This window comes from Thermomonas sp., assembly GCF_020850895.1.
Taxonomy (GTDB): Bacteria; Pseudomonadota; Gammaproteobacteria; order Xanthomonadales; family Xanthomonadaceae; genus Thermomonas.
Genome location: NZ_JADZDS010000041.1, coordinates 1 through 41,521, shown reverse-complemented (window position 1 = coordinate 41,521; position 41,521 = coordinate 1). Strand labels below are relative to the sequence as shown.

Here is a 41,521-nt window from a genome sequence, read left to right as displayed (position 1 = left end):
GCGGAGTTCGGCGTGGGCGTGGAGCGCGGCGGGTTCGGGTTCACGATCGGAGGCAACTGGACCGATGGTGGCAAGTACGACAGCGTGCTGGGCGGACAGGCCACCTTCCGCTATTCCTGGTAAGGCAAGGCAATTGGATCAAGGAAGGGCCCGGCATTGCCGGGCCCTTCTGTTTGTGTCGGAAATGTGGAAAGCGGACAGGAAAGCGAAGACACGCATCGCCAGAAATGCGGGGACGCGCATCGTACGCATCAACACGGAAAATGACGACAGCCGCTGATGCGGTTGTTGCCGTGCCTATCCCTGCGAAGCCAGAAATGCCAGCAACCGCTTCAGTCGTGGCTTGGGGTTGGCGAACCTGACCTGCTGTTCGTCGAAGGCCTCCGGATCGAACCTGCCTCGCTGCCCCTTCTGGCCACTTGCCCAGACGTGGGAGGATGCGTATTCCGGGTCGCTGGGATTGGCCAGGGTCGCCAGCAGGTCTTCATAACCGGGCGGGCCACCGCAGTCATCCGGCGGGGCGGAACGTGCGCCATCCGTACAGCGCGGATAGCGTTTGCCGGGGGCCGAGGTCTGGATGTCTTCGAGGGTGATTCGGTGCAGCCAGCCATCGCCGAAGTCGTACTCGTACTCCAGCAGTGGATTGGCAAGGGTGAGGTGGTCGGCCACGCGATGCTCCCAGTCCGGAAGCGGGGGCGCATCGTCGAACTCGTCCAGCGGCATGCCGAAACGCGGATTGTCTTCCCGACCGTCACCGGCGCGGAATTCGTGCAGGTGGCTGTCGTTCCAGCCGAAGGCGCTCTGGATGGCGACGTGCAGGTCCCAGAACGTGAAATCGCTTGGAATCTGCAGACGACGCCAGATCGACGGCTGGATGTGTTCGAGTTCGACGTGGAGTTGCAGGACGGTCTGTGTCACAGCGGGCCTTTGCTCAAACTGACCACGCCTGCGTAAGGGTATGGGCACAGGATTGGCACAACTCTGACACAGGGGAGATGGCGCGCCTGGAGGGATTCGAACCCCCGACCAATGGCTTCGGAAGCCACTACTCTATCCGGCTGAGCTACAGGCGCGTTGCTCGCGATGACGGTGCATCGCGGGCGGCTATTCTCGCATGATTGCAGTGCGAGTTGCGGCTGCTAGGCTAGCGGGATGACGCGACACGATCTGACGGCAACCGATGGCGATGCCTCGCATTGGAGCGAGCGGTTGCGGGGCTATCGCGCCGCGGTGGGTGGCGATCGGCCACTTGGCTGGGTGATGGTGCTGGGCCCGGTCGGATGGGCATTGTGGGTGGCTTCTGCAGGACATCCACCCGTGGGTTTGGCCGTGGCCTTCGTTGCGGGCGGGATTCTGTTGCGTGCGGCTTGCTGCATGATCGACGGGTATTTCGGGGCCCTGCAGGACGCGCGAGCCGGGCGGATTGCCCGGTTTCCCCCGGATGCCGATCGCGTTGATCCGCGCTTGGCGGCGCTTCTGTGCGTGGTGCTGCTGGTGGTTGTGGCATCGCTCATCCTTGCCCTCAATCCGCTGACGGCTTGGCTGGGGGCGTCGTGGTTGCTGTTGGCGCTGGGCTATCTGCTGGTCAAGCGTCACCTGTATCTCGTGCAGGCGTATGTTGGGGTGTTGGCGAGTTGGGGTGTGCCACTGGCGTTTGCGGCGGTGACGGGCGAGGTTTCGCATGCCGGGTGGACGTTGTTCATCGCCAGCGTGCTCTTGGTCACCGCCAGTGCCACCTGGCGAGCGATGGCCGAACGGGACGAGGATCTGCTCACAGGCGTCAAGTCGATTGCGCTCTTGCTGGGCGGGGTCGAGAGGGTCGCCCAAGGCGTGCTGTATGGCTGCGCCATGGTTGCACTGGTGCTGTTTGGTCGAACCGTCGGTCTTGGATCGTGGTACTGGCTGGGCTTGCTGGTTGCGACGCTCTTGGCAGGCTTGGGCGTGCGTGCGGCTCGGCGGTGCGACCCTGCCGGCTGCCTGCATGCACTGGACTTCAGTGGGTGGATGGTGGCGGCGGTGTATTTCGGTATTGTCCTCGACTACGCATTGCGCGCCCGGGTGATTGAGGCGTGAATGCTCGGAATGCCGTGCAGTTGGCTTGGTCGGTGCGGCTGGCGTTGCGCTGCTCCGCATTCGCGGAGCGTTGGTTTCCCGATGCCTATGTGTTCGCCGCGCTGGGCGTGGTTCTGATCGCTGCCTGTGCGGTGGGATTTGGAGCCAGCCCCAGTGAGACCGCGACCCGCTTCGGAGAAGGGTATTGGAGCCTTGTGCCGTTCACCCTGCAGATGATTTTCGTGGTCGTTGGTGGCTACGTGGTGGCGACCGCACCGGTGGTGGCGCACGGGATCGAGCGCTTGGCACGGGTGCCACGCAGCGGTCGCGGTGCGGTGTGTTTCGTGGCGCTGGCGTCGATGCTCAGCTCGCTGCTGAGTTGGGGATTTTCGCTGGTGTTCGCGGGCTTGCTTGTTCGGGCCTTGGCGCGTCGTCGCGAGTTGGACATGGATTACCGCGCTGCAGGTGCGGCGGCGTATCTCGGTCTCGGCGCGGTGTGGGCGATGGGGCTGTCGTCCTCGGCAGCACAATTGCAGGCCAATCCCGCCAGCATGCCGCCGGGGCTGCTTCAGGTCACCGGGGTGTTGCCGTTCACCCAGACGATTTTCCTCTGGCAATCGATCGTGTTGACGGCAGCGTTGATCGGCGTGTCGTTGCTGGTGTGCTGGCTGACTGCACCGACCGGCGATGCGGCGCGACGGGCGTACGAGTTCGACGCATCGTTGGCCGAAGCTGCCGATGCGCAGGCTGCAGTGCCCGCCGCGGCCAAACGACCCGGCGACTGGCTGGAACACAGCCCGCTGCTGGTGATCTTGCTCTCGCTGCTGGGCTTTGGCTGGCTGTTCCTCGAATTTTCCGCCAAGCCCGTGGTGTCGGCGATCGCCAACCTCAATACCTACAACTTCCTGTTCCTGTCTCTAGGCCTGCTGCTGCATTGGCGGCTGCGCAGTTTCCTTGATGCGGTGGCGCGGGCAGTGCCGTCTACCGCCGGCGTGCTGATCCAGTTTCCGCTCTACGGCGGGATGGCGCTGATCCTGACCAAGGCCGCGGGTGCCGATGGCATCACCCTGTCGCACCGGCTGTCGCAGCTGTTCGTGCAGATCGCCAGTCACGACAGCTTTGCCGTGGTCATGGGCGTGTATTCGGCGGTGCTTGGCTTCTTCGTTCCTTCCGGCGGCGGCAAGTGGATCATCGAGGCACCCTATGTGATGCAAGCGGCGAATGAACTGCACTTCCACCTCGGCTGGACGGTGCAGGTCTACAACGCTGCTGAGGCCCTGCCGAACCTGATCAACCCGTTCTGGATGCTGCCGTTACTGGGCATCCTCGGGCTGCGCGCGCGTGATCTGGTCGGCTTCACCTTCGTGCAACTGCTGGTGCATGTGCCGCTGGTGCTGGGTCTGCTGTGGCTGCTTGGTGAAACCTTGGCCTACCTGCCACCGGTGATGCCGTAGGCATACGGATTTGCGCTTCTTGAACCACCGTCGCACCTTGAAAGCCGCGCGTTCGCAGCTTGCTCACGCCACCCGCGCACAGACCCACGCATCGACCCGTCGTGCCCCGGCCTTGCGCAATGCCGCCGCCGCCGCGTGCAGGGTGGCGCCGGTGGTCATCACGTCGTCGAACAGGGTGACGTGTTCGGGCAGGGCCACCCCTTCGGCCACGCGAAAGGCACCGCGCAGGTTGCGTTTTCGCGCCGCCGCATCGAGTGTCGATTGCGCCGCGGTGGCGCGGGTGCGCAACAACAGGTCATCCCGCAATGGCACCCGCAATGCACGGGCGAGTGGTTTCGCCAGTTCCAGCGCCTGATCGTAGCCGCGGCGTCGCAATCGGCCCGGATGCAATGGCAAGGGCACGATCGCGCTAGGGCGCGGACAGTCGAAAAATCGCTGAACCAAGCATTGGCTGATCACCCGCCCAGCCGCGAAATCGGAGTGGAATTTCAATCGCGGCAGCAGGCCATCGACCGGGAAGGCGTAGACGAATGCAGCGACGACGCCATCCAGCGGCGGCGGATGTTGATGGCAATGGCCGCAGGTGCCGGCGTTGGACAGCGGCAGTGCGCAGCGGGCGCAGGCGGAGCCTTGCCAGGGCAGCGCATCACGGCAGGCGGAGCAAAGATCGCGCTCGGGCAGGCCGGGATCGCCGCAGGCCACGCAGCGCGGCGCAAACAACCAGCGCAAGGGCGCGCGCAGCGTTGCGTCAACTTCCGATGGTGTTGATTGGTTGACGTGACTGTCCATGCATCCCAGACTGCGCGCATTCGCGTTCCGCGTCTTCGGAAAAACCCCGTGTCCGCCGTCAGATCGTTGCCCGTTGTCGACTTCCCGATTCGCCATGACTGGACCCGCGCCGAGGTCGAGGCCCTGTTCGATCTGCCGTTCACGGAATTGCTCTATCAGGCCGCCCGCGCGCATCGTCAGCAGTTCGATCCCTGCGAGGTCCAGGTCTCGACCCTGTTGTCGGTCAAGACCGGTGGTTGCCCCGAGGATTGCGCCTACTGCCCGCAGTCGGCATCGCACGGCACCGGGCTTGTGGCCAGCAAATTGATGGACGTCGATGCGGTGGTCGAACAGGCGCGGCAGGCCAAGGCCGCCGGCGCTTCGCGCTTCTGCATGGGCGCGGCCTGGCGCTCACCGAAGCCGCGCGACATGCCCAAGGTGACCGCCATGGTGCGTGCGGTGAAGGCGCTGGGGCTGGAAACCTGCGCGACGCTGGGCATGCTGGACGCGGGGCAGGCGCGGGCGCTGAAGGACGCCGGGCTGGATTACTACAACCACAACCTCGACACCGATCCCGAGTTTTACGGCGAGATCATCGGCACTCGCACCGTGCAGGACCGCTTCGACACCCTTGGGCACGTCCGCGATGTCGGCATGAAAACCTGCTGCGGCGGCATCGTCGGCATGGGTGAGACCCGCCGTCAGCGTGCCGGCTTGCTGGTGACGCTGGCGAACCTGCCGGCGCACCCGGATTCGGTGCCGATCAACCAATTGGTGCCGGTGCCGGGGACGCCGCTGGCCAACGCTGAGCCGCTGGATCCGTTCGAATTCGTGCGCACGATTGCGGTGGCGCGCATCGTGATGCCGGCGTCGATGGTGCGGCTGTCCGCCGGCCGCGCCGAGATGAGCGACGAACTGCAGGCCTTGTGCTTTGCCGCTGGCGCCAACTCGATTTTCCACGGCGACAAGCTGTTAACCACCGGTAACCCGGATACGGAGTACGATAACGCCCTGTTCCAGCGTCTCGGTTTGCGTCCCATGGCCATCGATCAAGTGAAATCCAGCAGCAGCGACATTCCCGGCCTGACCATCGTCGGCAGCAGTGGCGGGTGCTGCGGTGGCGGCTGCTGCACCGAAGGCAACAACTGCTCGTGCAGTGCGGGTGGTGGTGGTTGCGGCACCGGCGGCAGCAAGTGCGGCTGCAAGGACAGCAAGGCCGAGGCGGCACCGGCGGGCCTTGCCATGCCGGTGCTCGAGGCCGCCCCGGCTGCATGCGCGCCGGAGGACGGCTGCGGCTGCGGCTGCGGATGCGAAGCCGCCTGAGCGAGCGCATCGCCGCGCTGCATGCGCAGCGCGAATCGGCTCATCGACAACGATTCCGGCGCACGGTTCTGCGCCGCGAAGGTGTGCGTTGCGAAGTCCTCGATGGCAGCCAATCCCGCTGGCTGCTGAATTTCTGCAGTAACGATTATCTGGGCCTGTCGCAGCATCCGCGGGTGCTGGCCGCGCTGCGCAAGGCGGACAGCGCGGGCAGCACGGCCTCCCATCTGGTCTGTGGTCATGACGCGCAGCATGCGGCGCTGGAAGAGGCGCTGGCCGATTGGCTGCAGCTGCCGCGCGCGCTGCTGTTCGGTAGCGGCTACATGGCGAACCTCGCGGTCTTGCAGGCGCTGCTCGGCACGGGCGATCTGTGCGTACAGGACAAACTCAACCACGCCAGCCTGATCGACGGCGCGCGGCTGGCGGGATGCACCTTCAAGCGTTATCCACACGCCGACGCAGCCGCGGCGGGCCGGCAGCTGGTGGCGCATCCGGAAGGTGTGGCGGTGTTGGCCAGCGATGGCGTGTTTTCGATGGATGGCGATGTTGCGCCGCTGCCTGCATTGGCGGCGGAGGCGAAGCGTCACGAGGCGTTGCTGTACGTCGACGATGCCCATGGCATCGGTGTGATGGGCGCGTTTGGGCGTGGCAGCGTTGACGCCGCCGGACTGACCGTGGACGACGTGCCGCTGCGCTTGGTGACCTTCGGCAAGGCACTGGGCGGTGCGGGAGCCGCGTTGGTGGGCGATGCGGACTTGATCGAACACCTGCTGCAAACCGCGCGGCCCGGCATTTACACCACCGCATTGCCACCCGCGCAAGCGGCGGCGACGCTGGCGGCACTGATGATTGTACGTAGCGAGGAAGGCGATGCATTGCGCCACCGCTTGCGGGACAACATCACCCGCTTCCGCGTTGGCGCGGAGGCGCGTGGCCTGTCGTTGCGGTCATCGCAGACCGCGATCCAGCCACTTCTGGTGGGCGCAGATGCCGAGGCCATCGCGCTGTCCGCTGCGCTGGAGCAACGCGGTTACTGGGTGGCTGCGATCCGCCCGCCGACGGTGCCGGAACACAGCGCGCGGTTGCGCATCACCGTGTCGGCGGCGCATGCATCGGAACAGATCGATGGCGTGTTGGATGCGCTGACGGAGGCCAATGCGGTTCGCTGACGGAAGTCGGTATTGACTCAGACGCTGATGCAGACGTATTTCAGTTCGGTGTAATCGTGGATACCGTACCTCGAGCCTTCACGGCCCACGCCGGATTGCTTGACGCCACCGAACGGCGCGACTTCGGTCGAGATCAATCCCGTGTTGATGCCGACGATGCCGGCCTCCAGCGCTTCCGACACGCGGATACTGCGGGCGAGATCGCGGGTATAGAAATACGCCGCGAGACCGAATTCGGTGGCATTGGCCTGTGCAATCACCTCGGCTTCGGTCGTGAAGCGGAACAGCGGCGCGACCGGGCCGAAGGTTTCCTCGTGGGCGATGCGCATATCGGCATCGACATCGAGCAGGACGGTGGGTTCGAAAAAGGTGCCGCCGAGCGCGTGCGGCTTACCGCCGATGGCGAGCCGCGCACCCTTGGCTAGCGCATCAGCGACGTGTTCTTCGACCTTGGCCAACGCCTTCACGTCGATCAGCGGGCCTTGGTCGGTGGCGCCCAGCAGGCCATCGCCGACCCGCAGCGCCGCCACCGCCGCGACGAGTTTCTCGGAGAATGCGTCGTACACACTGTCATGCACGAACAGGCGGTTGGCGCAGACGCAGGTCTGGCCGGTGTTGCGGTATTTGCTGGCGATGGCGCCGGTGACCGCAGCATCCAGATCGGCATCCTCGAACACGATGAAGGGCGCATTGCCGCCCAGCTCCAGCGATAGCCGTTTCATGCCGTCGGCGCATTGCGCCATCAAGCGCTTGCCGACTGCGGTGGAACCGGTGAAGCTGAGCTTGCGGACCTTCGGATTCGACGTCATCTCCATGCCGATGGCAGGTGCATCCTGCCCGGTGACGATGTTGAGCACGCCCGCCGGCACGCCGGCCTGCTCGGCCAGCACGCCCAGCGCCAACGCCGAGAACGGCGTCTGGATCGCCGGCTTGCAGACCACCGTGCATCCCGCCGCCAGCGCCGGCCCGAGCTTGCGTGTGAGCATGGCCGAGGGGAAATTCCACGGCGTGATCGCGGCGACCACGCCAACCGGCTGGCGCAGGGTGTGGATGCGCCTGTCGACGGCATGGCCGGGAATGGTGTCGCCATCCATGCGCTTGGCTTCCTCGCCGAACCATTCGAGGAAACTCGCGGCATAGGCAATCTCGCCGCTGGATTCGGCCAGCGGCTTGCCCTGCTCGGCGGTCATCAGTGTCGCCAGATCCTGCTGATGTTCCAGCATCAGGTCGGCCATCCGGCGCAGCACGCGAGCGCGTTCCTTGGCGGTCGTCGCGGCCCACGCCGGGAATGCCGCATGCGCGGCGTCGATCGCGCACCGGGTTTCCCCTGCACCCATGTCCGGCACGCGGCCCAGGAGGTCGCCGCTGGCGGGGTTGCGTACCTCGCAGTGACCGCCCGCATCGGCATCACGCCAGTGGCCGTCGAGATAAGCCTGAGTACGCAGCAAGGCGGGGCGGGACAACGAAAGACTCATGGCGAAAGGTCCTTGCGGTCGATGCGGAAGGCGGACAAGGCCAGTATGACCACCGTGGCGTGATGGCCCTTGTCTCGACAGCTCAGCCAAGGCGTTCCAGACTATTGAGTCGGCAAGACATCTCTCGGGAAGACCCCAACAGCCGTCATCCCCACGAAAGCGCGGATCCATGGACGTTGATTGCTTGAATTGCAAAAGCCATGGAGTCCCGCTTTCGCGGGAATGACGAGCAGAAGGAGCGCTGCAACCTCCCCTGGACGCGTGCCGGATGCCCTCATCGTGCAAGGTTCAGGTTTTGAGCAGCAGCAGCGACGCCCCATTGACGGGTTTGAAGGTCATCGAGCTGGCGCGGATCCTGGCCGGACCGTGGATCGGCCAGACCTTGGCCGACCTCGGTGCCGACGTGATCAAGATCGAGGCGCCGGACGGTGATGACACCCGTCGCTGGGGGCCGCCATTCGTGCGCCATGCCGATGGCAGCATTGGCGATGCCGCGTACTACCACGCTTGCAATCGCGGCAAGCGTTCGGTGGTGGTGGACCTGCGCGTTGCCGCGGAGGTGGATCGCCTGCGCGCCCTGATCGCGCAGGCCGATGTGTTCATCGAAAATTTCAAGGTCGGTGGTCTGGCGAAATACGGCTTGGACTATCCCAGCCTGCATGCGCTCAATCCTCGATTGGTCTACTGCTCGGTCACGGGCTTTGGCCAGGACGGCCCGTATGCACAGCGCGCCGGGTACGACGCGATGATCCAGGCCATGGGCGGGATCATGAGCCTGACCGGCGAGGCCGATGGGCCGCCGCAGAAGATCGGTGTCGCCTTTGCCGACCTGTTCGCCGCCCAGCACGGCACCATCGCGATTCAGGCGGCGTTGCTGCAACGGCAGCGCAGTGGTTGCGGTCAGCACATCGATATCGCCTTGCTGGACTCGATGGTCGGGATGCTGGCCAATCAGGCGATGAATTATCTCGTCTCCGGCAGCGTGCCGATGCGCATGGGCAGCGCGCATCCGAACATCGTGCCCTACCAGCCGTTCGCCACCTGCGATGGCGAGTTGATGCTGGCGGTGGGCAACGATACGCAGTTCGCGCGGCTGTGCGTGGTGCTGGACCTGCCGCAATTGGCGGAAGATCCACGCTTCGCCACCAATGCACAGCGCGTGCAGCATCGCGAGGATCTGGTGCCGCTGCTTGCGGATGCCTTCGCGCGGCGGCCGCGTGCCGAGCTGCTTGCGGCGCTGGAACGGCAAGGCATTCCGGCCGGGCCGATCAATCGCGTCGATGAAGTGTTCGATGATCCGCAGGTGATCCATCGCGGGCTGCGGCTGTCTCTGCCTGATGCCGATGCGGACGGCGGTACGCTGCCGGGCGTGCGCACGCCGATGTTGTTCTCCGACAGCCCGATGGCATTGGCGCGACGATCACCACGGCTGGGTGAACACACGGCAGCGGTCAACGCTGCGCTGGCTGCAGCTTCAGCGTGGCCCGCGCGCGGGGATGCCGCATGAGCCTGCATGTCGAGGTCATCGGCAACGGGCCACCCTTGGTCATGCTGCACGGCTGGGCGATGCACGGTGGCGTGTTCAAGCTGCTTGCGGATGCGATGGGCGGGCAGCGCACACTGTATTTGGTCGATTTGCCTGGCCATGGCCACAGCCGTGACAGCGCGGTGCTGTTGGAACTGGATGCCTGCGCACGCGCCGTACTCGATGCGGTGCCCGCGGCGCCGTGGTGTGGTTGGTCGATGGGCGGTGCGATTGCGCTGCATGCTGCCCATCTCGCACCGCAGCGGATTCCCGCATTGGCCATGATCGCGGCAACCCCGCGCTTCGTGGCGACAGAAGACTGGTCCGACGGTATGCCGGTGGACGCGTTCGCGAAGTTCGAAACCGGGCTGGCATCGGATTGGCGCGGTACCGTGGATCGCTTCCTTGCACTGGAGGCCTTCGGTCTTGAAGACGCGCGCGAGCGGATGCGGCAGTTGCGCACGTTGGCGATGGAACGGGGCGCGCCCTCACCGCGCGTGCTGGCGGAAGGTTTGCGCTTGCTGGAGACCACCGATCTGAGGCCCGCGCTGTCGGCCATGCCGATGTCGAGCCTGTGGATGGCCGGGCGTCGTGATCGTGTGGTGTCGCCACAGGCGATGCAGGCGGCTGCAGCATTGGCGCCCGCTGCACAGTTCGTGCAGATTGCCGGTGCCGGCCACGCGCCGTTCTTGACCCATGTCGATGCCGTGGCATCGGTACTGTCGGATTTTCTCGAGAATACGCAGGCATGACCAAGCCGATGTTCGATACCCGCCAAGTCCGTCGCGCATTTTCGCGCTCGGCGGCAGGCTACGACGTGGTGGCGGGCTTGCAGCGGCTGGTCGAATCGCGCCTGCTTGAATCACTGGAGTATCTCGACGACCCGGCCTTGGCACGCAAGCCGCCGCAGCGGGTACTCGACCTTGGTTGCGGCACCGGCCACGCCAGCATGCTGCTGCAACAGCGCTGGCCGAAGGCGGAGATCCTGTCATTCGATCTTGCCCTGCCGATGCTGCGGCAGGCGCGCCACGCGGCGAAGCCAGCAGGCCGTTGGCTCAGCAACCCGTTTGCACGGACGCCGCTGCAAGTGTGCGCGGATGCGCGGCAGCTACCGCTGGCCAATGCCAGCATCGACGTGATCTTCTCCAACCTGTGCCTGCAATGGGTGGAAGACCTCGGGGCGGTGCTCAACGGCTTCCGTCGCGTGCTGAGGCCGCAAGGCCTGCTGCTGTTTTCCACCTTCGGCCCGGAAACCCTGTGGGAATTGCGCGATGCCTTCGCGCAGGCCGACCGCGTACCGCATGTCAGTCCATTCGTCGATACCGCAGGCATCGGTGATGCGCTCATCAATGCCGGTTTCTTCCAGCCGGTGGTGGATCGCGACGAAGAGGTGACGCGTTATCCCGACCTGTCGGCCCTGATGCACGAACTGCGTGCGCTCGGTGCGACCAATGCACTGACCCGTCGCCGCCACACGCTCACCGGCCGCGGTCGTTTCGCCGCCGCCGCCGATGCCTACGACATGCATCGCACCGACGCCGGCTTGCCGGCAACCTGGGAAATCATCAGCGCAATGGCCTGGGCACCTGAATACGGTGCACCGATCCGTGAAGGTGGTGTCGATCTGGTCTCGATCCCGGCAGACAGCATCCCGATCCGGCGGCGGCGCTGAAGCTGTCGGCCGCCGATGCGCGGCCCCGCGATTCAGCGCTCCAGGATTGCGGTCACGCCCATTCCGCCTGCGGTGCAGATGCTGATCAGGCAACGACGGCCGGCACGCTGGCGCAGCTCCTTGGCGGCGGTGGCGACGATGCGCGCGCCGGTGGCGGCGAACGGATGGCCGGTGGCCAGTGAGGAGCCGTTGACATTGATCCGCTCCGGATCGATCGCGCCCAGCGGCGCGGACAGCCCGAGCCGATCATGGCAATAGTCGGCGCTCTCCCACGCCTTCAGCGTGCACAGCACCTGCGCGGCGAAGGCTTCGTGGATCTCGTACAGGTCGAAATCCTGCAGGCGCAGGTTGTTGCGCGCCAGCAGTTCGGCCACGGCCACCGTCGGCGCCATCAGCAGGCCTTCGCCGTGGACGAAATCGACCGCCGCCACCTGCGCGTCGCGCACATGGCAGAGCACGTCGTACCCATGCTGGGCGGCCCACGCGTCGCTGGCCAACAGGCAGGCAGCGGCACCGTCGGTGAGCGGGGTGGAATTTCCGGCGGTCAGGGTGCCCTTGCCGGAAGTCTTGTCGAACGCCGGCTTCAGCGAGGCGAGTTTTTCGAGGCTGGAATCGGGCCGCAGGATGTTGTCGCGGGTTTCACCACGGAAACCGACCACGAGATCGTCGAAGAACCCGCGCCCGTAGGCGGCAGCGAGTTTCTGATGCGAAGTCACCGCAAGCGCATCCTGCGCTTCGCGGCTGATGCCCCATTCCTTGGCCATGTCTTCGCAGTGATCGCCCATCGACTTGCCGGTGCGCGGCTCGGCCACGCCGGGGAAATCGGGCTTGAGTTCGCCGAGGCTGAACCCCTTGAGCGCCGACAGCTTCTGCCCGGTGGAACGCGCTGACTCGACATTGAGCAGGCGGCGGCGCAATTGCTGGCCGTAGACGATCGGCACGTCCGATGTGGTGTCCGAGCCGCCGCCGATGCCGGCCTCGATCTGGCCGGTCGCGATCTTGCCGGCGATGCCGAGGATCGTGTCCAGCGAGGTGCCGCAGGCGCGTTGCATGGTGATGCCGGGGGTCAACGGAGACAGCCCGGACGAGAGCGTGGCCTCGCGGCCGAGGTTCCAGTCGGAGGAGTGCTTGATCACCGCACCCATCGCGACTTCACCGAGTTGCTTGCCACTGAGTCCGAATTTTTCCACCAGCGCGCCGAGCGTGCGCACCGACAAGCCGATGTTGCCGACATCGGCATAGGCTGTGTTGCGACGGCAGAACGGGATGCGGACGCCGCCGAGCACGGCGACTGGACGACCGAATTGCATGGCAGGCCCTCGGCGGCAGGAGGCCGCGCGCATAATGTAGTCAGTGTAGTGTGACGATATCGAGTCGAAGCTCCAGATGAACTCCCGCAGAAACGTGATGCCCGTGTTCCGGGGGCTGGTGGCGATCGAGCTGCGCGAGGCCGGGCAGGCGGCGAACCCGGCACTGTCCAGCGTATCCGCAGGCGATGTCGCCGCGATGCTGGGTCGCGATTTGGCCAAATTGGCACCGCAGGTCGCCAACTGCGATCTTGGCTTGCTGGCGGTCCATTACGACCCGGCCGAAGTGCTGCGTCCGGGGTGGCCGGTCCACGCGGTGCTGGAGGACCTGCTGCAGCGACTCCCGAACGATGGCTTGGGCGCGCGCATGATCGGCTTTGGTGCCGATGCCGAGGGCAACGTGCCGGAACCACTGCGTGCCGATCCGGACTGCGCAGGCGGCGTGCTGCGGGTCATCCCCTTCATCCTGCGCGGCGCGGCGGTGGCGGAGGTGACCGAGGCGCTGGAAGCGGACTTGTTTGATCGTGGCATGGCCGAGGCGGATTTTGCACTCGCGCTGCAGGCGGGCATCGGCGTGCGGGTCGAACACATGCGCTACCAGAGCCTGCATGACCTGCTGGCGATGACCGCAATGCAATACCAGCACGCGGGTCTTGAACCGCTGTGGACGCTGCTGGATGCAGCGCTGCTGGCACCGCAGTCCGACTGCGTGATCGATCAACCACCGGAGCCCTTGGCCTGTTATGCCGAGGGCGAAGTACGGATCGGCCTGCTCGACGCCGCAGCGTGGCAACAGCGCAATGCTGCGGGTGTCAGTGATCGCGCGCAGCTGGCGCAGGGGTTCGCCATGTTCGAGATGCGCCAGCGGCAGTTCGCTGCGGTGCTGCGTGCGCACGGCGTGCCGGTGCAATTCGTGCATTGCCCGGAGGCCGATCCGCGCCACTTGCGCTGAGGCGCTGCGACAAGGCTTGGTCGATCAGGAACAACAACGGGGCGGCTCGCGCCACCCCGTTGCGAACAGCCGCGGCTGTCGGATTACAGGTCGATGCCGAAACCTGCGCCCACCGACGATTCACCGCTGGCGAAGCTGGCGCCGATCGAGAACGAACCGGTGCTGCCCACGCGGCGGCCGTAACCAATCGAAATCGCACCCTGGCCACCCTGCGTGCCCAAGCCCACTGCAAGCCGGCCATTCGGGCTGGTACTGATCGCCGCGTTGACCGCCATCTGGGTCATCGCCGTGCCCATCGCACCGATCCGGTTGATGCGGGTGTCGGTCTGGGCAAAGCGGGCATCGACCTGATGCTGGTACTGGGTGAAAGTGTCGTTCCAGGCCGCAAAGCGCTGGTCGGTGTAGGCCTTGGAAGACGCCAGCGTGGCGGCGTCACCGGCGCTCATGTCGGCGCGGATCGCGGTTTCTCGGGTGTCGGTGTACGCATTGGCGATCCCGACCGCATTGTTGGCCGTGGTCAACGCGGTATCCGCGGTCGCTTGTGCGGCATCGGCACTCTGCTGGGCGTGGTCGGCGGTGTCCTGCGCATGATCGGCACTGGCCTGTGCATTGTTGGCAGCAGTCAGCGCGGTATCCGCGGTGGCCTGGGCGTTGTTGGCGGCGGTCATCGCCGAGTCGGCGGTGGCCTGGGCGTTGTTGGCGGCGGTCATCGCCGAATCAGCCGTGTTCTGTGCGTTGTCAGCCGAGGTCTGGGCGTTGCTGGCGGCGGTCGCCACCGTGTTCAACTGGCCGACATTCACCGCGTCGGTTGCGGCTACGCCGTTGGCAACACCACCGACCACGTTGTTGCCCATATTGATCGTGGTGTTGTTGATGATGGTGAAGCTGCCGCCGCCACCGCCGAACACCGCATTGAGGCTGTTGAAGCCATAAGTCATCGTGTTGCCGCTGCGGGACACGGTCAGGTTGCCGTTTGGATCGTCGGTCTCGAAGTCCACCGTGTCGCCATCGCCGATCAGCTGCGCCGCGCCACCCGCGGCGCTCAGGTTCCAGCCGCTGAAGCTGGTGATCCCGCTGATGGCGGCATTCATCTGGCCCAGGTTCACCGCATCGGTGGCGTCGATGCCGGCGGCCACGTGGATCAGGCGCGCGTTGAGCTCGCTGCCGTAGGCCACGCCGCCGAGATTCAGGTCCGTTGCGGAATGCCCGAACGACACCACCCCGGCGACATTGGCCACGGCTTGATAGCCCAGCGCGGTGCTGTTGGCTTGCAAGGCTTGCGACTGATAGCCGAACGCGCTGCTGGCACTGCCATTGGCCCGGTTGTCTTGGCCGAACGCGCTGCTGCCATTGCCATTGGCCCAATTGTTTTCGCCGAAGGCGCTGCTGTTGTCGCCAATGGCGTAGTTCCAGTGGCCGAAGGCGCTGCTGTACCTTCCAGCAGACGTATTGACGACGCCGAACGCACTGCTGTTGTAGCCAGAGGCGGTGTTCCCGCTGCCGAATGCGCTGCTGCCGATGGCCCAGGCCTTGTTCCAGTAGCCGAAGGCGCTGCTGCCATCGGCATAGGCGAAGTTCTGGTTACCGAACGCGGAACTCACCTCCGCGCTGGCGTTGTTGCCGATGCCGACTGCGCTCGCGCTGGCCCTGCAGGTGGTGTTGTCGGAACCTGCCTCGCTGCCTTGGTCGGTGGATGGGGCCGGCGAGACATCGGTGCCGTCAGGATTCTTGCACGGAGAGTCTGCCGCAAACGCCGGCATCGACAGCGCGCCCAACAGGGCAAGGCTCAGGGCGGAGAGCGCCAAGCGGCGCGGAAGATGGGTACGGGCTTGCATGGTCGCGTGTCCTCAGGTCAGTCCGGCGGGACTGCCGGCGTGTTTGAGGTATGCGAAACTCCAGCGTCACACCGGACACGGTTGCAGCGTCCATGGAATCCAACCCCGGCATCGAAGTCACCGTGCTGCTCGCCCGCGCCCGCGCGGGCGATAACGCAGCGCTGGGTGCGGCGTATTCGGCCATCTACGACGAGCTCAAGCGCGCTGCGCGGCAGCAATTGCGCCGCATGCGCGACGACTTCCAGACCACGGCGTTGGTCCACGAGGCCTACATGAAACTGGCAGGCGGTGCGCAACTGGCGGCGGTGGATCGCAACCATCTGCTGGCGCTGTCGGCGCGGGCCATGCGTCAGGTGCTGGTCGACGATGCGCGTGCGCGCAAGGCCGACAAGCGAGGCGGTGGGCAAGAAGCGCTGACCCTGACCGCACGGCTGGATGCGGGCGAGCGGGCGGCGGTGGAAGTGCTGGAGCTTGACGATCTGCTGCAACGCCTGCACGCGCTGGATGAACGCGCTGCCCAGGTGGTCGAGTTGCGTTATTTCGGCGGTTATGAAGAGATCGAGATCGCGCAGATGCTGGGCGTCACCGATCGCACGGTGCGCCGCGACTGGCGCAAGGCGCGCGCTTTCCTGCTGGCCGAACTCGGATGAGCGGGATGGACGAGGCGAGCCAGGCACTGCGGCGGCGTGCCCTCGCGATTTTCGATGCTGTCGCCGAACTGGATTCGGCGGCGCGGGCGACGCGGCTGCAGGAACTGTGCGTGGGTGATGCCGCCTTGTTGGCGCAGGTCGAGGCCTTGCTGGCCGCGGATGCCGATGCCGATGCCGCCACCGAACCGTTTGCCGGCGTGCGCAGCTGGGGCAATGCGCTGGGTGCGGAGGAGGCCGGGTCGGATCCGATGATCGGCCGCAGCATCGGCGCCTGGCAGGTGGTGGAGGTGATCGGCCGTGGCGGCATGGGCGCGGTGTATGCGGTGCAGCGCAGCGATGGCGCCTACGCGCAACAGGCCGCGCTCAAGCTGATTCGCGCCAGCGCCGACTCGCAGGCAGCGCGTGAACGTTTCCTGCGCGAGCGGCAAATCCTGGCCGGCCTGCAGCATCCCAATATCGCCACCTTGCTGGACGGCGGCATCAGCGCCGAGGGTGAACCGTACTTCGTGATGGAGTACATCCACGGGGAACCCATCGACCGCTGGTGTGATGCCCGCAATCTCGGCCTGCATGAACGCGTCACCCTGTTCCTGCACGTCCTCGACGCAGTGCGCTACGCGCATCGCAACCTGGTGGTGCACCGCGACCTCAAGCCGTCGAACCTGCTGGTCGATGCCGAAGGGCGGGTGAAGCTGCTGGATTTTGGCATCGCCAAACAGCTGGCCGCTGCCGACGCCACCGCCACCCTCGACCGCGCCCTGACCTTCGAATACGCCAGCCCCGAACAACTGCACGACGCCCCGATCACCACCGCCACCGACCTCTGGCAGCTGGGCGTCATCCTGCATCGGTTGCTGTCGGGTGCGCACCCGTTCGGGCTGACCCGCGATACCCCGGTGGCCAGCCAGCTGCAGCAGCTCGAACGCGAGCCGGAGCCGCTGACTCGCGCTGCCGCCAGTATTTCGGCAGAGCAGGCGGCCAAGCGCGGCGGCCTCAGTCCGACGGCGCTGGCACGCGCACTGCGCGGCAATCTGGCCGCCATCGTGCAGACCTGCCTGCGCCGCGACCCCGAACAGCGCTATGCCTCGGCCGATGCGCTGGCCAATGACCTGCGCGCCTGGCTGGACAATCGCCCGATCGCCGCCGTGCCGCTGTCGCGCGGCCAACGTGCGCGGCTGTGGCTGCGCCGCAATCGTGGACTGGCGGCAGCCATCGGTGCGGTGGCATTGGCTCTGCTGGCAGGTACCGGCGTGGCGCTGTGGCAGGCGCGTGAGGCGCGGATGCAGGCGCAGCTTGCCGAGCAGCAACGCAGCGAAGCGCAGCGACAAGGGGCCACCGCGCAGGCGGCGTTGGACTTTCTTGGCAACACGATGTTGGCGGCTTTGCCGGATCAGGCGCTGGACACCAAGATCACTGCGCGACAATTGCTTGAGGCGGCAACCCGCAAGCTGGGCGAAGATAAACAGATGCCTGCAGCGGTGCGCCAGACCGTGCAGCGCAAGCTGGGACACATGTATCTCAACCTTGGTGAGCCGAGAATTGCAGCCGGTCTACTGGAAGCCGGGCTCAAGGGCGTGCAACCCCGCGGGCGCAGCGAGGCACTGCAGTTGGCCGACGACATTTCTTACTATTCGAACGCACTCGGCTCGCTGGAACGCGGCAAGGAAGCACTCCAGCAAGCGCAGCGTTCGATGCGCTTGCGCGAGGACTACGCCCCCGACGATCAGCAGGCGCGCCTCAATTCCCTGTTTGATCTTGGCTACGCCCAGTTCCGCAATGGGGATGCCGCCGCTGCGGAGTCCTCCTGGAAACAGGCGATTGCGGTGGTCAATGCCATGCCTGAGCCACCGCCGGCAGCGATCACCGTCTATTCCTACCTCGCCTCGCTCTACAGCTGGACCGGCGACGCAAAAAAAGCCATGGATACGGCGCAACAAGGCCTGTCGTTTGCAGACAGGGCAAGGATCCCGCAGGAATCGCCAGAACGCCCCGGCTTGCTGCGCGCGCTCTCGGATGCGCAAGCCGTCTCCGGCGACCAACGCGGCGCGGAACGCAGCATTCGCCAGGCCATCGCCCTGAGCGAAAAGTATTTCGAAGGGGGAGCCGACATCAGCAAGCTGTACGGCAGTCTTGGACTGGTGCTGAAGGATCAAGGACGTTTTCCTGAAGCGTTGACCGCGATGCGCCATGCTGACAGCCTGGGCGCGACATCCGACGCCGTGCCGCTGGAAATCGCCATCCGTCGTGAGCATCTTGGCAGCGTGTACGACAGCCTAGGCGACTATCCGCAAGCGCTGCGGATGTACGCAGAGGCGATTGCCGGATTGGCCGGCATTCAGGATGGCAATGCCCCTGGCGTGGTGCGCAAGCTGCGGGTTCGGCAGGCACGCATTGCTGCCAAAGCCGGCAGGGCCAGCTGGGCCTATGCAGAGCTGAGTGCCTTGCGCGAACCCATGCGCAAGGAAGATGGCGAAGCCTCGCAGGATTACGCCTATGTCGTCCTGCAACAGTCGGTGGCAGCGAAACTGATGGGTGACTTTACGCAAGCGGCGGCGCTGCTTACGGAGGCGGAAGCGCTCTGGGCCAAGGCCGCACCGCCCACGCACCCGATCTTCGCCAGCATTCAACGCATGCATGCGGCACTGTCGCGGCAGCAAGGCGACCTTGCCGCGGCCGAGCAGGCGCAGCGCAAGGCCATCGCACAGCTGACCGCCGGCACCCAGCCCGTTGATTTGGCCATCGCGCGCGCAGAGCTTGCGGCGATCCGTTCGGAACGCGGCGACGCAGCCGAAGCGCGGCGCTTGCTTGCGCAGGCCTTGCCGGTGCTGCGCGCGGCGGTGCTGCCGCAGGAAGTCAATCGCGCCGCCGCCGAGGTGCTGGCGCACAAGCTCGGCGTGAGCTGAGGCGGCGACATCGCTGTGGCGGAATCACGGAGTGCAGGTGCCTGCCGATGCCGGCGTCAGGGTGAAACGCTCGCCGCCGCTGGTGGTGCGCGCCTGCGCGCCGGCATGAATCGTGCCACCGCCCTCGGTGGTCATCGTGCCGGGCTTGTCCGCGCCGTCCGGGAATTCGATGTGATAGCGGCCGCCGGCATTCCAGCTCAGGCCCGGAATGTTCGGCGTGCGCACGAACTTGTAGGTGCCGTCCATGCCGCCGCTGAATTCGACGCCGAACATTTTTCCGTTCAAGACGAATTTTTCGTCGATATTGCAGACGACTTGATCCACCGGATCGCCGCTGCCGCCAACGATGTGGAACGCACGCGAAGCAGGGATAGCCGCAGCCATGCCGCCACAGCGCGGTCGCTTGTCGTTTTCATCCCTGCGCGGTTCGTTGGTGCATTTATCTTCGGGCGTTGCGCTGGCGATCGCCGCAGGTGCGGTTGCCGGCGCGGCGGCGTGTGGCGCTTTGGTTGAAGGCGCGGATTTCGGGCTGCAGGCGGCCAGCAAGATGCCAATGCAGCAGAGTGGAACTAGAACGCGCCGGTTCATTTCGGGCTGTCCGTACAGGCGGGAATGCGGGTCCAGGTGGAAGTGAACGATTGCTGCTTTGCCGCCGCGCAGGCAGTCAGGCCCGAGGCCTTGCCGCAGACTGCGGAGCTGGCCTGGAAGGTGCCGGTCATGCGTTCTTCCGGGCCGCTCAGGCGGTAGTCGTAGGCCATGTCCACCGTGCCGCCGGCACCGGCGAAATGCCACTTCACCGTGCCGCCGCTGGCGCTGCTGGGCGTGAAGTCCATGCTGATCATGTCGCGACCGATCTTGCCGTTGAACGGCTGGGTGATATCGCAGGCGGTGAAGGACTCACCGTTATCGAGGGTGATCCGATACGCATGCGATGCCACCTGGGGCGCGCCCATGCCGCCACAGCGCGGGCGCTGGTCGTTTTCATCCGTGCGCGGTTCGTTGGTGCATTTTTCTTCCGGCTGGGTGCCGGCCGCGGTCGCAGGCGGCGTCGTTGTTGATGCCTGGGGTGTGGCAGATGGTGCCGGCTGCTCCTGCTTGGGTGCGCAGGCGACCAGCAGCAGGGCGAAAGCCCCGATGGACAGAGGTGCGAACACGGATGTGTGAAAGAGACTCATTGTTTGCAGCTCGCGATTTTTGTCCAGGTGGAGGTGCTCGGGCGCGGTGTGGTGCAGATGGTTCGACCGCCTGCGTGGACGCAGATCTTGTTGCCGACGACGTGTTCGGTCAGCGATGCTTCCGATCCACTGAGGGTGTAGGTGCCATTGCTGTCGGCAGTGCCGCCCGCGCCTCGAAACACAAATGACCACGTGCCGCCACGATCACTGGTGGGCGTGTGGGTAATGTCTGCCATGCCGCCGCAGACGGTGTTGGTGAACGGCTTGGTGATGTCACAGACTTGGATGCTCTCGTGGCCGCCACCCGGACAGGTCACGCTGTCGATCCGGTACGCGTGTGCAGCCGCACTTGCAGGAGGCGCACCCATCCCACCGCAGCGCGGGCGCTTGTCGTTGGGATCGGTCTTGGGCTCGTTGGTGCAGTGCTCGTCCGGTTTCGGTGCGGCCGCAGGAGTGACCGGCGTCGATGCAGCGGGCGCGGGCGTCGCAGTCGACGGCGGGCTCCTGGATTGCGGCGAACAGGCGGCCAGCGTCAGCAACGCCAGCGTGGTGAAACCGAAGGCAGGGAGGTGGCGCTGGTTCATGGCGCCGCCTTGCAATCGCTGATCCTGGTCCAGGTGGTGGTGCGGGCCGGCTGCGGCACGCAGAGCGCCTGGCCTCCCGTATGCGCGCACATCTCGGCGGTGGCATAGGTCGCCGTCAGCCTGTTCTCGGGACCGCTCAGCGTGTAGGTGCCTGATTGTTTGTAGTCAACGCCGGCGGCCGTGAGCTGCACCTCGAACGTGCCGCCGGTGCGGCTGGCGGGCGTATGGGTGAGCGTGAGGCCGCAGAATTCGGTGCTGAAGGGTTTGTCGATGTCGCAGACGTCGTATGGCTTGGCCACGCAATCGTCGCCCGAGGTGGTCGTGCCCATCCCGGCAACGCCGATGCTGTAGGCGCGCGTTGCAGGCACCGTGGCACCACCCATGCCGCCGCAGCGCGGGCGCTTGTCGTTGGGGTCGGTGCGCGGCTCGGTGGTGCATTTCTTGTCGTCCGCGGACGCAATGGCCATGGATGCAGACGGCGCGGCGGGCGTCATGGCCGGAGAGGGCGCGGCTGCGGCATCCGGCTGCTTCGGCGAACACGCGACCAAGGCCAACAGGGCGAAAGGCAGGCAGGCGCGGATCGGGATGGGCATGGCAGCGGTCCGTTTCGGGTTTGGAACGAGTAGCGGAAATTCCCGCCGGAACCGGACATCCAGCCGATGGCCCATCACGGCACCAGTCGGATCACCCCGCAGGCCACCCGCGCTCCGGCGTTGCCGGAGGGCTGGCTGCTGTAGTCGTCAGGCGCGGCGTGGACGATGATTGCGCGGCCGAGGATGTCGTGGCTGCCAGCGCCCAGATCGACACCGCGGAGAAAAGCATCGACATGGGCCACGCCATGGGCATCGGCCACGAGGTTGTCGGCATCGCCACTGTGGTGCGTGCCCATCCCGGCGCGGCCGTGCGGTTTGCTGTCCGGGTTGAAGTGGCCGCCAGCCGTGCTGGCATCCACCGCGCTGCAGTCGCCTTTTTCGTGGATGTGGAAGCCGTGGCTGCTGCCAGGCTGCAGGCCACCGATGTCGCCACGGATGCGCACGCCACCCGATTCCGTGGCCAGCAGGAGGCGTCCACTGACCAGGGTGCCGGAGGCCGCGGCGAGGTTGGCCACGGCATGGCGAACCGGCCCGGTCGGGGTTGGGGTTGCCGATGTGTGCGGACGGGGTGTGGGTGCGCTGGCGCAGGCGGAAAGGCCCGCAGTCAGCAGAACGGGGAGAGCGATGCGGAAGGCAGGCTGCATGCAAGGACTCCTTTCGTGCGCAGATGGACACACTATGCCTGTGCCGGAGTTTTGCCGACAAGCCGGCGTTGATGGTGCGAGGTGCAACCTCAGCGGCGCTTGCGTGAGGAGCCGAGCTTGCGGGTCACGGTGTTGCGGCTGAGGCCGAGGGCGGCGGCGGCCTCGCTGCGGTGGCCCTCGTGCAGCGCCATCGCGACCTCGAGCAGGGTCAGGTCGAGGCGTTCGCGTGCTTGCGCATGCACACTGGCATTGCCGATTTCGAGTTGTTCCCGGGCCCAGGCCGCGAGTGCCGTTGTCCATGCGCTGGCTTGCGTGGTGGTGCCCGGCGGGTGTGCGACAGCGGCGTGGGTCAGCATCAGGTCATTGGCGGCGATGGTCTCGCCCGGCGTCAGCGCCGCCAACCGCCAGCACAGGTTCTCCAGCTCGCGCACGTTGCCGGGCCAGGTGTGCTCGCGCAGACGCTCCAGAGCGGCGGCGGAGAGCTTGCGTGGCGACAACTGCAAGCGGGCGGCGGCATGGGCGAGGAAGCGCGCCGCCAGCAGGGCGATGTCCTCGCGGCGTTGCCGCAGCGGCGGCAGGTGCAAGCGCACCACGTCGAGTCGGTGCAGCAGGTCGGCGCGGAAGCGACCCTGTTCAACCAAGACTTCCAGCGGCTGGTGGGTAGCGGCAATCACCCGCACATCGACGCGGATCAATTCACGCCCGCCGACCCGAAAGAATTCGCCTTCAGCCAATACCCGCAACAGGCGCGTCTGCAATGCGGCCGGCATGTCGCCGATTTCATCGAGGAACAGGCTGCCGCCATTGGCCTGTTCGAAGCGACCGATATGGCGTTTTTGTGCTCCGGTGAACGCGCCGGCTTCGTGGCCGAACAGTTCGGACTCCAGCAGCTCGGCGGGAATCGCGGCGGTATTCAGCGCCACGAAGGGCTTGCCTGCACGTGGCGACTCGCGGTGCAGGGCGCGCGCGACCAGCTCCTTGCCGGTGCCGGTCTCGCCGGTGATCAGCACCGACAGCGGGACCTGGGCGAAGCGGCCGATGGCACGGAACAGCGCCCGCATCGCCGGTGCCTGGCCGATCAAGTCCGTGGAGGGTGCCGAGCGCACATCGAAAGCAGGTGGCGTCTCCGGCGTGGCTTCGAGCTCGGGCAGACAACGACGCACCAGTTCGACCGCTGCATCCAGATCGAACGGCTTGGACAGGAATTCCTGCGCGCCCCCGCGAAACGCGCTGGCGGTGCTGGCGATGTCGGTGTGCGCCGACATCACGATCACCGGCAGCTTCGGCAACTGCGCCTTGAGTCGGTCGAGCAGGGCCAGTCCGTCGGTGCCGGGCATGCGCACATCGGCCAACACCAGCGCCGGCCGTTGCCCCGCGTCCAGCGCGAGCAGTGCCTCATCGGCGCTGGCGAACGCCGTGACCGGATAGCCCGCCTCGCGCAATGCCGCGGACAGAACGAAGCGAATCGAGCGATCGTCGTCGACCACCCACAGCAGGGCAGGCTCAGCCATCGGCGTCCTCCGCGGTCAGTGGCAGCAGCAGGGTGAACACGGTGTGGCCCGGGCGCGAGCGCCACACCAGCACGCCACGATGCGCACGCGCCACTTGCTGCGCCTGTGCCAGCCCGAGCCCGGTGCCGTCGGCGCGACCACTGACCAAGGGCAGCAGCAGGTGCTCGGCCAGCTCCGGCGGCACGCCGCGACCGTCATCGATGATGTCCAGTCGCAATGCAAGCGGCTGCAACACCTCGCCGATGCGCACGCCGTGTTCGGCGCGGGTGCGCAGGGTGACACTGCCGGCGCCGGCCTCGATCGCGTTGCGGACCAGGTTCCAGACCGACTGGGTGAGTGCGTCGGGATCGCCCGGCAGCTCGGGCAGCGACGGGTCGTAATCGCGCTGCAGGCGCACCGCCCAGCCGGCATCGCTTTCGGCGAGGCGCACCACCCGTTCCAGCACGGCGTGTACGTTGACGGCCGACAGCGCACGCGCTGGCGCCGGGTTGAGCAGGCGTTCGACCAGCGATGCCAAGCGTTGCGCCTCGCCCTCGATGATGGTGGTGAGCTCGCGTGCCTCGGGGTCGACCCGTCGTGCCAGCAGCTGCGCCGCACCCTTGATGCCGGCCAAGGGGTTGCGCAGTTCATGCGCCAGGCCCTGCAGCGAGGCGGTCAACGCCGCCGGCAGCAACTGCGCCGGATCGGCGCCGGGGAATTCATCGACCGGATGCAGTTCCAGCCAGTAGCCGGCATCGGTCGGGGTGAGCCAAAGATCGGCGAAGCGGGTGGCCTCACTGCCGGGAACTGCAAGTCCGATGCCGCGCAGGCGAACCGGAGATTGCGGGGCGCTGGCCAGTTGTCCGGCCAATTGTTGGCCCTCAGGTTCCAGCGCGCCCGCCTGCAGGCCAGGCAAGCGCCGGCGGCTGACCCCAAGCCAGCGCGCACAGGCAGCGTTGGCGAGGACGATCCGTCCGGCCGCATCCAGCCGCAGCAGGGGTGTGCTCAGCGCATCCCAGGTGGCTTCGTCGACAGCGGGTGCTTTCATTTGCACTAATTTAGTGCAAACAGCCAGCGACGCAACAGCCCCGTGCCGCATGTCGTCATGCTCACGGGTGGTCGTGAGAGCAGACAATGAATGGTAGTCTCCCCGTGCACGGCAGACGTGCACACCCATGCGGAAACCATGGCACGACCGGATCCAATGCCGGTGGACGGGGGCGTTTCGTGGCGGCCTTTGGCCCTCGACGCATTGCGCGTGCGCCAGATCGCCTGGGTGGTGCTGAGCGTGTTCGGCGCGCTGGCCTTGGTGAATGTGTTCCGCGAGCGCTGGATGTCGGCGGTGTTCGACGCCGGCGTCGTCGCCCTGTTGCTGCTGACCCTGTGGCGCAACGCGCGGGGCCAGTCGACCCAGGCGATCCAGCTGATGGTGCTGTCGCTGGCGCTCGGCTTGGCTGCCTTGATGTTTGCCGGCCAGGGACTCTATGACGAAGCGCCGATGGCCTACCCCACCCTCGTGGTCTTGGCCGCGATGCTGGGGGCGCGTAGGCTGACCCGGGCGCTGGTGCTGTTCCTGCTGGCCTCGCTGGTGCTGGTGTTCGTGCTGGACCAGAACGGCATCCTGCCCAGCATCCAGGATTCGCCGCCGTGGATTCGGCTGGCCGAGTTGGCCTTGATCCTGCTCGTGACCTGGATGTTGGTGCAGATGATTTCCAACGATCTGACCCAGGCCATCGCCCAGTTGGAGAGCGAGAAGCGGGCGTTGCTGGTGTCTCGGCAGGAAATCGAACGGCTGGTGCACAGCGATGCCTTGACCGGGCTGCCCAACCGATTGCTGGGACGCGACCGGCTGGAACAGTTGCTGGTCCAGCGTGTCGAGGATGGCCGCATCGTCGCCGTGGTGTTCCTCGATCTCGACAATTTCAAGACCATCAACGATTCGCTGGGGCATGCTGCCGGCGATGCGCTGTTGCTGCAGGTCGCGGTCAAGCTGCGCAGCGTCCTGCGTGACACCGATACCGTCGCCCGCATCTCCGGCGATGAATTCGTGATCCTGCTGGGCAACCTGAAGAGCGAACACGGAATCGCGACCGTGATCACCAAGCTCACCCGGGTGTTCCGCGAGGCGTTCAACGTCAATGGCATGGACGTGCTGGTGACTGCCTCGATGGGCATCACCGTATCCCCGCGCGATGGCGAAGACGTCGACCGCTTGCTCAAGAATGCCGACCTTGCGATGTACGACGCCAAGGAATCCGGTCGCAACACCTTCCGCTTCTTCAACACCGGCATGAACGACAGCGTGGCCGAGCAGTTGCACCTCGCCGCCGGCCTGCGCACTGCGTTGGGCAATGGTGAACTGTGCCTGCACTATCAGCCGCAGATCGATTTCGAGGCTGGCCGGATCGTTGGTGCCGAGGCACTGCTGCGCTGGCAGCATCCGGAACGTGGCTTCATTCCGCCCGCGACCTTCATCCCGGTGGCCGAGCGTTGTGGCCTGATCCACGAGATCGGCGATTGGGTGTTGCGGCAAGCCTGCCTGGACGCGCAGTCGTGGCGCGAACAGGGCCTGGGCGATTTGACCGTGGCGGTCAACGTGTCGCCGCTGCAACTGCGACGCGAGGATTTCGATGTCGTGGTGGCGACCGCGCTGGCCGCCTCCGGCTTGCCGGGCGATGCGCTGGAGCTGGAGTTGACGGAATCCTCGCTGGTCCTCGATACCCGCGACCTCGTCGATATGTTGCAGCGCGTGCGGCGCCATGGCGTGCGCATCGCCATCGATGATTTCGGCACCGGCTATTCCAACCTGGGCTATCTGCGCCGGCTCTCCGTTCACCGGCTGAAGATCGACCGCTCGTTCGTGGACCGGATCTGCGCCGATGCCAACGACGAAGCACTGGTGCGCGCGATCGTGGAAATGGCGCATTGCCTGAATCTGAGCGTGGTTGCTGAAGGCGTCGAAGACGCCGCGGCACTGCAGCGATTGCGGGAGCTGGGCTGCGAATTCGGGCAGGGCTACTACTGGTCGCCGGCCGTCCCCGAGGTCGATTTCGTGACACTGGTCAGGACCAAGGTACTCTGACGGGACCGCAGGCTCCCACGTCAATCGGACTTTTCAAGCGCAAGACATCGTGCGGATTGGTTTCGGCGCTCACGGGGTGTCATGCCGCCAAACGCACAAGGCCCGCATCGCTGCGGGCCTTGGCGTCTTGCCTGGTTGAGAGGGATAGGTTCCCTGCGCCAGCAGCGGTCAGATCGTGTAATACAGCTGGTATTCCAGCGGATGCGTGGCGGCGCGGAATGCGGTGACTTCCTTCATCTTCAGGCCGATGTAGGCATCGATGAAATCGTCGGTGAACACGCCGCCGGCCTTGAGGAAGTCGCGGTCGGCATCCAACGCTTCCAGCGCCTGATCCAGCGAATGGCAGACGGTCGGGATGTTCTTCTCTTCCTCCGGCGGCAGGTCGTACAGATCCTTGTCGCTGGGTGCGCCCGGATCGATCTGGTTTTTGATGCCGTCGAGGCCGGCCATCAGCAGGGCGGCGAAGGTCAGGTAGCCGCTGTTCATCGGATCCGGGAAGCGGATTTCGATGCGTCGTGCCTTCGGGTTCGACACATACGGGATGCGGCAGGAGGCCGAACGATTGGAGGCCGAATAGGCCAGCATCACCGGCGCTTCGAAGCCCGGCACCAAGCGCTTGTAGCTGTTGGTGGTGGAGTTGGCGAAGGCGTTGATCGCGCGGGCGTGCTTGAAGATGCCGCCGATGTACCACAGCGCGATCTGCGAAAGGCCGCCGTAGCCGTCGCCGGAGAACAGGTTCACGCCGCCCTTGGCCAGCGACATGTGGACATGCATGCCGCTGCCGTTGTCACCCACGATCGGTTTGGGCATGAAGGTGGCGGTCTTGCCGCTGCGGTGGGCGACGTTCTTGATGATGTACTTCATCGCCAGCAGGTCGTCACCCTTCTTCACCAGGGTGTTGAAGCGGGTGCCGATCTCGCACTGGCCGGCGTTGGCCACTTCGTGGTGGTGCACTTCGGTTTCGATGCCGACGGCTTCCAAGGTCTTGCACATTTCCGCACGCAGGTCGTGCAGCGAATCCAGCGGCGCGACCGGGAAATAGCCGCCCTTCACCATCGGCCGGTAACCGCTGTTGCCGCCGGCGTAGTCGCGCGCGGAGTTCCAGTGCGCTTCTTCGGAATCGACCTGGTAGAAGGTGTGGCCCATCTCATTGGCGAAGCGCACCGAGTCGAAGATGAAGAACTCGGGCTCGGGACCGAAGAAGGCCTGGTCGGCGATCCCGCTGGCCTTGAGGAAGGCTTCGGCGCGACGGGCCACGCCACGTGGATCACGGGTGTAGGCCTGCATGGTGGTGGGATCGAGGATGTCGCAGCTCAGCACCAGGGTCGGATCGGCGGTGAACGGATCGATGAAGGCGGTGGCGGCATCGGGCAGCAGCACCATGTCCGAGTTCTGGATGCCGCGCCAGCCATTGATCGAACTGCCGTCGAACATGCGCCCGTCCTCGAACAGACCGGCATCGACGATCGAAGCCGGGAAGGTCACGTGGTGCTGGACGCCGCGCATGTCAGCAAAGCGCAGGTCAACGAATTCGATCTTGTGGGTCTTGATGAGGGCTTCTACGTGTTCGATGGACATGCGGGGCACCTGGGTTTGGAGGGACGGAAACGGAATTGGCCGTTCGGCACGATGCGGCCGACGCACCTGCTAACGCAGGGATCGTGCCAACGGCACATGTTTCACAAGGTATTGATTTCTATGGACTTGTTTATTGGAAAGAATCAGGAATGCACCAAAATAGTGCGGCACGCGCGACAAATGCATAAAAACAGCGCATATCTGCTTCCGTTATCCTGCACGCCATCCTGCGGCATCCCACTTCTCTGAATCCCGAATCCCCACATGAATGACCTGCTCGCCGCGCTCTTGCTCGGCATCATCGAAGGCATCACCGAATTCCTGCCCATTTCCAGCACCGGCCACCTGTTGATCGCCGAACGTTGGCTGGGGCATCGCAGTGAGTTGTTCAACATTGCGATCCAGGCCGGCGCCATCCTCGCGGTGACCCTGATCTACCGTCAGCGCCTGTGGGAAATGCTGCTGGCCTTCCTCGGTCGTGGGGCATCACCCGCGCTGGCCGCAGGCACGCCCGCCGGACTGGCCTCACCCACGCAGGCGCGCAATTACGCGCTCAAGCTGCTGGTCGCGTTCGGGGTCACCGCCGTGGGCGGGTTGCTGGTCAAGAAGTTGGGCTGGGAACTGCCCGACGCGGTGCGCCCGATTGCCTGGGCCTTGGTGATTGGCGCGGTCTGGATGGTGGTGGCCGAGCACCTTGCGGCCGCCCGCGCCGCCAAACTGGGGGAGCGCCGGGACATCGCGTGGGGCACGGCGGTGCTGGTGGGCGTCGCGCAGATCGTGGCCGGCGTGTTCCCGGGCACATCGCGCAGCGCCACCACCATCTTCATCGCCTTGCTGGCCGGCACCACCAGCCGGGTGGCAGCAACCGAGTTCGCCTTCCTGGTCGGCATCCCGACCATGTTCGCCGCCACCGGTTACGCGTTGTTGTCGTTGGTGCGGCATGGCCAGATCGGCAATGAAGACTGGACCGCCCTCGGCGTCGCTTTCGTGGCCGCGCTGGTGACGGCCTTTGTGGCGGTGAAATGGCTGCTGCGCTACATCCAGAGTCATCGCTTCACGCCGTTTGCGATCTACCGCGTCGCGCTGGGCGTGGCGCTGTTGCTGTGGTTGCCGACGGGCAGCTGATCGCTTCGCGTGGACTCGCTTTGGCAAAAAAAACCCGCCGGTTGGCGGGTTTTTTGCGCGGCAGGATCCACGCTTGCTGATGGATATTGACGCGGATGAACGCGGATTGATCTGATGTGGTTCTCCGTCCTGATCCGCATCAAAAGCTTTCGGCGGCCTCGAAAAACCGGGGTATTGCTCGTCATTCCCGCGAAAGCGGGAATCCATTTTGGGGCTTTCTTTCGTTCGATCCAGCCCGACAGAAACGCAGAAGCCCGCATTGCTGCGGGCTCCTGCTGGAGGCTGGATCCCGGATCGCCGCAGTGCGGCGTCCGGGATGATGTACTGACAAAGGTGGATCCCCGCTTTCGCGGGGATGACGTGAATCCGGATATGGCATGGATCCCCGCATTCGCGGGGATGACGTCGTGGCAAAGGCGTTTTCGCGTAGCGAAAACGCGCCACGACGTCACTTGATCTTGCCTTCCTTGTACATCACGTGCTTGCGAACGACGGGGTCGTACTTGCTGACCTCCATCTTGTTCGGGGTGTTCTTCTTGTTCTTGTCGGTCGTGTAGAAATGACCGGTGCCGGCCGAAGAGATCAGGCGGATCTTGTCGCGCTTGGAAGCCATGATTCAGTTCTCCTCAGACCTTCTCGCCCTGCTTGCGCAGGTCGGCGAGGACGGCGTCGATGCCGTTCTTGTCGATGGTGCGCAGCGCGGCATTGGAAACACGGAGCTTGACCCAACGGTTCTCCGAGGCGACCCAGAAACGGCGCTCGTGGAGGTTGGGCTGGAAGCGACGACGCGTCTTGCGATTGGAGTGCGAGACGTTGTTGCCGGTCGTCGTGCGCTTGCCGGTGAGTTGGCAGACTTTGGACACTGGGCACCTCGATTGGTGTGTGGATGTCGCCCGTAGCCCGGGTGACGGCGGCCCCGACGCGATCGCCGGGAGTCGCTGCAACAGGCAGCGAGCCGCGCATTATGCAGGAGTTTTCCTTTCCGCGCAAGCACTTACCGCCAAGTACGCCGGTAGGAGTGCATCGCAGGGCCGCGATGTTGCTTGCGGTATTCCTGCGAAAGCCATCGCGCACCTGCGGTGCGCACTTACGGGGCTGCTGGCGGCGCTGCTTGAACGGATGCCACCCACGCCTGCACCTGCGACTCCAGCACCGGCAATGGCACGGATCCTTGCGAGAGGATCACGTCGTGGAAGGCGCGTTCGTCGAACTTCGCGCCGAGTGCGGCCTCCGCTTCGCGGCGCAGGCGCAGGATCGTCAGCTCGCCGAGCTTGTAGGACAGCGCCTGGCCCGGCCAGCTGATGTAGCGGTCCACTTCGGTCTCGACTTCGTGCTCAGACAGGGCAGTGTTGTCCTTCAGGTAGGCGATGGCCTGGGCGCGGGTCCAGCCCATGTGGTGGATGCCGGTGTCGATCACCAGCCGGCAGGCGCGCCACATTGCATAGGTCAGGCGACCAAAGTTTTCGTAGGGCGTCTGGTAGATGCCCATTTCCTTGCCCAGCCATTCGCTGTACAGGCCCCAGCCCTCGCCGTAGGCGCTGATGTATTCCTTGCGGAAGCCCGGCAGCGCGCCCTGTTCGCGCACCAGTTGCTGCTGCAGCGAATGTCCCGGCACTGATTCGTGCAGGGTCAGCGCGGGCAGATTGTAGAGGGGGCGTGAGGGCAGGTCGTAGGTGTTGACGAAATAGGTATCGGCGCCGCCGCGGCCCGCGGTCCAGAAGGGTGCGATCGATGCCGGCACCGGCACGATGGTGAAGCGGCCGCGCGGCAAGGTGCCGATGATCCGGCCGACCTGTCCGTCGACGCGCTTGCTGATCCACGCCGCCTCATTGAGCAATTCCTGCGGGGTCTTGGCGTAGAACTGCGGATCGGTGCGCAGGAACTGCAGGAAATCGGCGAAGCGGGTTTGCGGCGATTGGCCGGTGAAGCCGACCTGGTCGATGATCGCGTCCATCTCGGCGTGGATCGAGGCCACTTCCTTCAGGCCGATGGCGTGGATCTCGTCCGGTGAAAGATCCAGCGTGGTGTAGGCGCGGATCTGTTCGCGATACCACTGCACACCGTCCGGCATTGCTTCTGCGGCCAGCGTCTGGCGCGCCTTGGGCATGTATTCGTTGCGGAAGAAGGGGAGCAACTTGCCGAAGGCGGGAATCACCGCCTCGCGGATCGCGGCGCGGCCTTCGGCCCGAAGCGCGTCCTGCTCGGCCGCGGGAATGGTCGAAGGCATCTGCTTGTAGGGTGCCCACAGCGAGGACTGCTCCGGGTCCTTGAGCTCGGCGGTCATTGCGATCGAGCCGTCGCGCCCGGCCAGCACCGCCTGTGGCACCGAGAATCCGCGCGCAAGGCCGGCGCGCATGTTCATGATCTGCTGGTCGAAGTAGCGCGGCACATCGCGCAGGCGCGCGGCGTAGGCACGGTAGGCGGCGGCATCGCGCAATTCGGCACCGGCCATGAAATCGAGGTTCGACCAGAACGAGCTGTCGGAATTGAACGGCATCTCGTAGTCACGGAAACGGATCGACGCGGCCTTGTGCTCGATCTGCGGACGATAGACCGCGAAGTTCACCGCTTCCGCCGGCGACAGCGCCGCCACGTCCACCCGGTCGAGCCGCTTGAGCACGTCATCGAGGTAGGCCAGCCGGCGCGCCTGCGCCTGCGGGCTGACGTCGGGCAAGCGGGCATTCGCAATCGTGCTGTTGTCGCTGTCCTCGTCACCGCCGCTGCCCTGCGCCATGCGCCACGTCCACTCGGCCTCGTAGATCGAACGGAAGGCGGCATCGGCAGGATTGGACGACGTGGCCTGTGGCGGCGGGCTTGCGACGGGAGCGGTTTGTGCACTCGCAAATGCGGGCAGCAGGCACAGGGCAAGCAGAAGCTTGTTCACGTTGCGAAGATCCAGCGGATGGGAATCCGGATCGTAGCCCGCTGCCAGCGCACGGCGAAAGTGACCGAACGCCCGATGCGTTCAATGATCCGCGCGATCGCGATGCCAGCCGCGGTGGCGGATGTCGAGATACAGGCTGTAGCAGGCGGTGAAGGTGGGGAACAGGTTCTGCAGGATGCCGACCGAATCGTTCTTGCCGAACACGAAGTAGCTCAGTGTCATCAGGCTGCCCAGGATGCTCATGTACCAGAACAGCCGCGGGATGACGGGCTTGCCGTAGCGGCGACTGGCGATGAACTGCACCACCCAGCGACCACCGAACATCAATGCGCCGGTCAAGCCGATCAGTTTCCACGGCGTCATGTGGATGCCGGTCCACGCCAGCGCGGCGATCGGCGTGTCCATCAAGCCGGTCGGCCCGAGGATCAAGGCTGCTGCTCCTCGACGTCGGTGCGGCGGCTGCGTGCGATCAGCCAGCGCACGCCGAACAGGTCGCGGATGCCGACGATTGCCCTGCCGAGATTGTTGTATTTGGACACGCCTGCAGTGCGGTGGCGATGGTTGACCGGCACGCTGACGGTCTGCCAGCCGGCGCGCTGCATCAGCGCCGGCAGGTAGCGGTGCATGTGGTCGAAATAGGGCAGGTCGAGGAAGGCGTCGCGCTCGAACAGCTTGATCCCGCAGCCGGTGTCGGGGGTGGCGTCGCGCAGCAGGCGGGCGCGCAGGCCGTTGGCGAATTTCGAGGCCCAGCGCTTGCTGCCGGAATCCTTGCGCTGCACCCGCCAGCCGGCGAACAGCTTCACGTTTGATGCCGCGGCGTCGCGCTGGTCCAACAGTTTGGGGATGTCGGCCGGGTCGTTCTGGCCGTCGCCGTCGAGGGTGGCGATCCACGGTGCGCGCGCGGCCTTCACGCCATTGCGCACGGCGGTGCTCTGGCCGGCGTTGGCGCGGTGGCGGATCACCCGCAGCTCGGGCGTTGACGCTTGCATTGCGAGCAGTCGTGCGAGGGTGGCATCACGCGAAGCGTCATCGACGTAGACGATCTCGAAGGCGATCCGGTCGCGCAGGGCGGCGACGATTTCCCTCACCAGCGGCCCGATGTTGTCTTCCTCGTTGCAGACGGGGACGACGATGGCCAGTTGCGGATCCGTGCTCACGGCGCGCGCTGGCTCACGGCTTGCGGCGCAGCCGCTCCAGCACGCCGTCGAGGGCGTCGAGACCGGCGTAGTGGATCACCAGTTTGCCCTTGTTGCCGCGGCCGTTGAGCACGTTGACCTTGCTGCCCAGCGTGTCCGACAGTTCGCGTTCCAGCGCGGCGATGTCGGCCTGTGGGGTGCGCGCCTTGGGCGGCTTGCGCTTGCCGTTTGCCGGCAGCTTGCCGGCGCCCAGCTCCTGCACCCGGTATTCCACCTGTCGCACCGACCAACCTTCCGTTGCGGCTTGCCGGGCAAGGGAAATCGCCATCGGCTCGGCCAGCGGCAGCAGCGCGCGGGCATGGCCCATTTCGATGGAACCGTCGCGCACAAGCAGGCGTACCGCCTCCGGGAGCTCCAGTAGGCGCAGTAGATTGCTCACCGCAGCGCGGGAGCGTCCCACCGTTTCGGCGGCTGCGGCGTGGGTGAGGTCGAATTCATCGATCAGCCGTTGCAGCGCCTGTGCTTCTTCCAGCGGGTTGAGATCCTCGCGCTGGATGTTCTCGATCAGCGCGATGGCGACCACGGTGCGGTCATCGACCTCGCGCACCACCGCCGGGATTTCGCGCAGCCCAGCGCGCTGGCTTGCGCGCCAGCGGCGCTCACCGGCGATGATTTCGTAAGTGCGCTTGCCTTTGCCGTCGGCGCCCTTGCGCTCGCGCACCACGATCGGCTGGATCACGCCCTGGACCTTGATCGAAGCGGTCAACTCGTCCAGCTTGGCATCGTCGATGGTGCGACGAGGCTGGTACTTGCCCGGCACCATCGCGTCCACCGGCAGCGTCAGCAGCGCATCGTCGGGTTGCGCTTCCAGCACCCCTGAGGCAGCGGTCTCCATGTTTCCGAGCAGTGCATTGAGCCCCCGGCCAAGCACCGGCTTCTTCGTCGAGCTTTTCTCGGGCTTCCGGCTGGCCATCATTCCGCTCTCTCCTTCGCCTTCTGCATGCGCTCGCGCTGGCGGCGCAGCACTTCCCCCGCCAGCCCAAGATACGCGATTCCGCCGCGGCTGGCCTTGTCGTAACCGACGATGCTGCGGCCGTGGCTGGGCGCTTCCGCCAGTCGCACATTACGCGGGATGATGGTGCGGAACACCAGTTCGCCGAAATGGTTGGTCAGTTCCGTCGAGACCGCATTGGCGAGGTTGTTGCGCACGTCGAACATGGTGCGCAGCACGCCCTCGATTTCGAGGTTGGGGTTGAGCTTCGCTTTCAGCGCGTCGATGGTCTGCAGCAGTGCGGTCAGGCCTTCCAGCGCGTAGTACTCGCACTGCATCGGCACCAGCACCGAATCGGACGCGGTGAGTGCGTTGAGGGTCAGCAGCGAGAGTGCCGGCGGACAATCGATCAGGATGAAGTCGTACTTGCTGCGCGAGATTTCCAGCGCGTGTTTCAGGCGCAATTCGCGCTTGTCGAGATCCATCAGCTGGATCTCGGCGGCGGTCAGGTCGATATTGCCGGGCAGCAGGTCGTAGACTTCCTCAGTCTGCAAGATGGTCTTGCCGATCGCGGCCTCGCCCAGCAGGACATTGGTGACCGAGGTGTCGAGTTCGCGCTTGTCGATCCCGCTGCCCATGGTGGCATTGCCCTGCGGGTCGAGATCGACCAGCAGCACGCGCTGCGGCGTGCGCGCCAGCGCGGCGGCGAGGTTGACGGCGGTGGTGGTCTTGCCGACCCCGCCCTTCTGATTGGCGATGGCGATGATGCGGGCCATGCGGCGTGCGCTTCCTGGGGGATTGCCGCGGCCGGAACGGTGCGGGAACCGCTGATTATGCCGCAACCGGGGCGCGGGCGATGTCCACCAGATGGCGCTGGCCGTCCAGTCCGGGCACCTGCAGTGGATGGATGGCCTGCACGCACCAACCGGCCGGCAGGGTGGCGAGTTCGGCCTCGAAGTCGGCGGCCTTCATCGCCAGCAAATGGCCGTCGACGCCGAGCAGGTGGCCACCCAGTTGCAGGATCAGCGGCAAAGTGGCGAGTGCGCGTGCGGTGATCGCATCGAAGGTCGTGCCGGGCTGGAAGGCTTCGATCCGCGACTCGGCCACGGTCACGTTCGTCAATGCCAGCTTGCGCACTGCCTCGCGCAGGAACCGCGCCTTCTTGCCATTGCTTTCGACCAGGGTGACGGCAAGCGTCGGCGTGGCGATGGCCAGCGGAATCCCGGGTAGGCCGGGGCCGGTACCGAGGTCGGCCAATGTGTTCAGATCGGCCACGAACGGCTGCATCGCCAGCGAATCGAGCAGGTGCTTGGTCAGCATCTGGCGCGGGTTGCGGATCGCGGTCAGGTTGTAGGCGGCGTTCCAGCGCGCCAGCAGCGCCAGGTAATCCAGCAGCGGCGTGGCCAGCGCGGGATCCAGCCCGAAGCGACGCAGGCCGGCTTCCAATTCGGGGCGAAGTGCATCGTGCATGCCGGTATTGTAGAAGTGATGCGGGCAGGGAAGATTTGGCCATCAGGGCCTGTTCTTGCGCAGAACTCTTTGTTCTTCGTCATGCCCGCGAAGGCGGGCATCCATGGACGTACCCGCGATCATCACGGCTCAAAGACAACGTCCATGGGTTCCCGCTTTCGCGGGAACGACAAGAAAGCATGACGCACGCAGATTTGAAGCGGAGGGCCATTCGGTTCCCGCTTTCGCGGGAACGACGAGAAATGATTACCCCAGAGTGAGCTGCACCCACGCTGGGGCATGGTCGCTGGGACGCTCCCAGCTGCGCGGGGTCTTGTCGATGCCCACGGCTTCGATGCGATCTTTCAGCGCATCCGAGACGAGCGTGAGATCGATGCGCAGGCCGAGGTTGCGACGGAACGCGGCCTGCCGGTAGTCCCACCAGCTGAACAGCGCAGCATCGTCATGCAACAGGCGCAGCCCGTCGTGCAGGCCCAGCGCGAGCAGGCGTTGCAGCGCAGCGCGTTCCGCTGTCGAGGTGAGGATGTGCTCGTCGTTCCAAACCTGTGCATCCGGCACGTCGCGATCGTCCGGGGCGATATTGAAATCACCCAGCACCACCAACTGCGGATGCGCGTTCAATTCATCGGCCAACCAGCCGTGCACCGCGTCCAGCCAGCGCAGCTTGTAGTCGTACTTGTCGGTACCGACGTCCTGACCGTTGACCACGTACAGGTTGATGATGCGCACGCCGTTGACCGTCGCTGCGATCGCCCGCGCCTGCACATCGTCGAAACCGGGAATCGCAATCTGCGCGTCTGCCATCGGATACCGCGCCAGGATCGCCACGCCGTTGTAGGTCTTCTGCCCATGGAACACGCTGCGGTAGCCGGCCTCCAACAGTGCATCCTCCGGGAAGCGGTGATCCTCCAGCTTCGTTTCCTGCAGCCCCACCACATCCGGCTGGAACTCACGCAGCCAATCCAGCAATTGCGGGAGCCGCACGTTGAGGGAATTGACGTTCCAGCTGGCGATTTTCATGGGAGGATTCCATTGGCTTTCCGGCGCTTTTCTTCCTGTTGGGCCAGCGCCCACTGCACATGTTCGCGCACCACCTCGGAAGGATGGTCGAGGCGGGTGTTGAGGGCGTCCACGACCGCTTGTGCGTAGGCGGCGTTGCCCAGGGCAATGGCGATGTTGCGCAGCCAGCTTTCATGGCCGGCGCGGCGCAGGGCCATGCCTTCGGTCTTGTCGAGGTAGGTGGCCTCATTCCAGCCGAACAGGTCGATCAGGCGGGCATGGTCGAGGCCGTGGCGGGATGCGAAATCGGGCTCGACGGTGACCTTGGCGTACTTGTTCCACGGGCAAATGAGCTGACAGTCGTCGCAGCCGAAGATGCGGTTGCCCATCAGCGGTCGCAATTCTGGGTCGATCGAACCCTTGTGCTCGATGTTGAGGTAGGTGATGCAGCGGCGGGCATCGAGTTTGTACGGTGCGATGATGGCGGCGGTGGGGCAGATGTCGATGCAGCGGGTGCAGCTGCCGCAGTGGTTGGGCACCGGCGCATCGATGGGCAACGGCAGGTCGGTGAGGATTTCGCCGAGAAAGAAATACGAGCCGCCACTGCGCGACAGGGTGAGCGTGTGCTTGCCGCGCCAGCCGAGGCCGGCTTTCTGCGCCAGCGGTTTTTCCATGATTGGCGCGGAATCGCAGAACACCCGATAGCCGAAGTGCCCGATGCTGGACTGGATGTGGTCTGCGAATCTCTGCAGTCGCCTGCGGATCATTCGGTGGTAGTCACGGCCCAGCGAATAGCGTGAGATGTAGGCGCGACCGTCGTCGCGGAGCACATCCCACGCATTCTTGATGTCGGGTGGCGCGTAATCCATGCGCAGGCTGATCACCCGCAGCGTGCCCGGATGCAGTTCATCCGGATGCGTGCGCAGGTGCGCGCGTTCGTCCAGCCAGTGCATGTCGCCGTGGTGGCCGGCGGCGAGGAATGCCCGCAATCCCTCGGCGGCGTCACCCAGGTCGATGTCGGTGATGCCGGCGTCGGCAAAGCCGAACTCGCGCGCCCAGCGCTTGATGTTGGCGGCGAGTTTCGCGTAGTCGATCGGGGCCGCTGGCAGGGACATGAACTCAGTGTCGTGTGCGACCACGGTCGCGTTGTCTACGGAACCTGTCGTTGCTGCTCGGGTGCGCGGGGAACGAGTCCCCCGTGGAACGCAGTCAGCGGACGATCAAGTCGATCAGCCACTGTGCTTTCGCGTAGGGCGGCTTGAGACGGTCGCCGCCGGTGAAGCCGGCCTGTCGGAACACCGGCAACTGCTTGCTCAGGGCATCGAAGCCGGCGCGGGCGTGGTAGGCACCCATGCCACTGGCGCCGACGCCGCCGAACGGAAGGGTGGTGATGGCGAAATGGAACAGGGTGTCGTTGACCGATACCCCGCCTGCCAGGATGTCCTTGAGGATGCGTTCGACGGTGGCGCGGTCGTTGCTGAAGGGATACAGCGCCAACGGCCGCTCCCGTGCGTTGATGTAGGCGATCGCTTCATCAAGCGTGCGGTAGCCCTTGATCGGCAGCAGCGGGCCGAAGATCTCGTCCTGCATGACCAGGGAATCGTCCGGTGGATCCAGCAGCAGGGTGGGTGGCATGACGCGCTGGTCGGGATCGGAGTGGCCAGCCAGGGTGACGCGTTCGACCTTGCGTACGCGGGCGTCGTCCAGATAGCCACGCAGTCTCGCGTACTGGCCTGCGTTGATGATCCGGGTGTAGTCGTCGAGGTTCTCGAACTTCTCGCCGTAGCGCTGGTGGACTTCCTTGCGCAGCGCGGCCACCAGTGCGTCGCGCTTGGATTTGGGCACCAGCACGTAGTCGGGGGCGATGCAGGTCTGGCCGCAGTTGAACCATTTGCCGGTGGCGATGCGGGCCGCGGCTTTCTCGATCGGGTAGTCGTCGCAGACCAGCGCCGGCGACTTGCCACCCAGTTCCAGCGTCACCGGGGTGAGGTTGGGGGCGGCGGCGGCCATCACCTTGCGACCGACCGCGGTGGAACCGGTGAACACCAGGTGATCGAACGGCAGGGCCGAGAACGCTGCGCCCACCTCTGGACCACCCAGTGCGATGGCCACCCGGTCTTCCGGGAAGGTGCTGTTGAGCAAGTCGCGCAGGAAGGCGCTGGTGCGCGGTGTGTGTTCGGAGGGCTTGAGGAAGACGTGGTTGCCGGCGGCAATTGCAGTGGCGAGCGGGATCAGGGCGAGGTTGACCGGGTAGTTCCACGGGGCAATGACCCCGACCACGCCCAAGGGAACGGTGCGCACCTGCGCGCTGCCGGGCCAGAACCGCCAACCGACGCCGACCCGCTGAGGGCGCATCCACGACCGCAAGTGCTTGAGCAGGTGGTCGATCTCGTTCAGCGCGGTCATGCCGTCGGCGATTCGGGTTTCGTCCGGCGAGCGGTGGCCGTAGTCGCTGGCGATGATTCGCGCCATCTCGTCGAGCCGGCGCTTGAGGTTGGCGCGCAGGCGCGACAGGTCGTCGTGGCGCTGCCGATAGTCCGGCTTGCGCGCCTGCCACGCCGTGCGCAGCCGCTCCAGGGTGGGCTGCAGGGTGTTGACGGGTGTGCTTGGGATGGGATCCATGGCGGGAAGTGTAGTGCGCTCCGGGATAGAATCCAGCCATGCCGATCCGATCTTATCTCGGGCAAGCGCCCCGCCTTGGCCAGCGCGTCTACCTGGACCCGTTGTCGGTCGTTTCCGGCGACGTGGAACTGGGTGATGACGTGTCGATCTGGCCGTTCACCGTGGTTCGTGGCGATGTCAATTTCATCCGCATCGGTGACCGCACCAATGTCCAGGACGGCACCGTCATCCATGTCAGCCACGATGGCCCGCACTTGCGGCGCGGCGGTTTCGCCACCCGCATCGGCAGTGACGTCACCATCGGCCACAAGGCGATCATCCATGCCTGCACGATCGAAGATGCCGCATTGATCGGGATGGGTGCGATCGTGCTCGACGGCGCGGTGGTGAAAAAGCACGCGTTCGTCGGTGCCGGCGCGCTGGTCTCGCCGAGCAAGGTGGTGGGTGAAGGCGAACTGTGGCTGGGCAATCCGGCCAAGAAGGTGCGGCAGTTGTCCGAGGCCGAGATTGAGGCCCTGTATTACAGCGCCAGCCACTACGTGCGGCTCAAGGACGCCTATCTCGCCGAACCTGGCGGCTGAACCGATGTCGATGTTTCGCGGTGCAGCACACAGCGGTTAAAGTAGCCACGACTCGGGCGAGGAGGGTGTAAGGGGCATGGGGATGGGGGAAGGCGATGATTTCCATGGCACCCAAAGCAATCCGTATGCGGCGCCGACCGCCGCAGTGGGCGAGCTGGCGCCACCCGATGGATTGCGCAAGGCGGACCGATTGACGCGCCTGCTTGCGGTGTTCATCGACGGCTTGGTCGTCAGCGTGCCGGCGTTCGGCTTGGCCATCGGAATGGCCGTGTACATGGGATCGCAGGGGAATCTCACCCAGGAGTCCTTCCAGTCGCCGCTGCTGATTGGCGTGGTCGTGGCATTCGTCCTCTATGTGCTTGGATTCACCGCCTACCAGATCTACTGGCTATGGAAGACCGGCCAGACCTTGGGCAAGAAACTGATGAAGGTCCGCATCGTCCGCAGCGATGGTGCCCCCGCGGAACTGTGGCGGTTGCTGGTGCTGCGTTACCTGGTGCCCATGCTGGCTGGGGCGGTGCCTTTCGTCGGCGGGCTGTTCAGCCTGGCCGATCCGTTGTTCATCTTCGGCGATGAGAAGCGCTGCCTTCACGACCTGCTTGCCGACACCATCGTCGTGAACGTCTGATGTTGGATACCGTCCGTGTCCTCGAAACCCCCGAGGGAATCGCCCTGCGCCTGCCGGCGGCGGGGCCGGTGCCACGTGCGCTGGCGTGGTGCATCGACCTGGTGATCCGGATGGCGCTGTTGTCGGTGTGTTCGATGGTGTTGGGCCTGCTCGGCAACGCCGGCCAGGGCGTGTACCTGGTGATGCTGTTCTTGGTGTTCTGGGGTTATCCGATTGTCTGTGAGGGATTATGGAACGGACAGACGCCCGGCAAACGCGTGCTCGACCTGCGGGTGGTGTCCGGCGACGGTTCTCCGGTTGGTTGGCTGGCGGCGATCGTGCGCAACCTGCTGCGCACGGTGGACATGCTGCCGTTCGGCTATGCCTGCGGACTGGTGTCTTGTCTTGCCGATCCCTGGGGACGACGGCTGGGTGACTTGGTGGCCGGGACCTTGGTGGTGCATGTGCGTCCGGTGCAGCCGCTGCCGGTGCCCAGCATCGGCGACGTGCAGGCACCGTTGATGCCGCTGCGGCCGGAGGAACAGGTTGCCGTGCTGGCGTTTGCAGAACGTGCGCCCTACCTCACCCTGGAGCGCCAGATGGAGCTGGCCGACCTGGTCGCGCCGGTGTCCGGGGGCAGTCGGGAGACCGGGGTGGTTCGGCTTTCAGGCATCGCGCGTTGGCTGTTGGGCAGGGGCTGAGGCCGGGATGCGACAGGAACAGTTCATCGCCCGCCACCAGCAGGAGTGGGCCGAATTCGAACGCTGGCTGGATGTCCGCGCTGCGCATCCGCGCAAGGCGCGTGGCGACATCCATTGGCGTGGCTTGGCCGACATCGACGTGCCTTCCGTCTACCGTCGGCTGGCCCGCCAACTCGG

39 protein-coding genes, 1 tRNA gene and 1 pseudogene are annotated in these 41,521 nt (G+C 65.6%); 16 read left to right on the top strand and 25 right to left on the bottom strand.

Features of this window, described 5'->3' with window-relative positions:
• Positions 1-297: 297 nt before the first annotated feature.
• Positions 298-918 (bottom strand): plasmid pRiA4b ORF-3 family protein, encoded by a 621-nt coding sequence (locus IT472_RS03865; RefSeq protein WP_297178654.1) that lies wholly within the window; start codon positions 916-918, stop codon positions 298-300.
• A gap of 78 nt (positions 919-996) precedes the next feature.
• A tRNA-Arg gene (locus IT472_RS03860) sits at positions 997-1,073 on the bottom strand.
• A 79-nt stretch (positions 1,074-1,152) separates the two neighbouring features.
• On the opposite strand from IT472_RS03860, the gene IT472_RS03855 reads away from it, so the two are divergent.
• Positions 1,153-2,073, top strand: a complete 921-nt coding sequence (locus IT472_RS03855; RefSeq protein ID WP_297178651.1) for a UbiA family prenyltransferase — start codon at positions 1,153-1,155, stop codon at positions 2,071-2,073.
• Complete coding sequence (locus IT472_RS03850; protein WP_297178648.1) at positions 2,070-3,506, top strand: TIGR00366 family protein; 1,437 nt, start codon at positions 2,070-2,072, stop codon at positions 3,504-3,506. The genes IT472_RS03855 and IT472_RS03850 overlap by 4 nt, the downstream gene beginning before the upstream one ends.
• A 63-nt stretch (positions 3,507-3,569) precedes the next feature.
• On the opposite strand, the gene IT472_RS03845 is transcribed toward IT472_RS03850, so the two are convergent.
• Positions 3,570-4,295, bottom strand: coding sequence for a ComF family protein (locus tag IT472_RS03845; RefSeq protein WP_297178646.1), 726 nt, complete (start codon positions 4,293-4,295; stop codon positions 3,570-3,572).
• 66 nt (positions 4,296-4,361) lie between these two features.
• On the opposite strand from IT472_RS03845, the pseudogene bioB reads away from it, so the two are divergent.
• A pseudogene (bioB, locus tag IT472_RS03840) lies at positions 4,362-5,315 on the top strand (biotin synthase BioB); the annotation flags it as partial.
• Between the two features lie 266 nt (positions 5,316-5,581).
• The gene (bioF, locus tag IT472_RS03835) at positions 5,582-6,763 is read left to right on the top strand and encodes an 8-amino-7-oxononanoate synthase (RefSeq protein WP_297178643.1); all 1,182 of its coding nucleotides are present in this window, start codon (positions 5,582-5,584) and stop codon (positions 6,761-6,763) included.
• Between the two features lie 17 nt (positions 6,764-6,780).
• Here bioF and IT472_RS03830 read toward each other — a convergent pair whose 3' ends face one another.
• Positions 6,781-8,238 (bottom strand): NAD-dependent succinate-semialdehyde dehydrogenase, encoded by a 1,458-nt coding sequence (locus IT472_RS03830; RefSeq protein WP_297178640.1) that lies wholly within the window; start codon positions 8,236-8,238, stop codon positions 6,781-6,783.
• A gap of 295 nt (positions 8,239-8,533) precedes the next feature.
• Here IT472_RS03830 and IT472_RS03825 point away from each other — a divergent pair, with 295 nt between their 5' ends.
• The 3 genes from IT472_RS03825 to bioC are packed head-to-tail and all read left to right on the top strand — an operon-like array spanning position 8,534 to position 11,435.
• Positions 8,534-9,745, top strand: a complete 1,212-nt coding sequence (locus IT472_RS03825) for a CaiB/BaiF CoA-transferase family protein (protein WP_297178637.1) — start codon at positions 8,534-8,536, stop codon at positions 9,743-9,745.
• A gap of 2 nt (positions 9,746-9,747) precedes the next feature.
• Positions 9,748-10,515, top strand: a complete 768-nt coding sequence (gene bioH / locus IT472_RS03820; RefSeq protein WP_297178661.1) for a pimeloyl-ACP methyl ester esterase BioH — start codon at positions 9,748-9,750, stop codon at positions 10,513-10,515.
• Positions 10,512-11,435, top strand: coding sequence for a malonyl-ACP O-methyltransferase BioC (gene bioC / locus IT472_RS03815; RefSeq protein ID WP_297178634.1), 924 nt, complete (start codon positions 10,512-10,514; stop codon positions 11,433-11,435). The genes bioH and bioC overlap by 4 nt, the downstream gene beginning before the upstream one ends.
• 32 nt (positions 11,436-11,467) lie before the next feature.
• Here the strand turns inward: bioC and IT472_RS03810 are convergent, their stop codons facing one another.
• Positions 11,468-12,745 (bottom strand): acetyl-CoA C-acetyltransferase, encoded by a 1,278-nt coding sequence (locus IT472_RS03810; RefSeq protein ID WP_297178632.1) that lies wholly within the window; start codon positions 12,743-12,745, stop codon positions 11,468-11,470.
• A 76-nt stretch (positions 12,746-12,821) separates the two neighbouring features.
• On the opposite strand from IT472_RS03810, the gene IT472_RS03805 reads away from it, so the two are divergent.
• Positions 12,822-13,694 carry a hypothetical protein gene (locus IT472_RS03805; RefSeq protein WP_297178629.1) on the top strand — a complete coding sequence of 291 codons (873 nt, stop codon included), beginning with the start codon at positions 12,822-12,824 and terminating at the stop codon, positions 13,692-13,694.
• An 83-nt stretch (positions 13,695-13,777) separates the two neighbouring features.
• Here IT472_RS03805 and IT472_RS03800 read toward each other — a convergent pair whose 3' ends face one another.
• Positions 13,778-15,529, bottom strand: coding sequence for a hypothetical protein (locus IT472_RS03800; protein WP_297178626.1), 1,752 nt, complete (start codon positions 15,527-15,529; stop codon positions 13,778-13,780).
• 92 nt (positions 15,530-15,621) lie between these two features.
• Here IT472_RS03800 and IT472_RS03795 point away from each other — a divergent pair, with 92 nt between their 5' ends.
• Together IT472_RS03795 and IT472_RS03790 are read left to right on the top strand one after the other, a co-directional pair.
• Positions 15,622-16,179, top strand: coding sequence for an ECF-type sigma factor (locus tag IT472_RS03795; protein WP_297178623.1), 558 nt, complete (start codon positions 15,622-15,624; stop codon positions 16,177-16,179).
• A gap of 5 nt (positions 16,180-16,184) precedes the next feature.
• Complete coding sequence (locus tag IT472_RS03790; RefSeq protein ID WP_297178621.1) at positions 16,185-19,082, top strand: serine/threonine-protein kinase; 2,898 nt, start codon at positions 16,185-16,187, stop codon at positions 19,080-19,082.
• 24 nt (positions 19,083-19,106) lie between these two features.
• On the opposite strand, the gene IT472_RS03785 is transcribed toward IT472_RS03790, so the two are convergent.
• The 7 genes from IT472_RS03785 to IT472_RS03755 all read right to left on the bottom strand — a co-directional run bounded on the left by IT472_RS03785 (position 19,107) and on the right by IT472_RS03755 (position 24,616).
• The gene (locus tag IT472_RS03785; protein ID WP_297178618.1) at positions 19,107-19,466 is read right to left on the bottom strand and encodes a hypothetical protein; all 360 of its coding nucleotides are present in this window, start codon (positions 19,464-19,466) and stop codon (positions 19,107-19,109) included.
• A 200-nt stretch (positions 19,467-19,666) separates the two neighbouring features.
• Positions 19,667-20,236 carry a hypothetical protein gene (locus IT472_RS03780; RefSeq protein WP_297178615.1) on the bottom strand — a complete coding sequence of 190 codons (570 nt, stop codon included), beginning with the start codon at positions 20,234-20,236 and terminating at the stop codon, positions 19,667-19,669.
• Positions 20,237-20,253: 17 nt separating this feature from the next.
• Positions 20,254-20,841 (bottom strand): hypothetical protein, encoded by a 588-nt coding sequence (locus IT472_RS03775; protein ID WP_297178613.1) that lies wholly within the window; start codon positions 20,839-20,841, stop codon positions 20,254-20,256.
• Positions 20,838-21,509 carry a hypothetical protein gene (locus tag IT472_RS03770; RefSeq protein WP_297178610.1) on the bottom strand — a complete coding sequence of 224 codons (672 nt, stop codon included), beginning with the start codon at positions 21,507-21,509 and terminating at the stop codon, positions 20,838-20,840. Before IT472_RS03770 ends, IT472_RS03775 begins: the two co-directional genes overlap by 4 nt.
• Positions 21,509-22,078: a superoxide dismutase family protein gene (locus IT472_RS03765; RefSeq protein ID WP_297178608.1), complete on the bottom strand. Its 570-nt coding sequence runs from the start codon at positions 22,076-22,078 to the stop codon at positions 21,509-21,511. The genes IT472_RS03770 and IT472_RS03765 overlap by 1 nt, the downstream gene beginning before the upstream one ends.
• Before the next feature lie 89 nt (positions 22,079-22,167).
• Positions 22,168-23,589, bottom strand: a complete 1,422-nt coding sequence (gene ntrC, locus IT472_RS03760) for a nitrogen regulation protein NR(I) (protein WP_297178605.1) — start codon at positions 23,587-23,589, stop codon at positions 22,168-22,170.
• On the bottom strand, positions 23,582-24,616 hold the full coding sequence (locus tag IT472_RS03755; RefSeq protein WP_297178602.1) for an ATP-binding protein: 1,035 nt from the start codon (positions 24,614-24,616) through the stop codon (positions 23,582-23,584). Before IT472_RS03755 ends, ntrC begins: the two co-directional genes overlap by 8 nt.
• 210 nt (positions 24,617-24,826) lie before the next feature.
• On the opposite strand from IT472_RS03755, the gene IT472_RS03750 reads away from it, so the two are divergent.
• Entirely contained in the window at positions 24,827-26,650 is a 1,824-nt protein-coding gene (locus tag IT472_RS03750) for an EAL domain-containing protein (RefSeq protein ID WP_297178600.1), read from the top strand.
• Positions 26,651-26,818: 168 nt separating this feature from the next.
• Here the strand turns inward: IT472_RS03750 and glnA are convergent, their stop codons facing one another.
• A complete protein-coding gene (gene glnA, locus IT472_RS03745) occupies positions 26,819-28,228 on the bottom strand; it encodes a type I glutamate--ammonia ligase (RefSeq protein WP_297178597.1) in 1,410 nt (469 codons plus the stop codon).
• A 264-nt stretch (positions 28,229-28,492) separates the two neighbouring features.
• Here glnA and IT472_RS03740 point away from each other — a divergent pair, with 264 nt between their 5' ends.
• Both IT472_RS03740 and IT472_RS03735 read left to right on the top strand, forming a co-directional pair.
• Complete coding sequence (locus tag IT472_RS03740) at positions 28,493-29,353, top strand: undecaprenyl-diphosphate phosphatase (protein WP_297178594.1); 861 nt, start codon at positions 28,493-28,495, stop codon at positions 29,351-29,353.
• Positions 29,354-29,467: 114 nt separating this feature from the next.
• Positions 29,468-29,809, top strand: coding sequence for a hypothetical protein (locus IT472_RS03735; protein ID WP_297178591.1), 342 nt, complete (start codon positions 29,468-29,470; stop codon positions 29,807-29,809).
• On the opposite strand, the gene rpmG is transcribed toward IT472_RS03735, so the two are convergent.
• The 11 genes from rpmG to IT472_RS03680 form a co-directional block, all read right to left on the bottom strand.
• Complete coding sequence (rpmG, locus tag IT472_RS03730; RefSeq protein ID WP_114960770.1) at positions 29,802-29,966, bottom strand: 50S ribosomal protein L33; 165 nt, start codon at positions 29,964-29,966, stop codon at positions 29,802-29,804. The two genes, IT472_RS03735 and rpmG, sit on opposite strands and share 8 nt — an antisense overlap.
• A gap of 13 nt (positions 29,967-29,979) precedes the next feature.
• A complete protein-coding gene (gene rpmB / locus IT472_RS03725) occupies positions 29,980-30,216 on the bottom strand; it encodes a 50S ribosomal protein L28 (RefSeq protein WP_297178583.1) in 237 nt (78 codons plus the stop codon).
• 224 nt (positions 30,217-30,440) lie between these two features.
• Positions 30,441-32,237, bottom strand: a complete 1,797-nt coding sequence (locus IT472_RS03720; protein ID WP_297178580.1) for a DUF885 family protein — start codon at positions 32,235-32,237, stop codon at positions 30,441-30,443.
• A gap of 81 nt (positions 32,238-32,318) precedes the next feature.
• The gene (locus IT472_RS03715; protein WP_297178657.1) at positions 32,319-32,642 is read right to left on the bottom strand and encodes a lipid-A-disaccharide synthase N-terminal domain-containing protein; all 324 of its coding nucleotides are present in this window, start codon (positions 32,640-32,642) and stop codon (positions 32,319-32,321) included.
• Between the two features lie 20 nt (positions 32,643-32,662).
• Entirely contained in the window at positions 32,663-33,394 is a 732-nt protein-coding gene (locus IT472_RS03710; protein WP_297178577.1) for a glycosyltransferase family 2 protein, read from the bottom strand.
• A 13-nt stretch (positions 33,395-33,407) separates the two neighbouring features.
• Complete coding sequence (locus tag IT472_RS03705) at positions 33,408-34,349, bottom strand: ParB/RepB/Spo0J family partition protein (RefSeq protein WP_297178574.1); 942 nt, start codon at positions 34,347-34,349, stop codon at positions 33,408-33,410.
• Positions 34,346-35,140, bottom strand: coding sequence for an AAA family ATPase (locus IT472_RS03700; protein WP_297178571.1), 795 nt, complete (start codon positions 35,138-35,140; stop codon positions 34,346-34,348). Before IT472_RS03700 ends, IT472_RS03705 begins: the two co-directional genes overlap by 4 nt.
• Before the next feature lie 55 nt (positions 35,141-35,195).
• Positions 35,196-35,834 carry a 16S rRNA (guanine(527)-N(7))-methyltransferase RsmG gene (gene rsmG / locus IT472_RS03695; RefSeq protein ID WP_297178568.1) on the bottom strand — a complete coding sequence of 213 codons (639 nt, stop codon included), beginning with the start codon at positions 35,832-35,834 and terminating at the stop codon, positions 35,196-35,198.
• A gap of 246 nt (positions 35,835-36,080) precedes the next feature.
• Complete coding sequence (gene xth / locus IT472_RS03690; RefSeq protein ID WP_297178565.1) at positions 36,081-36,854, bottom strand: exodeoxyribonuclease III; 774 nt, start codon at positions 36,852-36,854, stop codon at positions 36,081-36,083.
• Positions 36,851-37,948 (bottom strand): tRNA epoxyqueuosine(34) reductase QueG, encoded by a 1,098-nt coding sequence (queG, locus tag IT472_RS03685; RefSeq protein ID WP_297178562.1) that lies wholly within the window; start codon positions 37,946-37,948, stop codon positions 36,851-36,853. The genes xth and queG overlap by 4 nt, the downstream gene beginning before the upstream one ends.
• A 94-nt stretch (positions 37,949-38,042) precedes the next feature.
• Entirely contained in the window at positions 38,043-39,455 is a 1,413-nt protein-coding gene (locus IT472_RS03680) for a coniferyl aldehyde dehydrogenase (protein WP_297178559.1), read from the bottom strand.
• Between the two features lie 38 nt (positions 39,456-39,493).
• Between IT472_RS03680 and IT472_RS03675 the strand changes: the two genes are divergently transcribed.
• From IT472_RS03675 to IT472_RS03665, 3 genes are all read left to right on the top strand, one after another.
• Positions 39,494-40,036 (top strand): gamma carbonic anhydrase family protein, encoded by a 543-nt coding sequence (locus IT472_RS03675; RefSeq protein WP_297178556.1) that lies wholly within the window; start codon positions 39,494-39,496, stop codon positions 40,034-40,036.
• Positions 40,037-40,118: 82 nt separating this feature from the next.
• Positions 40,119-40,664, top strand: coding sequence for an RDD family protein (locus IT472_RS03670; RefSeq protein ID WP_297178553.1), 546 nt, complete (start codon positions 40,119-40,121; stop codon positions 40,662-40,664).
• The gene (locus IT472_RS03665; RefSeq protein WP_297178550.1) at positions 40,664-41,344 is read left to right on the top strand and encodes an RDD family protein; all 681 of its coding nucleotides are present in this window, start codon (positions 40,664-40,666) and stop codon (positions 41,342-41,344) included. The genes IT472_RS03670 and IT472_RS03665 overlap by 1 nt, the downstream gene beginning before the upstream one ends.
• The last annotated feature ends 177 nt before the right edge of the window (positions 41,345-41,521 follow it).

Excerpts from the sequence above, each read along its gene's own strand:
- IT472_RS03740 (WP_297178594.1), top strand. The coding sequence starts at position 28,493 with ATGAATGACCTGCTCGCCGCGCTCTTGCTCGGCATCATCGAAGGCATC.
- IT472_RS03775 (WP_297178613.1), bottom strand. The coding sequence starts at position 20,841 with ATGAACCAGCGCCACCTCCCTGCCTTCGGTTTCACCACGCTGGCGTTG.
- IT472_RS03770 (WP_297178610.1), bottom strand. The coding sequence starts at position 21,509 with ATGGGCCATCGGCTGGATGTCCGGTTCCGGCGGGAATTTCCGCTACTC.
- IT472_RS03795 (WP_297178623.1), top strand. The coding sequence starts at position 15,622 with ATGGAATCCAACCCCGGCATCGAAGTCACCGTGCTGCTCGCCCGCGCC.
- IT472_RS03665 (WP_297178550.1), top strand. The coding sequence starts at position 40,664 with ATGTTGGATACCGTCCGTGTCCTCGAAACCCCCGAGGGAATCGCCCTG.
- IT472_RS03715 (WP_297178657.1), bottom strand. The coding sequence starts at position 32,642 with ATGGACACGCCGATCGCCGCGCTGGCGTGGACCGGCATCCACATGACG.
- rsmG (WP_297178568.1), bottom strand. The coding sequence starts at position 35,834 with ATGCACGATGCACTTCGCCCCGAATTGGAAGCCGGCCTGCGTCGCTTC.
- IT472_RS03705 (WP_297178574.1), bottom strand. The coding sequence starts at position 34,349 with ATGATGGCCAGCCGGAAGCCCGAGAAAAGCTCGACGAAGAAGCCGGTG.
- bioC (WP_297178634.1), top strand. The coding sequence starts at position 10,512 with ATGACCAAGCCGATGTTCGATACCCGCCAAGTCCGTCGCGCATTTTCG.
- rpmG (WP_114960770.1), bottom strand. The coding sequence starts at position 29,966 with ATGGCTTCCAAGCGCGACAAGATCCGCCTGATCTCTTCGGCCGGCACC.
- queG (WP_297178562.1), bottom strand. The coding sequence starts at position 37,948 with ATGTCCCTGCCAGCGGCCCCGATCGACTACGCGAAACTCGCCGCCAAC.
- IT472_RS03735 (WP_297178591.1), top strand. The coding sequence starts at position 29,468 with ATGTGGTTCTCCGTCCTGATCCGCATCAAAAGCTTTCGGCGGCCTCGA.
- IT472_RS03765 (WP_297178608.1), bottom strand. The coding sequence starts at position 22,078 with ATGCAGCCTGCCTTCCGCATCGCTCTCCCCGTTCTGCTGACTGCGGGC.
- IT472_RS03680 (WP_297178559.1), bottom strand. The coding sequence starts at position 39,455 with ATGGATCCCATCCCAAGCACACCCGTCAACACCCTGCAGCCCACCCTG.
- xth (WP_297178565.1), bottom strand. The coding sequence starts at position 36,854 with ATGAAAATCGCCAGCTGGAACGTCAATTCCCTCAACGTGCGGCTCCCG.
- ntrC (WP_297178605.1), bottom strand. The coding sequence starts at position 23,589 with ATGGCTGAGCCTGCCCTGCTGTGGGTGGTCGACGACGATCGCTCGATT.
- IT472_RS03790 (WP_297178621.1), top strand. The coding sequence starts at position 16,185 with ATGGACGAGGCGAGCCAGGCACTGCGGCGGCGTGCCCTCGCGATTTTC.
- IT472_RS03830 (WP_297178640.1), bottom strand. The coding sequence starts at position 8,238 with ATGAGTCTTTCGTTGTCCCGCCCCGCCTTGCTGCGTACTCAGGCTTAT.
- bioF (WP_297178643.1), top strand. The coding sequence starts at position 5,582 with ATGCGAAGCCGCCTGAGCGAGCGCATCGCCGCGCTGCATGCGCAGCGC.
- IT472_RS03845 (WP_297178646.1), bottom strand. The coding sequence starts at position 4,295 with ATGGACAGTCACGTCAACCAATCAACACCATCGGAAGTTGACGCAACG.
- IT472_RS03755 (WP_297178602.1), bottom strand. The coding sequence starts at position 24,616 with ATGAAAGCACCCGCTGTCGACGAAGCCACCTGGGATGCGCTGAGCACA.
- IT472_RS03805 (WP_297178629.1), top strand. The coding sequence starts at position 12,822 with ATGAACTCCCGCAGAAACGTGATGCCCGTGTTCCGGGGGCTGGTGGCG.
- IT472_RS03800 (WP_297178626.1), bottom strand. The coding sequence starts at position 15,529 with ATGCAAGCCCGTACCCATCTTCCGCGCCGCTTGGCGCTCTCCGCCCTG.
- glnA (WP_297178597.1), bottom strand. The coding sequence starts at position 28,228 with ATGTCCATCGAACACGTAGAAGCCCTCATCAAGACCCACAAGATCGAA.
- IT472_RS03700 (WP_297178571.1), bottom strand. The coding sequence starts at position 35,140 with ATGGCCCGCATCATCGCCATCGCCAATCAGAAGGGCGGGGTCGGCAAG.
- IT472_RS03675 (WP_297178556.1), top strand. The coding sequence starts at position 39,494 with ATGCCGATCCGATCTTATCTCGGGCAAGCGCCCCGCCTTGGCCAGCGC.
- IT472_RS03810 (WP_297178632.1), bottom strand. The coding sequence starts at position 12,745 with ATGCAATTCGGTCGTCCAGTCGCCGTGCTCGGCGGCGTCCGCATCCCG.
- IT472_RS03785 (WP_297178618.1), bottom strand. The coding sequence starts at position 19,466 with ATGGCTGCGGCTATCCCTGCTTCGCGTGCGTTCCACATCGTTGGCGGC.
- IT472_RS03670 (WP_297178553.1), top strand. The coding sequence starts at position 40,119 with ATGGGGGAAGGCGATGATTTCCATGGCACCCAAAGCAATCCGTATGCG.
- IT472_RS03855 (WP_297178651.1), top strand. The coding sequence starts at position 1,153 with ATGACGCGACACGATCTGACGGCAACCGATGGCGATGCCTCGCATTGG.